The organism is Campylobacter sp. 2014D-0258, assembly GCF_008000495.1.
Classification (GTDB): Bacteria; Campylobacterota; Campylobacteria; order Campylobacterales; family Campylobacteraceae; genus Campylobacter_D; species Campylobacter_D jejuni.
In genome coordinates this window covers 173014-230276 of the sequence record NZ_VOAR01000025.1, presented here as the reverse complement: position 1 = coordinate 230276, position 57263 = coordinate 173014, and the positions used below count along the sequence as shown (strand labels likewise).

The following is a 57263-nucleotide window of genomic DNA, read 5'->3' as shown; positions in this document are numbered from 1 at the left end:
AAGTCTTGAATGTGTTTTTGTGACTTGCAAAGGTATTCTTTATCTTCTTTTAGTTTTTCTTCTTCTTGCTGAAGTTTTTGTTCTTTTTTAGAAAGATCATCAAATTTTTGATTAAAATCTTTTTGAATTTTGTGAGTTTTTTCTTCGTATTTTTTTTTAACTTCTAATTCTGCATTAAGAATTGAATTTTTTGCATCTTTTAAAATAAGCTCCGCTTCGTATTCTATAGCTTTGGCTTTGGCTTTGGCTTGTTCTACGAAAATTTCATATTTGGCATCATTGATTTTTTTTGCAACTAAATATCCTATACCGAGTCCGACTATAGCGGCTATAAGTGCGATAAGTGATTCTATCATTTTTTCTTTCTTTCTTGTAATATTTTTTATAAGGGTTTATGTATAATTTTCCTGAAATATCATGCTTTTGTGTTAGATTATTTTGACTTAAAGCATCTATACTTTGGACAAATATTATATGAGGTTTGTAATTTAAATTTTCAAAAAATCTATCATAAAAACCTTGCCCATGTCCTATTCTTTTTAAATTTTTATCGACGCCAATTACAGGCACAATAGCTAAATCAATTTTTGCTTTAAAAAAAGAATCTATAGGCTCTAAAACCCCAAACCTTTTTTTAATAAAAGGCAATCTTAATTTTACAATTTTTAAACTTTTATCTTGCATAAATGGAACAAAAAGTTTGTAATTTTTATTAAGAATATGGCGAAATTTTATTAAGTTTGGTTCATAATGCAAAGGAATAAAAATTAAAATATTTTTAGCTTTAAATAGTTTTATTATTTTAAGACATTCTTTAAATATTTTATAATCTTGTTTGAAATTTAGTCTTGAATGTTTGAAAAGGCGTATTTTTTGCAATGCCCTAAAATCTGTTTTTTCCATTAATATGCCTTTAAAAAAATATTATCTTATGTATGTTATAATTTTAGCATTTTTATAAAGAATAATAAAGGATTGATAAATAATGAAGATTAAAAAAATACTTTTACTAGTGGCAATATCTTGTTTGTTTGTTGCTTGTAGCAATGATAAAGAAAAGCAGCAAAATGATGTAAATTTAAGCACCGAGGCAAGTATAAATCAAAGTGATGATATGAATTTTAAACTTAATTTGATTGATGGAGGATCAATTTCAGTTAAAAAAGAAAATGCCGTTTTAAATTTCAACGATGAAGATAAGGTAACTTTGTTTGTATTTTTTACCACTTGGTGTACCCCTTGCATTGCTGAAATCCCTCATCTTAATAAATTACAAGAAAAGTATAATAATGATTTTAATATAGTTGGGGTTTTATTAGAAGATAAATCTAACGATGAGATTCAAAAATTTATAGAACAGCATAAAATATCTTATAAAGTCGCTAATGGTGAAAATAACTATCTTTTAGCTAAAGCTTTAGGTGGGGTAAATGGAATTCCTACCATGTTTCTTTACAACAAGCATTCTAAATTGATTAATCAGTATTTAGGGCTTATTCCTGAAGAAATGCTAGAAATTGATATACAAAAGGCTATACTTTAATGTTTAATTTTTTTAAAAAAGGACTTGCAAAAACTCTTGAAAATATTGTTGGAGTTAAAGGAGAGAATAAAAAGATAACCAAAGATTTGCTTGAAGAAATTTTGCTTGAAGCAGATGTAAGTTATGAAATAGTTGAAGAGATAATTTATTATTTACCACCTCAAAATGAAGTAAAAAAAGAAGATTTAAAGCGTGTTATGGGTTCTTATTTTCTTTATGAAAAAAAAGAAACCAATCAAGAAAAACCTTTTGTAGAGCTTATTTTAGGAGTAAATGGAGCAGGAAAAACAACAAGTATTGCCAAGCTTGCTTATTTATACAAAAACCAAAATCAAAAAGTGATTTTAGGAGCGTGTGATACTTTTAGAGCAGGTGCGATTGAGCAATTAAAACTTTGGGCGCAAAAAGTGGATGTAGATATAGTTTTAACTGCACAAGGGCATGATCCTTCAGCGGTTGCTTTTGATACCATTTCTAAAGCAAAAGCAAAGGATTTTGATAGAGTTATTATCGATACAGCAGGACGTTTGCAAAATCAAAAAAATTTAGCTCATGAGCTTGAAAAAATTGTGAGAATTTCAAACAAAGCTTTAGAAGGTGCACCCCATAGAAAAATTTTAGTTTTAGATGGAACACAGGGAAATGCTGGAATTTTACAAGCTAAAGCTTTTAATGAGCTTGTAAAACTTGATGGTGTGATTATTACAAAGCTTGATGGGACAGCTAAAGGGGGTGCACTTTTTGGTATAGCAAGAGAGCTTGAGCTTCCTATTTTTTATGTAGGCGTGGGTGAGCAAATGACGGATTTACAAGAATTTAATGCAAGTGCTTACTTAGATACTTTATTAGATCCTATTTTTGAATAATGGCAAAGAATAAAGCACTTTTTGAATGTCAAGCTTGTGGAAATCAACAAAGCAAATGGCTTGGAAAATGTCCTGATTGTGGAGCTTGGGATAGTTTTATAGAATTAAAAGCTGAGCAAATTAAAGTTTTAAAAGAGCTTGCGCAAGTTAGTATGAAAACAAGTGAAGCTGTTTGTATTGAAGATGTGGAGTTGGAATATTTTACAAGATACAGCACAGATGATAATGAGCTTGATTTGGTTTTAGGTGGAGGGCTTGTTGAAGGTTCTTTAGTGCTTATAGGCGGAAGTCCAGGTGTGGGAAAATCTACGCTTTTGTTAAAAATTGCTTCAAATTTAGCTAAACAAGGTAAAAAAGTGCTTTATGTCAGTGGCGAAGAAAGTAAAGCCCAGATTAAATTAAGAGCTGATCGCCTTGAGGCTAATACTCCGAATTTATTTTTACTTACTGAACTTTGCCTTGAAAATATTTTAGAAGAATTGCACAAAAAAGATTATAGCATTCTTATCGTTGATTCTATACAAACTTTATATTCAAATAAAATCACTTCAGCAGCAGGAAGCATCACTCAAGTGCGTGAGATTACTTTTGAGCTTATGCGTGTGAGTAAGGCTTATAATATCAGTACTTTTATCATAGGGCACATTACTAAAGAAGGTGCTATAGCAGGACCTAGGGTTCTTGAGCATATGGTAGATGTGGTGCTTTATTTTGAAGGAGATGCTACTAAAGAAATCAGACTTTTAAGAGGCTTTAAAAATCGTTTTGGTGGAACGAATGAAGTAGGTATTTTTGAGATGACTGCTAAGGGTTTGATTAGCGCAAAAGATTTAGCAAATCGTTTTTTTACTCGTGGAAAGGCTATTTCAGGAAGTGCTTTAGGTGTTGTGATGGAAGGATCTCGTGCCTTGGTTTTAGAAGTTCAAGCTTTAGTGTGTGAAAGCTCTTATCCAAAACGCAGCGCTACAGGATATGAAAAAAATCGCTTAGATATGCTTTTGGCTTTGCTTGAAAGAAAACTTGAAATTCCTTTAGGGCATTATGATGTATTTGTAAATATTAGCGGTGGAGTAAAAGTAAGTGAAACTGCTGCGGATTTGGCTGTGGTTGCAGCTATTATTTCAAGTTTTAAAAATCGCCCTTTGAGCAAAGATAGTATTTTTATAGGGGAGCTTAGTTTAAATGGAGAAATTAGAGAGGTTTTTAGCCTTGATACGCGTTTAAAAGAAGCTAAAATGCAAAAATTTAAAAATGCCATTGTTCCTTCTAAGCCTTTGGAAGATATAGGGCTTAAGTGTTTTGTTGCTAAAGAACTTTCGCAAGTTTTAGAATGGATGTAAATTTTCATTAAAATATAAGTAAGATTTTGCTAAAATTTCGAGTTTAGAATAAAATTTTTGAGGAAACCATGAAAGATTTATTTTTATTTAGCTCTTTGCTTGATGCAAGTCATACTTTTTCTTATTTTTTTCACATAGGTTTGGTAGCTTTAATTGCTGTTATAGTGGCTATGATGGCTACTCGTTCTATGCAACTTGTTCCACGCGGTATGCAAAATTTAGGTGAGGCTTTTTTAGAGGGAGTTTTATCTATGGGTAGAGATACCATGGGAAGTGAAAAAGGTGCAAGAAAATATCTTCCTTTGGTTGCAACTTTGGGGATTATAGTGTTTTTTAGTAATATTATAGGTATAATACCTGGTTTTCACGCTCCAACTGCAAGTTTAAATTTGACTTTGTCCTTAGCTATTATAGTTTTTGTATATTATCATTTTGAGGGTATTAGGGCACAAGGTTTTGTAAAGTATTTTGCTCATTTCATGGGACCTATTAAACTTTTAGCTCCTTTGATGTTTCCTATAGAGATAGTCTCTCATCTTTCTCGTGTGGTTTCTTTGTCTTTCCGTTTGTTTGGAAATATTAAAGGCGACGATTTATTTTTAATGGTAATTTTAGCTTTAGTTCCTTATATAGCTCCACTTCCTGCTTATGTGCTTTTAACTTTTATGGCATTTTTACAAGCTTTTATTTTTATGATTTTAACTTATGTATATTTAGCGGGTGCAACTGTTGTTGAGGAAGGTCATTGATCTATATTTTAGAATTTTTCAAAGGCGCATCTTTAGCTTTAATGCTTTTTGGTGCACTTTTCTTCTTTTTTAAATATAATTCTTTTTTCTATCTTTGCTTGGGTATTATACCAGGTTTGCTTTTATCTTTAATTTTTGTTTTACTTATAGAAAACCATAAGCTGAAAAATGAAAATAAGTTAAGATAAAAGCAAAAAAATAGTTTATTTTCTAAGCATGAAGCTCTTCTTTAAGCAAATACTTTACAGCTTCATAAATTTTAATAGCTGCTTTGGATTTATTCATAGTATAAAGATGAATTCCATCTACACCACTTGTGATTAAATCGACAATTTGATCGCAAGCATACGCGATACCTGCATCTTCTAAAGCCAAAGTATTATTTTCATATTTTTCTAAAATTTTAACAAATTTAGGAGGGATTTTAGCTCCGCAAAGTTGAGAAATTTTTAAAACCTGTCTTTTGTTAGTAATAGGCATAATACCTGCGTAAATAGGTATGTCAATACCTGCTAAAGCACAATTTTGTTTAAAAGTATAAAAATCTTCATTATCGTAAAAAAGTTGAGTAATGAGCTTGTCTGTTCCTGCATTTACCTTAGTTTTAAGATGGTGTATATCCTCGATGAAATTTTTAGATTCATTATGTTTTTCAGGATAGCATGCGGCATAAATTTCAAAATATTCTTGTTTTTTTATAAAAGAAATTAAATCACTAGCATAAGAAAAATCTTTGCTTTTTTCTAAATTCTCACATATGTCGCCTCTTAGAGCAAGAATTTGATTAAGATTTTTTTCTTTGCATTTTTGAAGTATCTGAGTGATTTTTTCTTTACTAGAATGGATACAAGGTAAATGTACTATGCTAGGAATTTGATATTCTTTCTGGATTAAGCTTGCAATTTCTAAAGTGTTTTGTGAGTTAACAGAGCCTCCAGCTCCAAAGGTTACGCTGATAAAATTAGGGCTTAATTGCCCTAAATCATCTAAGATAGCATGAAGATTTTTGATATTTTCATCTTTTCTTGGTGGAAAAACTTCAAAAGAAAAATTGCACATAAAAACTCCTTATAATTGTTTTCGTATTTTTTGCGTAGCCGTAACTAAATTTTTAAGAGAGGCTATGACTTCTTCATAAGCCCTTGTTTTAAGTCCGCAGTCTGGATTGATCCAAATTTGTTCTTTAGGTAATTTGTTTAAAATTTTTTCTATAGTTAAACTTAATTCTTCTACGCTTGGAACTCTAGGGCTATGTATATCATAAACTCCTGGTCCAACTTTGGTTTTAAAATGAATAGCTTTTAGGGTATCTAAAAGACTTAAGTTTGATCTTGAAGCTTCAAAAGAAATCACATCAGCATCCATAGCGTCAATTTCTTTTAAGATATCGCTAAATTCACTATAACACATATGAGTGTGAATTTGAGTTTTAGCTTTTACCCCACTATGCACAAGATTAAAAGCAGGAATAGCCCAATCTAAATACTCACTATGCCAATCGCTTTTTCTTAAAGGCAGTTTTTCACGCAAAGCGGCTTCATCAATTTGTATGATTTTTATACCTGCATTTTCAAGATCTAATACTTCATCTCTTATAACTAAGGCAATTTGCTCAGTGCTTTCTTTTAGACTGATGTCTTCTCTTGGAAAGGACCAATTAAGTATGGTTACAGGCCCAGTTAGCATGCCTTTTACGATTTTTTGACTTAAACTTTGTGCAAATTTAGACCAAGCTAGGGTAATAGGCTTTGTGCGTGATACATCACCCCAAATCACAGGAGGCTTAACGCACCTTGTGCCATAGCTTTGAACCCAGCCATTTTGAGTAAATAAAAAGCCCTTTAAATTCTCTCCAAAATACTCCACCATATCATTTCTTTCAAATTCTCCATGCACTAAAACATCAAGTCCTATTTCTTCTTGAATTTGTATGCATTCTTTGATTTTTTGTTGGTTAAATTCAGTGTAGTTTTGAGCTGAAATTTTTTCTTGCTTAAAGGCAAGGCGATTAGATCTTACATCGGCACTTTGAGGAAAGGAACCTATGGTTGTGGTTGGTAAAAGAGGGAGTTTTAAAAATTCTTTTTGGATTAAGGCGCGTTCTTTAAAACTAGGCGTTCTGGTAAAATCTTCTTTTTTTAAAGCCTTAAGCCTTGCTTTGACTTTTTCATCTAAACGCTCCGGGATATTTTTAAAAAGCTCTTGATTGGCTCTAAAGAGCGGATTTTCTTCGCTAGAATTTAGAATTTCTTTTAAATCTTGAAGTTCTTGAAGTTTTTCTTTAGCAAAGGCAAAAAGTTTAAGATAGCTTGAATCTAATTTGCTTTCAAATTCAGTGCTATAAGGCACATGCAAAAGTGAGCAAGAAGTGTTTAAGACGATATTTTGTGTATATTTTTGAAGCTCTTTAACAAGCTTTAGGCTTTTAGCATAATCATTAGCATAGATATTTTTGCCGTTAATAAGACCTGCAAAAAGGATTTTATCTTTAGCAAAGCCGTATTTTTGAACTAAAGCTAAACTTTGTTTACCTTCGATAAAATCAAGCCCCAAAGCATCAAATTTGCTTTCTAAAAGTTTAGAATAAATATCTCTTAAGTCTCCAAAATAGCTTTGAAGTAAAATTTTAAGATTTTTTTTGTGATTTAAAAGTTCTTGGTAAAATTCTTCAAACAAAGCGATATCTTCCTTGCTTAAATCATAAACCAAATAAGGCTCATCAAGTTCAAGCCATGTCACTTTAAGTTCATTTAGTTTATCAAAAAGCTCTATGTAAGCGTTTAAAAGCTTTTCTTTGGCGAGTTTTTGAGTTTTTTCATCTTTAAAGGCAATGAGTTTAAAAAGTGTGAAAATGCCTATTAAAACAGGCTTGCTTTCTATGCCAAGCTCTTTAGCTTCGAGATATTCTTTAAAAATTTTATCCCCTGTTAAAGCTATAATATCAGCATTATCACACTCAGGCACCAAATAATGATAATTTGTATTGAACCATTTTTTCATTGCTAAGGCTGTAACATCTCCATTTTCTCCTTGATAACCTCGACTTTGAGCAAAGTATTCATCTAAAGCATCTAAATTTAAATTTTTATACTTTGTATGAACAATGTTAAAAAGCACAGCCGCATCTAAGACATTATCATAAAGTGAAAAATCATTACTAGGGATAAAATCAATGCCAGCTTTTTGAATTTCTTGCCAGTGTCTAATCCTTAAATCCTTAGCGCTTTTTAAAAGCTCCTCTTTTGAACTTTGGTTTTTAAAGTATTTTTCAATAGCAAATTTTAATTCTCTATTTGCACCTATTCTTGGATAAGAAATGATTGAATTTTTCATATTTGTTCTCCTTAAAATGTAGGGATTAAAGCACCCTGATATTTTTCTTCTATAAATTTTTTAACTTCATCGCTTTGCAAAGCCTTTACTAGGGTTTTGATTTTAGGAAGGTTTTCATTACCTTCTTTAACGGCGATGATATTGCCATATTCACTATACTTACTTTCTGTATAAAGCCCATCTTTTACAGGGTTTAAACCTACTAAAATAGCAAAATTGCTATTAATAAGAGAATAATCTACATCATCTAAACTTCTTGTAAGTTGAGCGTCTTTTAACTCTACAAATTTAAGCTTCTTAGGATTTTTAGTGATATCTAAAGGAGTGATGAGCTCATTATCCTTAACTTCTATAAGTCCTTTGCTTGCTATAATGCGTAAAGCACGGCTTTCATTTGTAGGATTATTGGGTATAGAAATGCTTTGTCCTTCCTCTGGGTTAAATTCTTTATATTTTTTTGAATACACTGCCATAGGTTCTATATGGATACTGGCAACTTTTACAAGATGGGTGCCTTGCCTTTGATTGAATTCTTTTAAATAAGGTTCATGCTGAAAATAATTAGCATCTAACTCACCATTTTCAACCATTACATTAGGGATTACCCCATCATTAAATTCATAAATTTTTAAATCATAACCTTGTTTTTGAAGTGCTGATTTTATAAATCTTAAAATATCTGCATGAGGTGTTATAGAAGAGCCAACTTTAAGTTCTTCATCTGCCCATGCAAAACCGGTAAAAAGAGTAGCGACGCAAAAAGCTTTAGTAAATAAAGTCATTTTTTCTCCTTTATGCAAAACTAAATTTTTCTATCAAGTCACTATGATAAATACTTGCTACATCAGGATGAGAGCGTATCATTCTTTTAAAATAATTACTTGCAACATTTCTTAAAAGTGGATTTTTAGGATCAGTATCCACACCTTTGCTTTCTTTAGCAAGCTCTGGATTTAACTTAAAAATAGGTATATCCTTATCAAGTTGCACTCCAAGAAAATAAGCTATGCTAAAGCGTTCTTTTGGGCTTAAATTCACGCGGTGAATAGTAGCTTTTAAATAGCCATTGGTAGCTAGTTCTAAAAATTCTCCTATATTAACTACAACGCTATTTTCAAGTGGGGGTATACTAAGCCATTTACCATCTATAAAAGCTTCAAGTCCACTTTGTTTTTCTTGAAAAACAAAAGTGATAAGCCCACCATCTTTATGTGAACCTACGCCTTGAGTGATATTTTTTGAGCTTTTTGGATAATGTATGATTTTACAATGTTCGTAAGAATTTTCTCCATAAAGTTTATCAAAAGCATTGCTAGGTAGATCAAGAGCTTGAGCAAAGGTTTTTAAAAGCTTTAAACAAGCTTTTTTGGTTTGTTTGTGCCAAGTTAAGAAAGTTTTTTTAAGTTCTGGAATTTCACTAGGCCAAAGATTAGGACCTTCTAGTCTTTGCCATAAGGGTGAGTTTAAATTCCAGTTTAAAGCATCTCTTTCTGTGCCTATATCCAGTTGTTCTCTATAATCCTTAGTTCCTGCTGTGTATTCAAAACCTTCGCTAGTATAACCTCTAAATTGAGGAGAATGTACCATAGAAATAAGCTCTTTCGAACTTCTAGAAAGATTAAAAAATTCTTTGCCAAGTTTGAATAATTTCTCGTTTAAATTTTTATCTATACTGGTATTGATAAGATAAAAAAAACCTATTTTAGAAGCAATTTCTCTTAAATTTTTAAGAAAAGTGCTTTTATCTTTTTCATAAGCTTGTAAATCAAGTATAGGTAAATTCATTTTTGCTCCTTAAATTAAAATTAAGGATAAGAAGATATTTTGAATTAAATTTTATTAGAGAAATTTTTGTAAGTTAAGATTTTAAATGAGTATTTTGAAAAAATAAACTTTTTTGACTTTCTTACACATTATATCTCCTTATCCACTTTTTGGACCTTTGGAAACATAATGTTAAGCCAAAGGACGCACTAGATACTACACATCTCGCACATCAGTTTCATTTTTTCTCCTTTTAAAATAATAAAATTTCAAAATCATATATAAAAATATATTAATTAAAGCTTAATCGTTTAAAAAATAAAGATTCTTTTTAAGCATTCTCGAGTTTTAATTCTTTGTTATTCATTATGCTAATACCTAGATTTAAAACCTTTTGGGCAATTTGTTTGGCTTCATCTAAAGAATGCATGGCACAAGTTCCGCATTGATAGATATTAAGTTCAGGAATTTTGCTTTGATCGCTTACGCTTAAAACATCTTTCATAGCTTCTTCCCAAGCTTTTGCAATACTTTTCTCATCAGGTGCTCCAATTAAACTCATATAAAAACCCGTGCGACAACCCATAGGTGAAATATCAATAATTTCAACTGAATTTGAATTTAAATGATCTCTCATAAATCCTGCAAATAAATGTTCTAAGGTATGAGTGCCTTTTTCGCTCATAATGTCTTTATTTGGTATGCAAAAACGCAAATCAAATACACTAATATCATCACCCTTAGGTGTTTTCATAACTTTAGCTAAACGCACAGCAGGAGCTGGCATTTTAGTATGGTCAACTTTAAAGCTGTCTAATAATGGCATTTTAACTCCTTAAATATAAATTGCCTAAGGATTATAGCATTTAAAGTTAATATTTAAAGCCTTTCTAAAAGAAAAAAAGATAAAATAAAACATTTAAAAATTCAAGGAAATTTTATGTTTGAAGTAGTTATAGGTCTTGAAGTTCATACTCAGTTAAATACAAAAACAAAAATCTTTTGCTCATGTGCAACTTCTTTTGGAGAAGCTCCAAATACTAATGTTTGTCCCACTTGTTTGGCCTTACCAGGAGCTTTGCCTGTTTTAAATGAAGAGGCTGTAAAAAAAGCTATAGCTTTTGGAAAAGCTGTCAATGCAACAATTAATAAAAAAAGTGTTTTTAATCGTAAGAATTATTTTTATCCAGATTTACCTAAAGCCTATCAAATTTCACAATTTGATATCCCTATAGTAGAAAAGGGTGAGCTTTTTATCAATGTAAAGGGTGAAAATAAACGCATAGGTATTACAAGAGCACACTTAGAAGAAGATGCAGGTAAAAATATCCACGAAAATAATTTTTCTAAAGTGGACTTAAATCGTGCAGGAACTCCTTTGCTTGAGATTGTCAGTGAGCCTGAGCTTAGAAGTAGTGATGAGGCAGTAGCTTATCTTAAAAAACTTCATTCTATTATACGCTTTTTAGACATTTCAGATGCAAATATGCAAGAAGGAAGTTTTAGATGCGATGCAAATGTTAGTATAAGACCTAAGGGCGATACAAAACTTTATACTAGAGTAGAGATTAAAAATCTTAATTCTTTTCGTTTTATCCAAAAAGCTATAGAATATGAGGTAAAAAGACAAAGTGAGGCTTGGGAAGATGGAACTTACGAACAAGAAGTAGTTCAAGAAACTAGACTTTTTGATACGACAAATTTGGTTACAAGAAGTATGCGTGGCAAAGAAGAAGCGGCAGAATATCGCTATTTTCCTGATCCTGATTTATTGCCTGTTTTATTAAAAGATGAGTTTTTGGATATTAAAATCCCTGAGCTTCCTGATGAGAAGAAAGTACGCTTTATAGACAAGCTTGGTATAAAAGAAAGTGATGCAGAGGTTTTAATCAGTTCTTTAGAAATGAGTCGTTTTTTTGAAAGTCTTATTTCTCAAAATTTAAATCCTAAACTTTGCGTAAATTGGTTAAATACTGAACTTATGGGACTTTTAAAAGGAGAATTGACTATAGAAAATTCTCCTGTAGATGCTCAAAAGCTTGGAGTTTTAATTAAACGCATAGAAGATGGCACTATCAGTGCAAAAGCGGCTAAAGATGTTTTGGCTTTTGTATTTGAAAATACTAGCGTGGAAATTGATGAAGCTATAGAAAAGCTAGGACTTAAACAAGTAAGTGATGACTCAGCCATAGAAGCGGTGATTGAACAAATTTTAAATGCAAATGCCGATAAGGTTGCAGAGTATAAAAGTGGTAAAGAGAAGCTTTTTGGATTCTTTGTAGGTCAAACCATGAAAGAAGGCAAAGGAGCTTTTAATCCTGCAAAAGTAAATGAAATTTTAAAAACAAAGCTTGGTTGATGCGTATAGCGGTTATTGGTGCGGGAAAATGGGGCAGTGCTTTACATCTAGCCTTAAAAGAAAATCACAATTGTTTTATCAGTTCTTTGCATCAGCGTGATTTAGAAGATTTTGTTAGTATAAAAGAAGCTTTAGAATGTGAATATCTTGTTTTTGCTTTAAGTTCTCAAGGGATGCGTGCTTGGCTTAAAGAAAATTTCATCAACAAGGGACAAAAAATTTTAATTGCTTCAAAAGGCATAGAAGATCAAAGTTGTCAATTTTTAGATGAAATTTTTTTAGATTTTGTACCAAAAGAAAATTTTTGTGTTTTAAGCGGTCCTTCTTTTGCTGCTGAAGTGATGCAAAAACTTCCTACTGCTTTGATGATTAGCGGGATAAATCAAGAGCTTTGTAAAAAATTTGCAAGTTTTTTCCCTGATTTTATTAAAACTTATATTGATAATGATGTTCGTGGTGCTGAAATTTGTGGTGCTTATAAGAATGTTTTAGCAATTGCAAGTGGGATTAGTGATGGGTTAAAACTTGGTAATAATGCAAGAGCAGCACTGATTTCAAGAGGACTTATAGAAATGCATCGTTTTGGTAAATTTTTTGGCACTAAAGAAGAAACTTTTTTAGGATTGAGTGGGGCAGGGGATTTGTTTTTAACTGCAACGAGTGTTTTATCAAGAAATTATAGAGTGGGTTTAAAACTGGCGCAAAATCAAAAATTAGATAGTATTTTAGCCGAACTTAATGAAGTAGCAGAAGGTGTAAAAACTGCTTATGCTATAGAAAAACTAGCAAAAATGAAAGGAATTTATACACCTATTGTAAATGAAGTAGTGGCAATTTTTAAGGGTAAAAGCGTGCAAGAAGCAACGCAGAATTTATTAAAACAAAATGATTAAGGAAAAATCATGATAATTAAAAATGCAAAAATTTATGGAGATTCTTTACAAGATATAGAGATTAAAGAAGGAAAAATTACCAATATTGGTTCTAATTTACAAGGCGAAGAAATTTTAGATGCTAAAGGTATGACTTTACTTCCATCTTTTGTGGATTTGTGTGTGAGTTTAAAAAACGATAAATTTTCTTTAGCTAATTTAGAGCTTTTAGAAAATGAGTGTCTAAAAGGAGGAATTTCTAGTATAGTTTTGCGTGATTGCATGGATTTTGATGAAGAAAGTTTTGCTTTATTTTTACAAAATTTAGCTCAAAGAAAGATGCAAATTTTTTCAAGTGTGCGGGTTAAGGATGCAAACGGCAAGCTTAAAAATTTAGCCACTCTTTTAAATAAAGGTGCTTGTGCTCTAGAACTTGACAGCTCTTTAGATGCAAATACTTTAAAAGTAAGTTCACAATATGCTTTTATGAAAGACTCTCCAATTTTTGTGCGTTGTTATGATAAGGATTTTGATGATAATGGAGTGATGAATGATTGTGAAATGAGTTTTGAGCTAGGGCTTATAGGCATGAGTAAAATCGCTGAAACTAGCCAGATAGCTAAAATGAAAGAATTGGCTAAATTTTATAAAAATAAAGTTATTTTTGATCTTTTAAGTTTGAAAGATTCTTTAGTATTATTAGATGAAAAGGATTTAAAACTTGTAAGCATTCATCATCTTATCAAAGATGATAGTGCTTGTGAAGATTTTAATACGGCTGCGAAACTTATGCCACCTTTAAGAAGTAAAGAAGATGTTTTGGCTTTAAGAGAGGCTTTAAAAGAAGGAAAGATTAGCTTTTTAACCTCCCTGCATAGTGCAAAATCAATTTCTTTAAAAGATTTAGCTTTTGATGAAGCGGCTTTTGGAATTCATAGCGTATGCGAATTTATAAGTCTTTGTTATACTTTTTTAATCAAAGAAGGATTTTTAAATTGGCAAGAGCTTTGTCAATTTACAAGTAAAAATCCTAGTGAATTTTTAGGTTTAAATAGTGGAGTTATAGAAGTTGGCAAAGAAGCTAATCTAGTTCTTTTTGATGAGAATGAAGAAATTTTTGCTCCAAAAAGTTCTCTTTATTCTGAGGATAAACTTTTTGGAAAGATTAAGATGCATATAATTAAAGGAAAAAATATTTTAGAAAAATAAGCTTTACTTAAATTCCTAAAGATAGTTTAAATCCTAAAAATACAAGTGCTGCCATAATACCAGCGGCTGGTAAAGTGATAATCCAAGCCAATCCTATAGGCTTCATCATAATCCAATTTGCGTTTTTATTATACACTCCTATACCCAAGATAGCACCTATGAGTATATGGGTGGAGCTAACAGGAATTCCAAATTGTGTAGCTAAGAGTATAACTATGCTTGCACCAAGTTCTGCAGAAAATCCAGTAGTAGGCCGTATGGTTGCAAGTTTTGAACCCACTGTAGTAATCACTTCTTTACCTAAAAACCAAAGTCCTACAACTAGAGCAACTCCAAACATAGCTAAAGCAGCAAAAGGTACAGGAGAAGTCGCGTTAATTGTGCCGTTTTTTAAGACATCTAAAATCGCTGCAAAAGGACCTATAGCATTGGCTATATCATTGGCTCCGTGTGAAAATGCAAAACTAGAGGCTGTAAATATTTGAAACCATGAGAAAATTCTATCAGTAGTTTTATTAAGTTCTGTTTTTTTAACGATTTTGACTATAGCAAATGTTACAACATAACTTATAGTTCCTATAATTCCGATAATCCAAAAGTTTTGTAAAATATCCAAAGTGCTAACATTATTTAAACCTTTAAATAAAAACATTGCCGAAATGATAGCAGCAGCAATACAAGCAATGATTGGCATATGAGTTTTTAAAATAGAGTAAATATCTATATCTTTTTCTTGATCCTTAAATTCCTTCATTTTATTTCTATAGAAATTATTTTCTTGTTCTTCTTCATCCAAAGCTATAGCGGAAAGTTCTTTGATTTGTTCTTCTTGGGATTTTGTTTTTAAATTTAAAAAATATTCTTCTTTGAATTTTTTTCTTTCTTTTTTGATATTTTTCAAATCATCATTTAGTTTTTCTGATGGTTTTAAAATTTTCTTATCAATATATGAATAAATAATATAAGCTACAATACCCCCTAAAAGAGGCGAAGCTACCCAAGAAATAGCTATTCTTAAAATTTCACTCCATTTAACCATAGAGAGTGTTTGGATTCCATCAAATTTTAAAAGCCCCATCATAATGCTAGCACCTACAATCCCACCAACTATACTGTGTGTGGTTGATACAGGTAAGCCTTTCTTGGTTGCAATAAAAATCCAAACCCCAGAGCTTAAAAGTGCAGCAAGCATAATGATAACAAAAAGCATAGGATCTAAAGAATTTGGAAAAATAACAATACCGCTGCGTATGGTCTTAGTAACTTCTGCGCCTGCGAAGATTGCCCCGCTTAGCTCAAAAACAGCTGCTATAATTAAAGCTTGTTTAATGGTTACTGTTTTTGCGCCAACGCTTGTTCCAAAAGAATTGGCTACATCATTTCCACCTATATTAAATGCCATAAAAATGCCAAATATAGAAGCAAGAATAAAAAGAATCAATTGATGTTGCGAAATATAACCAAATCCCCAAATAACAAATGCGATAGTACTGATAATAAAAATAACAAAAGCTATGAGGTTGTCTTTTTGCATTAATAACCCTTTTTTATTTTAATTATACACTTATTTACTTTAAATTTGCTAATTTTATTTTTTAGTCTTTGTGGAATTTTTATTTATATTATTTTTTTATAATAAATACTTAAACAAGAAATAATAAGGAATATAAGAATAATGAGGGGTATTTTTTATATAATAGCATTGTTTTCTTTACTCAATGGCGATGAACTTACAGAGGCTTTAGCAAAAAATAATAATCAAAATTCTTGGGAGCACTTTGATTATAAAAATACCAAAGAAGCTCCAAAAATTCAAGAAGAGAATGTGGATTTTAAAAGCACTTTTGATAGCTTACTTTCAAAAACTTTAGAAAATAATAATGGTATAGATAAAACAGATGGGAATTTAGATTTTCAAAATGAAAATGTGCAGGTTAAAAATTTAAGTTCTCTTTATGAGGGGGAGAATAATTCTTTGCTTTTTCAAAAAGAACTTTTTGTGGCTCAAAATAATTATAATTACTCAGGGGGTTTAATCAATCGTTATGAAAAAGATGATTTTTTATTTGGAGTTAATGGTTTTATTGATAAACAAAAGGAACAAAAAGATACTAAAAGCTTTGGTACAGAGTTTGGTTATAGTAAATTTATAAAGGCTTATAGTAATTATTATATACCCAATGAAGCAGAAAAAAATTTACAGCTTGGAATGAGTTTTGTAATTCCAACTTATACCGCTTTTGCTTTTGATATAAGTAAGGATAATGATAAAACTAATTATCAAGTATCTTACTCTCCTTATAGTGTATTTAGTTTAAATTTATTGCGTCGTGATTATAGTGCAAGAGAGACTGTTGATGATACTGTTGTTCAAGTTGGATTTAGTTTTAATTTCAATGAAAGTTTTTTAAAGCAATTTAGAAAAAAAGATAATACTTTAGAGGAGGTTAATCGATATGATTTCCTCCAAAGAACTCATTAGTTCATTCCAGCATTATGAAATTTTTCTGGATTGTCCATAGCGTAGCGGAATTTTTCCCAATCAATTTGTTTATCCCAGATAGCAACGATTAAAGCTGCTACTGAATTTCCGCAAAGATTTCCAACCGCTCTCATTTCAGACATAAATTTATCAACACCTAAAAGAACACCTATAGCAGCTACTGGTAGAACTTGTGCTAAGGTTGCATTTGCTTCTGAAATTTCCATATTTCCTAGAGCCGCAAGCGTACTTCCAAGCACTATAAAACCTGATCCAGTTACACCTACTGCACCTTTTGAGGCTATCATTAATACTATTAAAATACTGATTTCGTGTGCTAAACTTAAATTTACATTGAAAGCTTGTGCTAGAAAGATTAAGCTCATAGCTAGATAAATATTTGTACAATCAAGATTAAAACTATATCCCGTTGGTAAAACAAGTCCGACTGTTGCTTTAGAAAGTCCTGCTTTTTCTAGTTTTCTCATTAAAGGAGCAAGTGCAGACTCGCTTGAACTGGTTGCAAAAACGATCAATACTTCTCTTGAGATAAATCTCATAAATTTGAAGATATTTACTTTTGCAAAATAACAAATCAGACCTAAGATTCCAAATATAAAAACAAGACATGAAATCAGCATTACTAAAAGTAAATATGCTAAGTTGATCAAAGAGCTAATTCCGTATTGAGCTATGAGTACAGCCATTGCTGAAAAGGCGGCAATAGGACTAAAATACATAATGATTTGTAGAATTTTAAAAACAAAATTTTGTACCACTTCAAAAACTCTTTGAATTGCCTGTTTGTCTTCTATTCTCATTAAAGAAATAATCAAAGCAGTAATTATAGCAATAACTAAAACTTGTATGGTTTTTCCTTCTGTAAAAGGTGTGATAATATCAGTAGGCATAGCATCTTTTAAAATATGCATAATCTCAGAGCTCGCACTTACTTCTGTGGTTTGAGAAATGTATTTTTGAACGCTTTTTGTATCAAGTTGACTTGGATCAAGATTCATTCCATGGCCTGGTTGCATAACATTTGCCATAAAAATACCTATAGCAAGTGCTAAAGTACTTACAACTTCAAAGTAAATAACCGCTTTAGCACCAATGCTACCTACTTTTTTTAAACTTTCAAGACTAATGATGCCCAAAACCAAAGTAACAAAAATAATAGGGCCTATAAGAACCTTTAAAGCACCTATAAAATAATCAACTCCTGGTTTGCTAGCAATGGCTAATTCTTTATCTGTATAGCCAAGTACAATACCTGTAATAATGCCTATAATCACCCAAAATCCAAGACTTTTGATAATACGTTTATATAAAGGCGGTTTTCTTTCAGCTAAAGTTTGACTTAAAGTTTCCAAGTTTATTCACTCCTTTTGATCTTTGTAAAATATAATTTTAACAATGTGTATCGTAAATTTTAACAAAAAAACAAATCTAGAAATACTTTCTTTTATATGATATGATAATTTTTTATATAAACGTTACAAAATTTCTCATTATTTGCATTATAAAATTTAAAATATTTTTGAAAATTTTATAATTTTGTAATTCAGTTTGCTTTTTGTTATTTATTATTGGTAATAATTCTATTTTTGATTTATTTGTTTTATTGGGATGTTTTAAATTATGAAAGAAATAGTTTTGTCTGAAAATGCTTTAATTACCTCTAAAACAGATCTTAAGGGGAATATCATTTATGCCAATAATGACTTTTTAAAATACGCAGGTTATAAAGTCGATGAGCTTTTATATAAATCTCATAATATAGTAAGACATGAAGATATGCCACGCACTGTATTTAAATGTCTTTGGGATTATATTCAAAAAGGAGATGAAATTTTTGCATTTGTGAAAAATAAATCCAAAGATGGTAATTTTTACTGGGTTTTTGCAAATGTAAGTGCTTCATTTGATGCTAATGGAGATATCATCAATTATTATTCTGTTCGTCGTGCACCCAATAGAAAATCTCTTTCTATAATTGAAGAAGTTTATAAAATTTTACTTGAAAAAGAGCAAAAATCAGGCATTAATGCTGGAGTTTCAGCTTTAATGGATATTGTAAGTTCTTATAAAATGACTTATAATGAACTTATTTTTAACTTACAAGAAAATAACTAAATAAGATATATTTAATCTTTTTTATTGTATAATTTTCGCCTAAAAATTAAAGTAATATATTATTAAAGTATTGTTTTGATTTATGATTTCAAAAAATTTTCAATAAAAGGGGTAAATTTATGGTGAAAAATGGATTATTATCAACTATTTTTCTAAGTGTTATCGGTGTTTTAGGTGTCATTTTTATTCATATTTTTGTTGGAGCGATAATTTTTGTTTTAATCGCTGTTTTAATGATTTATTTGCTTAGACAACACAAAGATGAGCAAATAATGATAGATAAACTTTTGGTTCTTTGTAGAGAGTTAAAAGAAGGAAATTTTGACAATAGAATTATCTATGTAAAAACAAAAAGCAAAAAATTAGCCGAAATAGCAGATAATCTTAACAATACTATTGATGGGCTAGAAGCTTACTTAAGGGAAATTAATACTTCTATTTCTTGTTCTCAAAAAGGTGAATTTTATCGCAAGGCTTTGCCTGAAGGTTTAAAAGGAATTTTTGCTCATAATATCGAATTTATAAATAAAGCTTTAGCAAACATAGAAGTGACAGCAAGATCTACTTTTAAAAATGCTTTATCAAGAACTTTAATGGATTTAAGCCTTGGAAATCAAAATAAAGACATGTCTCAAATTTCTAGCTCATTAAATCAAGATATTAGTATAATGAAAAATGTATATGATACAGTGGATGCCATTTCTCATACAGCTACAGAAAATGGTTCAGAAGTGGATTCTTTACAAAGTGCTATGGGTTCTTTAATGGATGTTGTAAATTCGAGCAAGGAGACAGTACAAACTTTTGTGGCTAATTCACAAAATATTACTTCAGTGGTTGAAGTAATACGCGATATAGCCGATCAAACCAATCTTCTAGCTTTAAATGCTGCTATTGAAGCTGCGCGTGCAGGAGAGCATGGTAGGGGCTTTGCGGTTGTGGCTGATGAAGTTAGAAAGTTAGCAGAAAGAACTCAAAGATCTACAAGCGAAATTTCTATTGCAATTCAGACTATGCAACAAGATTTTGTAAATATCCAAAGTGGCAGTGAGCAAGTTTTTAACATTGTTAGTGAATCTGAAGAAAGAATTAATAAATTTTCTCAAGCTTTTAAACGTCTAGAAGAAAATAGTAGTGCTCTTGGTGTTAATTTTGGATCCTTTGCAAAGAGATTGATTTTGTCTGTGGTTAAAATCGATCATATTCTTTATAAATCAAATATATATTTAAATTTAAATGGGGCTCAAAATTTCAATCTTGAAAGTGTAGATCCAATTTCTAATCTTTGTCAAGATGAGAGAGCTCAAGGTGTTATTAATGAGCTTAGTTCTGAAACTGAGTTAAATTTAGCTAAAGAATTTATAAAAGATAACGCTAAAAAAGCAATAGAAGAATCAAGTCAAGATTATATCGATCAAAAAGCTTATGATGCGATTGTAAATGATATTAAATCACTAGAGCAAAGAAGTGCTGAAATCTTAGCAAAATTAAAAATATAAATTAAGAGGGTGGGAAAATGTCAAGAGAAATTTTTTTACAAGAAGATAGTTTAATTACTTCTAAAACAGATTTAAAAGGTAAAATAGTTTATGCAAATGATGATTTTTTAAAGTATGCAGGTTATACCATGGGTGAAGTTTTAAATAAACCTCATAACATAGTAAGACATGAAGAGATGCCAAAAACTGTTTTTAAATATTTATGGGATTATATGAAAGAAGGCAAAGAAATTTTTGCTTACGTAAAAAATAAAACCAAAGATAACAATTATTATTGGGTTTTTGCAAATGTAACCCCATCAATAGATGTTAATAATAATATCATAGGCTATTATTCCGTTCGTCGTATGCCAAATAAAAGCGCTATTTCTACAATAGAAAGTCTTTATAGCGATCTTTTAAGAGCAGAACAGCAACAAGGCTTAAATAAGGGTGTTGAGATGCTTAAAAATTTCTGCAAAGATGCAGATAAAACTTATAATGAGCTAATCTTTTCTCTTCAAGAAGCTAAATAAATTTTTGTTAGACTTAAAACGAGTTTGTTTTAAGTCTAAATATTATATAATCTTTCTTTTAAAAATTCACATTTTTCAAGGTAAAATATGTTTGATGTCATTGTTATAGGTGGTGGACATGCAGGTGTTGAAGCAAGTGCTGCTGCTGCTAGAATGGGTAAAAAAACCTTACTTTTAACTACATTGATTGAGCAAATAGGAGCGGCAAGTTGTAATCCAGCCATAGGTGGACTTGCTAAAGGGCATTTGGTAAAAGAACTTGATGCCATGGGTGGTCTTATGGGTGAAATCACCGATGAAGCAGGGATACAATTTCGCATTTTAAATGAAAGTAAGGGTGTAGCCGTTCAAGGAAGTAGGGCGCAAATTGATATGGATAAATACCGTATCATTGCACGTAATAAACTTTTAAAACTTCCAAATTTAGAAATTTCTCAAGAACAAGCGAGTGTTTTAATCGTAGAAAATGATGAAGTTAAAGGCGTAAAAACAAATTTAGAAAACACATATTTTGCCAAAAAAGTGATACTTACAACAGGAACTTTTTTAAATGGACTTATTCATGTAGGTGAAAATAAACTTCAAGCAGGAAGGGTAGGGGAGCTTGCTTCGGTAAATTTAGGAAATTATCTGCAAACTTTGGGTTTAAAAATGGGACGTTTAAAAACAGGAACTTGCCCAAGAGTGAATGCAAAAAGCATTGATTTTAGTGTGCTTGAAATTCAAGATGGTGATGTAAATCCTAAAGCTTTTAGTTTTCGTTCAAGAAATTTCAATCCTACTCAACTTCCTTGTTATATCGCACGCACTAATACAACTACACATGAGATTATTAAGAATAATTTTTATCGTGCTCCGCTTTTTACAGGACAGATTGAAGGTGTGGGGCCAAGGTATTGTCCTTCTATAGAAGATAAGATCAATCGTTTTAGCGACAAAGAAAGCCATCATCTTTTTATAGAGCCTCAAACTATCGATGCGACGGAGTATTATATCAATGGTTTTTCTACTTCTTTACCTTATGAAGTACAAACTCAAATGTTGCGTTCTGTAAAGGGTTTTGAAAATGCTAAAATAACCCGTTTTGGTTATGCTATAGAATATGATTATATAGAGCCAACTGAACTTAAGCATACTTTAGAACTTAAAAAGATTAAAAATCTTTATTGTGCAGGACAGATTAATGGAACTACAGGTTATGAAGAGGCTGCAGCACAAGGCTTTATGGCGGGAATCAATGCAAGCTTAAGCATAGATATGAAAGAGCCTTTGATTTTAAGGCGTGATGAAGCTTATATAGGAGTTTTAATCGATGATTTGGTAGTAAAAGGCACAAAAGAACCTTATAGAATGTTTACTTCAAGAGCGGAATTTAGACTGCTTTTAAGGGAAGAAAATGCTATACTTAGACTTGGAAAATATGGCTATGATTTAGGGCTTTTAAGCGAGCAAGATTTTACTTATATACAAAATATCGCAAACAATCTTCAAAAAGGACTTGAATTTTTACTTTCTAAAGAATTTACGCCTAACAACCAAAATAATGCTTTTTTAGAGAGTTTAGGAGAAGATAAAATTTCTTCTATAGTCAATCTTCAAAAAATTGTTGCAAGAGCAAGTTTTGATATAGAAAAATTAAAAAAACTTGACCCTATATTTGAAACCATGGATCATTACTCCTTAAGAGAGATTTTAAATGAGGCAAAGTATTATCATTACATTAGTATGCAAAAAGCTCAAGTAGAAAAAATGAAAAATCTTAGTGAGCTTAAAATTCCTGAAAATTTTGATTTTAAAAGTGTAAGTGGTTTGAGTAATGAGGTTGTAGAAAAGCTTAATCATCATAAACCTCCAACCATTTTTGCTGCAAGTCAAATCAGTGGAATCACTCCTGCAGCGTTGGATATTTTGCAAATTTATATCAAAATGCAAAAGAAAAAAGCTTAAATGCTTGCTTTTTTTATTTTTTTATCTACTTTAGTTTTACTTTTTTGGCGTCCATGGAATTTACCTATTTGGGTATTTTCTAGCTTGGGGGCTTTTTTTGTTTTTATTTTTCAATTGGTAGATTTTAAAGATGCTTGTTTTGTTTTTTCTTTGGTTTGGGATAGTTCTTTAACTTTGGTTGGGTTGATTATCCTTTCTTTTAGCTTGGAAGCTTTGGGATTTTTTGATTTTATTGCGAGTAAAATTTTGTATTTTTCTAGAGAGAAAAATCAAGAAAAAATTTATATCAGTACAAAAAAAATGATGTTATTTTTGTTGATTTTTGTATTTTTTCTTTCTGCATTTTTTGCTAACGATGGAGCGATTTTAATCATTACACCTATTATTATAGCTTTATTTTCAACTCTTAAAGATTGTAAAAATCATGCTTTTATTTTAAGTTCTTTTTTACTTAGCCTTTCTTTTTTATGTGATGCAAGTTCAAACGCTTTGGTTATTTCAAATTTAACCAATATCATCACAGCAAATTATTTTAAGATAGAATTTTTAGAATTTGCTAAAAATATGTTTTTGCCAAATTTTTTTGTTTTGCTTTCTACTATAGTTACGGTTTTTGTGCTTTATGTGAGAGTTTTACCTAAAAGGCTTGAATTTAAATTAATCAAAAAAGAGCAAATTTCATTGAAATTGTTTTTTCTTTGCATAGTATTTTTATTTCTTTTTGTTATCAGTTTTTTTATAGGTGAAATTTTTAATATTAAAATAAGTTTTTTTGCTTTGCTTTGGGCGGGAATTTTTTGGCTTATTATTTTAAAAATTCAAGGTAAAAAAAGTATTAAAATTCTTTTTGAAGCACCTTATGGAGTTTTGCTTTTTAGTTTTGGGCTTTATATGGTGGTTTTTGCTTTACATAAAATAGGTGTGAGTGAAATTTTGGTTAAAAGCTATGCTTTTTTGATGCAAGATAAGAGTGGAATTTTTGGTGTGGCTTTGATTTCAGCTTTTGGATCTTCTGTGTTTAATAATTTGCCTATGGTTTTAATCGGAGATTTGGCATTAAAAGAATATTTTGAGAATTTTTCTTTTGATTCTTTGATGATTTATGCACATCTTTTAGGTGTAAATATAGGTCCAAAACTTACGCCAATAGGTTCTTTAGCAACTTTGCTTTGGCTTGGAGTTTTGGCTAGAAAAGGCATTAATATTTCTTTTTGGCAATATTGTAAATTTGGCTTTTTGATAACTTTACCTGTGCTTGTTTTTTCTCTTTTTGCTCTTATTGTCTAAATATCAAAACTTGTTAAACAAAGAAAAAATTTATTTTAATTTCGATAAACTTTTAACTTGGTTAAAAAATAAAATCGAAAGGAGCAAGTTATGGCTACATCTGAGAGTAGACGAAGCTTTATGGGCTTTGCATTTGGAAGCGTAGCTGCTGTAGGCGGTGTTTTCTCACTTGTTGCGATGAAAAAAACTTGGGATCCGCTTCCAAGTGTTAAAGCTGCAGGTTTTACTACAGTAGATTTATCAGGAATGCAAGATGGAGAGCTTAGAACTATAGAATGGCGTAAAAAGCCTATTTTTATATTAAAAAAAGATGCGAGTATGCCAAAAGATGAAAAACGTGATGTTGTGGTAGATAACGCAGCTTATACTGTGGTTATAGGACTTTGTACACATTTGGGTTGTATACCTGCTTACCAACCAAGTGAGCAATTGTTTAAATGCGCCTGTCATGGTGGAGAATTTGACACAAGTGGAAAAAATGTCTTTGGACCTCCTCCAAAGCCTCTTGAAATTCCTCCTTTTAAGATTGATGGAACCAAGCTTGTTTTAGGTGAAGAGGGTCCTGAATATAAAAAAATGATAGCGGAGGCTTAAGATGGCACAAATTAGAAAAGCTAATGGTCTTGTAGATTGGCTTGATCAAAGACTTGCGGTACATAAACTGCTTGATGTTTTAATGGTAAAGTATTGGATACCAAAGCAAATTAACTTTCTTTGGGCAATGGGGGTTATTTTAACCACTCTTTTTGCAGTGCTTTTTGTTACAGGACTTTTACTTGTGATGTATTATAAACCAGATACTGCACTTGCTTTTGATAGTGTGAATAAGACTATTATGCAAGAGGTGGACTATGGATGGCTTTGGCGTCACATGCATGGTGTTGCCGCTTCTGTTGTATTTTTGATTATATACATACATATGCTAACAGGAATTTATTACGGTTCTTATAAAAAAGGTCGTGAGATGATTTGGGTTAGCGGTATGCTTTTGTTTGTTGTATTTTCTGCTGAAGCTTTTAGTGGGTATATGCTTCCTTGGGGACAAATGAGTTATTGGGCAGCTCAAGTAATCACTAATCTTTTTGGAGGGATACCATTTATTGGCCCTGAGCTTGTGATTTGGATTCGTGGAGATTATGCGGTTTCTGATCCAACTTTAACAAGATTTTTTATGCTTCATGTGTGCTTGCTTCCTATAGTTATCATTGCTATTATAGCATTTCACTTCTATTCTTTAAGAATTCCTCATGTTAATAATGAAATTTCTGAAGAACTTGACTTTGATTTAGAGGCTGAAAAATACATGGCAGGTGACACAAAGGGTTCTAAAGTGATTCCTTTTTGGCCAGGATTTTTATCAAAAGATTTTATGTATATAAGCTTTTTTATGATTTTCTTCTTTTATTTGGTCTGTTTTAAATTTGAATTTGCAATGGATCCAATTAATTTTGATCCAGCTAATGCGCTTAAAACACCAGCTCATATTTATCCTGAGTGGTATTTCTTATGGAGTTATGAAGTTTTAAGAGGATTTTTCTTTGATATTGCAGGTATTAAAGCTTTTGATATAGGTTTGGCTGCATTTGGTATTGCTCAAGTGATTTTCTTCTTGCTTCCTTGGCTTGATAGAAGTGATGTGGTAAAACCAGCTCATGAAAGACCTTTATTTTTCATTTGGTTTTGGATATTGCTTATCGATTTAATTGTTTTAACAGTTTATGGAAAATTACCTCCAACAGGTGTAAATGCTTGGGTAGGATTTTACGCTTCTATAGTATTTTTACTTTTACTTATTGTAGTTTTACCGGTTATTACTATTATGGAGAGAAAAGGAGCTAAACAATGAGAGAAATAAAAATATTTTTAGTTGTAGTAGTTTTTACTGCACTTGTATATTGGGGGGTAGAGCCTTATGCTCATTCAGTGATGAAGCCTCATGTTGCTCCTGCAAATTTTGATTTTGCTGTTGAAGATACTACTTTTGCAAAAGGTATAGTTGAAGCTAAAGAATTAGCTCTAAAAGATGCGCAAGCTTCAGGAGATGCTAAAAGAATAGAGAGTGCAAACAAAGAACTTGAAAAAGCAAAAGAAGAATTAAGCAAGGTTGAAACACTTTGGGCAGATGTTGCAAAGATCGATTTTGCTAAGGGTGATGCAAAAAAAGGTAAAGAATTTTTTGAAAATAACTGTTTTGCATGTCATGGTGTAAAAGAAGATGGAATAGCAGCTAATATTACTGATTCTTCTATGGGAGTAATACCGCCTGATCTTAGTGCAGCTGGTGCTATTTTTGATGAAAAATTTTTAGCAGCTTTGATTATGCATCCTGCGCTTGCTTTAAAAGTAGATCATAAATTTGGCGATGCTTTTATTATGACGGCTTACAATAAAGATACTTCAGGAGAAAGTGAAGAAGCTACAAATGCAAATATAGCCAATGTAATTGCTTATCTTAAAGATGTGAGTGTTAAATTTGAAGCCAATGAAGATGCTACTATTAAGAAAGATGTTGAGGCAAAATATGCTAAAATGGAAAATAGTGCTCAAAAAGCGGCTTTAATGGAAAAAGATATAAAATTTGCTAAAGATAAAGCAACTTTTATTGAGGCTTGCGGACGTTGTCATGATATGAAATACGATAGCTTTTTTACTCCATCAAATCAAAATGATTTAAAAACTTATTTAGGCTCTGTTCCGCCTGATCTTTCTATGATGATAAGATCTCGTGGTGAGCAATATTTACATGATTTTATTAATAATACTCAAAAACTTCTTCCAGGAACCGCTATGCCAAGAGTAGGTTTAACAGAAGCTGCACAGGCTAAGGTTGTATCTTATATTGATCAAGTGGGTGATAGCAAAAAAGAAGAAAGAAAAACTACAGGAATTTATGTAATGATATTCTTTGTAATTTTAAGTATTTTTGCTATAGGTTGGAAGCGTTCTGTTTGGTCTAAATTACATTAATATTACATTTTTTGCCATTATTTAATGATAATGGCAAAAATCTTATTTTTTCTTCATTTTTATTAATTTTTAATATTTAAAGAGAGATACTCCAAAATATAATTATTTTAGAATTTAGGAGTATTTTATGTTAGAAAAAACTTTAATCAAATCAATTTTAAAAAAATGGGATTATGGGGATTTTAGAGTTATTTTTTGGGATAAAGAAGAATTTTTTATCGGAAACAAACCTGCTAAATTTTCTTTAATTTTTAAAGAAAAAATTCCTTTTTTGGAGTTATTTGGTGATACAAGTTTAGTTTTTGCAAGACATTATATGCAGGCAAAACTTGACATAGAGGGCGATTATGATGAAATGGCTAGGGTATTATATTATTTTTCTAATCAGCAATTTTTTAAAACCAAAAAAGATGTATTGAGTAAAATAACTCAAAAGCAAGAAAGTAAAAATATCAAAAGTCATTATGATATAGGTAATGATTTTTATAAGCTTTGGCTTGATGATACTATGAGCTATTCTTGCGCTTATTTTAAAGAGCCTAATAATACTCTTTATGAAGCTCAAATTAACAAAATAGAACATACCCTTAAAAAACTTGATTTAAAAGAAGGAGAAAAGCTTTTAGATATAGGTTGTGGTTGGGGTTGGCTTTCTATTATGGCGGCTCAAAAGTATGGAGTTAAGGTTGTTGGAATTACTATTTCAGAGGAGCAGTGTAAAAAAGCTAAGGAAAGAGTAAAAGAACTTGGTCTTGAAGATAAAATAGAAATAAGACTTCAAAATTATCAAGATTTAGAATTTGAAAATTATTTTGATAAAGTTGTTTCTGTGGGTATGTTTGAACATGTAGGCAAAGAGAATTTAGGACTTTATTTCATGAAAGTAAAACAAGTGTTAAAACCTGGAGGTTCTATGCTTTTGCATTCTATTTTAGCTATGTTTGAAGGAAAAACAAATGCTTGGATAGATAAATATATTTTTCCAGGAGGATATTTACCTTCTTTAAGAGAGGTTGTAAGTGCTATGAGTGAGTGGGATTTTCATCTTCTTTTAGCAGAAAGTTTAAGAATACACTATGCAAAAACTTTAGATTTATGGGATGAAAATTTTAACAAAGTATTAGACAAGGTAAGGGAAAAATATGATGAAGAATTTATAAGAATGTGGGATTTGTACCTTCGTTCTTGTGCCTCTGCTTTTCGTGTTGGAAGCGTGGATTTGTTTCAATTTTTAATCACAAAAGAAATCAATAATAATCTAAGTCTTACCAAGGACTACATATATAAGTAAAAACTAAACTTAAATTTGATAAAATCTTAGCTTCATTTCACGCACATCAATCCTTTTTAGCTTGTGTAAATTAAGGGATGTGGAGGAATAAAGCTAAATTTATAAGGAGAAACTCATGGTTAGTATGAGAGATTTATTAGAATGCGGTGTGCATTTTGGACACCAAACAAGACGCTGGAATCCAAAGATGAAAAAATTCATTTTTGGCGAGAGAAAAGGTATTTATGTAATTGATTTACAAAAAACTTTAAGATATTTTAGATATACCTATAATATCGTTCGTGACGCTGCTGCTGAAGGAAAAACTATACTTTTTGTTGGGACAAAAAAACAAGCAGGTGGAGCGATTAAAGAATACGCTGAAAAATGCGGTATGCCTTATGTAAATCATAGATGGCTTGGCGGTATGATGACAAATTTTGGTACCATTCGCCAATCAATTAGAAAATTAGAAGTAATTGAAAAAATGGAAGAAGATGGAAGTATTAAACTTTTAACTAAAAAAGAAGCTTTAATGCTTACAAGAAAAAAAGAAAAATTATTAGCTTATTTAGGTGGAATTCGTTATATGAAAACTCAACCTGATATGATTTTTGTTATTGACACAGTAAAAGAAAAAATTGCTGTTCAAGAAGCAAATAGATTAAGAATTCCTGTTGTAGCTCCACTAGATACAAACTGCGATCCTGACTTGGTAACTTATCCTATTCCAGGAAATGATGATGCAATCCGTTCAGTGCAACTTTTCTGCCAAGAAATGGCTGAAGCGATTAATGAAGGAAAAGCTTTAAGAGAACAAGATGGCGAAGCTTTAGTAAATGAAGAAAAAGAAATCACCGATGAAGAGAAAAAAGAAGTTTTAGATGAAGCGATGAGCGAAGAAGACTTCGGTGAGGAGCAAGAATAATGGCTGAAATTACTGCTGCAATGGTAAAAGAACTCCGCGAAAGTACAGGCGCGGGGATGATGGATTGTAAAAATGCTTTGAGTGAAACTAATGGAGATTTTGATAAAGCAGTACAACTTTTAAGAGAAAAAGGTTTAGGTAAGGCTGCTAAAAAAGCAGATAGACTTGCTGCAGAAGGTTTAGTAAGTGTAAAAGTAAGTGATGATTTTACAAGTGCAACTGTAAGTGAGATTAATTCCGAAACAGATTTTGTGGCAAAAAATGATCAGTTTATCGCTTTGACAAAAGATACTACAGCTCATATTCAAAGCAATAGCTTGCAAAGTGTGGAAGAACTTCACTCAAGTACAATTAATGGCGTAAAATTTGAAGAATATTTAAAAAGTCAAATTGCAACTATAGGAGAAAACTTAGTTGTAAGAAGATTTGCAACTTTAAAAGCAGGTGCTAACGGCGTTGTAAATGGTTATATCCATACAAATGGCCGTGTTGGTGTTGTGATCGCTGCAGCTTGTGATAGTGCTGAAGTAGCTTCAAAATCAAGAGATTTATTAAGACAAATTTGTATGCATATTGCAGCAATGAGACCAAGTTATTTAAGTTATGAAGATTTGGATATGACTTTTGTTGAAAATGAATACAAAGCTTTGGTTGCTGAACTTGAAAAAGAAAATGAAGAAAGACGCAGACTTAAAGATCCAAATAAACCTGAACATAAAATTCCTCAATTTGCAAGTCGCAAACAATTAAGCGATGCAATTTTAAAAGAAGCTGAAGAAAAAATCAAAGAAGAGCTTAAAGCTCAAGGTAAACCTGAAAAAATTTGGGACAATATTATCCCGGGTAAAATGAATAGTTTTATAGCTGATAATTCTCAACTCGATAGCAAACTTACTTTAATGGGTCAGTTTTATGTAATGGATGATAAAAAAACTGTAGAACAAGTGATCGCTGAAAAAGAAAAAGAATTTGGCGGAAAAATTAAAATTGTTGAATTTATTTGCTTTGAAGTTGGCGAAGGTTTAGAAAAGAAAACTGAAGATTTTGCGGCTGAAGTTGCTGCACAACTTTAAAAACGGTTAAAAATGGAACTCTTAAGAGCGGAAAATTTAAGCCATAGTTTTGATTATCCGCTTTTTGAGGGTTTAAATCTTACTTTAAATACCAAAGATTGCATTGCTATTCAAGGGAGTAGCGGTTGTGGTAAATCTACTCTTTTGCATATACTTTCTTCTTTATTGATTCCAAAAAAAGGTGAAGTTTTTTTTAAAGGTTCTAGTCTTTATCAGATAGATGAAAACGAAAGATTAAAAATTCGCCGTTATGATTTTGGTATTATTTTTCAGACACATTATCTTTTTAAAGGTTTTTCAGCTTTAGAAAATATCGAACTTGCTAGTGTTTTATCAGGTCAAGATTTAGATGAGAAGATTTTAAAAAGGTTAGGTATTGATACGCTTTTACATCAAAAAATAGGAAAGCTAAGTGGTGGACAACAACAGCGTGTGAGTATCGCACGTGTGCTTTGTAAAAAACCAAAGATTATTTTTGCTGATGAAGCAACTGGAAATTTGGATTTTGATAATGCTAAAAATGTTATCGAACTTTTAATATCCTATGTTAAAGAAAATGATGCAGCTTTATTTTTTGTAACTCACGATAGCAAGCTTGCAAGTTTTTGTGATAAAACTTATACTATAAACGCCAATGGAATTTGTTAATTATTTAGGTGATAAAAATGTTGTAACTTTTATGTTGCTTCTTGCTAGAATGAGTGGTCTTATAGTTTTTTTTCCTTTTTTTTCACATAATTCTATTCCTATGGTGATAAAAAGTACTATAGTTTTATTTTTGACTATGTATTTATATCCTTTGGCTAGATTAGAATCTTTGCATTTAGATAGTTTTTTTGTTTTACAGCTTATTAGTGAAGTGATTTTTGGAATGATAGCAGGATTAATGCTTCAAATTATTTTTGCTATTATTATGATGGCAGGTGAGCAGATTGCTTTTACTATGGGATTTACTATGGCAAGTATATTAGATCCAAGTTCTGGAACGAGCATGCCTATCACATCTCAAATTTTAAATTTACTTGCTTTGATGTTTTTTCTTGCTTTCGATGGTCATCATTTAATGCTTTTGTTTTTAAGTCATTCTTTAGGTTATATCAGTTTAGGTGGCTTTTATCCGCATGAGAATTTAATGCATTATTTAAATATGGGCATGTTTAATATTTTCATCATAGGTTTTACTATGAGCTTTCCTATACTTGGAATTTCACTTTTGGCCGATGTTATTTTTGGGCTTTTGATGAAAACAATGCCACAATTTAACCTTTTAGTTATTGGCTATCCTATAAAGATAGCTTTAGGTTTTATTGTTTTGATCGCTATTTTATTAGTTATGATGCAATATTTTAAAAATTTAATTTTAGAACTTTTTACTCATATGCAAACTCTTTTTTTCTCCTAAGGAAAGGATAAATGAAATTATCGTAAAATAGCGATTATTTTTTAAGGATTAAAGTGATGAAAATTTTACTTTTAAATGAAAACCCTGTAGTTTCAAGACTTGTAAGCCTTAGTGCTAAAAAAATGTCTTATGATTTTGAAGAACTTAATGCTTATAGTGAAAATTTGGGTAATTATGATGTGATTGTTGTAGATAGCGATACTCCAGCACCTTTAAAAATTCTTAAAGAAAAATGCGATAGATTGATTTTTTTAGCTCCGCGAAACCAAAATGTAGAAGATATAGATGCGCAAATTTTACAAAAACCTTTTTTACCTACAGATTTTTTAAATTTACTTAATAATAAAGATGTAAACAAACATGCACCTATTGATTTGCCAATGTTAAGCAATGATGAAAATCCTTATGCTGATATAAGTTTAGATTTGGATAATTTAAATTTAGATGATTTACCTGATGAAAATTCTTTAAATATAAATTCAGAGGGAATGGAAGATTTGAGTTTTGATGATGATGCGCAAGATGATAATGCAAACAAAACTTTAGAAACTCAAAATTTAGAAGATGAAAATTTAGAACAAGAAACAACTAAAGAACAGATTCAAGAAGACATTCAAACTGATTTAGATTTAACTTTAGAAGATAGCAAAAACGAAAAAGAAGACTTAAGCCAAAAACATACAGCTTTGGATACTGGGCCTAGTTTAGATGAGCTAGATGATAAAAATGATAAAGATTTAGAAATCAAAGAAGATGATAAAAATGAAGAAATAGAAAAGCAAGAATTATTAGACGATTCTAAAACAAATGCATTAGAAGTGCAAGAAGAGCTTAGCGAATCTCAAGATGATAATGCAAACAAAACTTTAGAAACTCAAAATTTAGAAGATGAAAATTTAGAACAAGAAGCAACTAAAGAACAGACTCAAGAAGACATTCAAACTGATTTAGATTTAACTTTAGAAGATAGCAAAAACGAAAAAGAAGACTTAAGCCAAGAACATACAGCTTTGGATACTGAGCCTAGTTTAGATGAGTTAGATGATAAAAATGATGAAGATTTAGAAGATAACAAAGAATTACAAGCTAATATGAGCGACTTTGATGATCTTCCTGAGGTTGAAGAGCAAGAAAAAGAAATGGATTTTGATGATCTTCCTGAGGATGCTGAATTTTTAGGTCAAGCAAAATATAATGAAGAATTAGAGGAAAATTTAGAGGAGTTTGCTCCTGTTGTGGAAGAAGATGTTCAAGATGAAATAGATGATTTTGCTTCAAATTTGAGTACTCAAGATCAAATCAAAGAAGAACTAGCTCAACTTGATGAGCTTGATTATGGTATTGATAGTGATAATAGTAGCAAGGTCTTAGAAGATTTTAAAGATGAACCAATTTTAGACGATAAAGAATTAGGAACAAATGAAGAGGAAGTGGTTGTGCCAAATTTAAATATAAGTGATTTTGATACATTGAAAGAAAGTGATATACAAGAAGCTCTTGGAGAGGAAATCTTAGAAAAAAATGAAGAGCCTGTAGTAAGTGATGTAACTAAAGATGATAATAGCGAAGAGATAGTTAATGAGCTTAGCCAAAGCATAGCAGGAGCGATCACTTCAAGTATTAAAGATGATACCTTAAAAGCTGCTCTTAAGGGTATGAATATGAATATAAATATAAACATTAGTTTTAAAGAGGATTGAAATTGCAAGGTTTTGTTTTGTTGATTTCAGGTCCTAGTGGTGCTGGAAAATCAACTCTTTTAAAAAAACTTTTTGATGAATTTGAAGATGAGCTTTATTTTTCTATTTCTTCAACAACTCGCAAACCAAGAGAGGGTGAAAAAAATGGAATACATTATCATTTTATATCCCATGAAGAATTTCAAAAAGGTATAGATAGTGATCATTTTTTAGAATGGGCTAGAGTGCATGAAAATTTTTATGGTACTTCTTTAAAGCACACTCAAAATGCTTTAGATAATGGAAAAATAGTTGTTTTTGATATTGATGTGCAAGGATTTAAAATAGCCAGACAAAAAATGGCCGATAAGATTGTTTCTGTTTTTATTACTACAAAAAATAAAGATGAGTTAAAAAAAAGACTTATTAAGCGAAATACTGATACAATAATACAACTAGAAAGAAGATTACAAAACGCTAGTGATGAAATGAAAGAGCTTAGCGAGTATGATTATCTTATCATTAACGATGAGTTAAAGCAAAGTTATGAAGCATTGCGAGCGATTTTAATCGCCCATAAATTTAGAACCAAAGGGCAGAATCTAGGGCAAATTCAAAATATTTGGAATGAAGGAGAATAAAATGGGTGGTTGGTCAAGTCCAAGTCATTGGTTGATTATTTTATTGATTGTTGTATTGCTTTTTGGAGCAAAAAAAATTCCAGAACTTGCAAAGGGTTTAGGCAAAGGTATTAAAACTTTTAAAGATGAAATGAATAATGATGATGAAGTAGCAAAAAATACTCAAAAAATAGAAGAAAACAAAAACACAACTAATAATACAAATGCTGATGCAAGTATAGACGAAACAAAAAAAGCTTAAGGTTTAGTCTTTTGAAAAGTATTATTTTTAATGAAATTAAAAAGATTTTAGAGTGTGATTTTGCGCTTGAAAATCCAAAGGATAAAAATTTAGCACATTTTGCTACCCCTTTGGCTTTTTCACTAGCTAAGGAATTAAAAAAATCCCCTATGTTGATCGCTAGCGACTTAGCGAGCAAATTTCAAAATCATGATTGTTTTGAATCAGTTGAAGCTGTAAATGGGTATTTAAATTTTAGAATTTCCAAAACTTTTTTAAATGAACTTGCAAATCAGGCTCTAGCAAATCCAAATGATTTTACCAAAGGAGAAAAAAAACAAGAAAGTTTTTTGCTTGAATATGTGAGTGCAAATCCTACTGGGCCTTTACACATAGGACATGCAAGAGGCGCTGTTTTTGGAGACACCTTAACAAGACTTGCAAGACATTTGGGCTATAAATTTGATACAGAATACTATGTTAATGATGCGGGTAATCAAATTTATTTACTAGGGCTTTCTATTTTACTAAGTGTGAAAGAAAATATACTTCATGAAAATGTTGAATATCCAGAGCAATATTACAAAGGCGAGTATATAGCAGATTTAGCAAAAGAAGCTTTTGAAAAATTTGGTAAAGAATTTTTTAGTGAAGAAAATATCCCTAGTTTGGCTGATTGGGCAAAAGATAAAATGCTTGTTTTGATTAAACAAAATTTAGAACAAGCAAAGATTAAAATTGACAGCTATGTAAGCGAAAGATCGTATTATGATGCTTTAAATGCAACTTTAGAATCTTTAAAAGAGCATAAAGGAATTTACGAGCAAGAAGGTAAAATTTGGCTTGCTTCTTCGCAAAAAGGCGATGAAAAAGATAGGGTAATTATCCGTGAAGATGGACGCGGGACTTATTTGGCAGCAGATATTGTTTATCATAAAGATAAAATGAGTCGTGGTTATGGAAAGTGTATTAATATCTGGGGAGCAGATCATCATGGTTATATCTCTAGAATGAAAGCTGCGATGGAATTTTTGGGATTTGACTCTAATAATCTTGAGATTATTTTAGCACAAATGGTTTCCCTACTTAAAGATGGAGAACCTTATAAAATGAGTAAAAGAGCAGGAAATTTTATCTTGATGAGCGATGTGGTTGATGAGATAGGAAGTGATGCTTTGCGTTATATCTTTTTGAGCAAAAAATGCGATACGCATTTGGAATTTGATATTAGTGATTTGCAAAAAGAAGATAGTTCTAATCCTGTGTATTATATCAACTATGCACACGCTAGAATTCATCAAGTATTTGCTAAAGCTGGTAAAAAAATCGATGATGTAATGAAAGCTGATTTACAAAGTTTAAATCAAGATGGCGTAAATTTACTCTTTGAAGCTTTGAATTTAAAGGCTGTTTTAAACGATGCTTTTGAGGCTAGAGCTTTGCAAAAAATTCCTGATTATCTTAAAAATTTAGCTGCAAATTTTCATAAATTCTACAATGAAAATAAAGTTGTAGGCTCTGCAAATGAAAATGATTTGCTTAAATTATTTTCTTTGGTTGCTCTTAGTATTAAAACCGCATTTTCTTTAATGGGTATTGAAGCAAAAAACAAAATGGAACATTAAAACCGCATTTTGCTGTTTTAATAGTTTAGTAAAAATACTGCTATTATCACGATAATGATACCTAAAATTCCTATTTTGTTTAATTTTTCTTTATATAAAATCCATCCACCAAGACAAGTTCCTATGATGCCTATAGCACCCCAAGTTGAGTAAGCTATGCTTAAAGGAACATATTTTAAAGAAAAAGAAAGTAGGAAAAAAGCAAGTATAGCATTGACAATCGCAGCTAAGCCCCAAATTTTATGCTTAAAACCATCTGATTTTTTTAGCAATAAATTTGCTACGATATCTAACAATGCTGATAAAATAATGATAAAAATATACATTATTCTTTAACCTCGCCTATATTAATCATGATAATTCCAACGATAGAAAGAATAATGCCTAGAATTTGAGTTAAGGTTAAACTCTCTTTAAAAACTATAAAAGAAACTAAAAGTATAAGAATAATCCCTAAAAGTTCCCATACAGCATAGGCTATGCCTACTTGAATTTTTTTAATCGCTTTGCCCATAAAAAAATAAGAAAAAGCTATAAATAAAGCCATAAATATATAGCCTAAAACTTGATTTTCCATTTTTAAAAAACTAGTGCCTAAAACTTCAAATACAATAGCAGCAATCAAGAAAAACCAAGCAACAAAAAGTTCTTTTTTTGCGATATTCAAAAAGCTTCTCCCCAAAAATAAATGGTAAAATCATACCATTTAAAGCTTTAATTAGCCTTTTTAGTTTATACTTTTAAGTTTAAAAATCTTTAAAGAAAGTGAGAATTTATGGGACGAGCGTTTGAATACCGAAGAGCTTCTAAAGAGGCTAGATGGGATAAAATGAGTAAGCTTTTTCCTAAGCTTGCTAAAGCCATACAAGTAGCTGCTAAAGAAGGTGGCACTGATCCTGATATGAATCCAAAATTAAGAAGTGCTATAGCCACAGCAAAAGCAAATAATATGCCAAAAGATAATATAGATGCGGCTATTAAGCGTGCGAGTGGAAAAGATAGCGCAGATATTAAAAACATTCATTATGAAGGAAAAGCTGCACATGGAGCTTTGGTTATAGTTGAATGTATGAGCGATAACCCTACGCGCACCGTGGCTAATGTTAAAGCCATTTTTAGCAAAAATGGTGGAGAAGTTTTACAAAATGGATCTTTAGGCTTTATGTTTACTAGAAAAGCGGTTTTTCATCTTGAAAAATTTGCAGGAGATTTAGAAGAATTAGAACTTGATTTGATCGATGCAGGGCTTGAAGAATTAGAACAAAATGAAGAAGAGTTAGTAATTAGTGGTGATTATACTGCCTTTGGTGAGCTAAGTTCTGCTATAGAGACTAAGGGTTTAGTTCTTAAAAAAGCAGGACTTGAGTATATACCAAACAATCCTGTAAGCTTTAGCGAAGAACAGCTTAGCGATATAGAAAAACTTTTAGATAAGTTAGAAGATGATGATGATGTTCAAGCTGTTTATACAAATATAGATTAAGGAGAAATAATGATAAAAACAATCGACACAAGCAAAGTAAATGAATACAAATTTGCTCTTATAGAAACTGAAAAAGGCACAATGAAATTAAAACTTTTTGGCGATGAGGCTCCGCAAACGGTTTGTAATTTTGCTACTTTGGCTAATGAGGGATTTTATAAAGATTTAAATTTTCATCGTGTGATCCCAAATTTTGTCATACAAGGAGGTTGTCCACACGGCAATGGTGTAGGTGGGCCTGGATATGAAATCATTTGCGAATGTGATGATCAAGAGCATAAACATGAGCGTGGAACCTTATCTATGGCACACGCAGGACGCGATACGGGTGGTTCTCAATTTTTTATTTGTCACAGCCCTCAAGCTCATTTAGATGGGGTTCATACTGTTTTTGGGCAAATTGATCCAAAAGATGAAGAAAGTTTAGAAGTTTTAGACTCTATACGCCAAGGAGATAAAATTTTAGACATAAAAATTTGCGATAAAATTTAAAAATTTAAAATTTTAAAACTTTTTTAAAACTACAATATTTACAAAGCTAGTCATAAGTTTGACTAGCTAAAAATGATTAATGTATAATTTTTTTTTAAACTTTTTTTTCTATAATCACAATTTTAATTTGCTAAATGTAACAAAATTACAAGGAGTTATGATTATGAAAACTAAGTTTTCACTTATTTTAAGTGCTTGTCTTCTTTCATCTTCACTTTTTGCTAAAAATACAGATGATGAGATAACCAAGCTTCAAAAACAGCTTGCACAAATTCAAGCTGAACTTGCACAAATCAGAAAAGAAAGGGAAGCTCAAGCTAAGCAAAATGAAGCTGTAAAAGCTGAACTTGCTGATCTTAATGATAGAGCCGATGAAACAGAATTCCAAGCTGCTTTGAGCAAGGTTAAATTTGGACTTGAGTTTTCAACAGCAGTTTCAAATACAAACTATAAAGTTAGCGGACAAGATTATAGTGCTAATAACAAATGGATGAATGAGCTTCATTTAAATATGAATGCTGATATTAATGATAAAACCAAATTCTATGGTCGTTTATCTATGGCTAAAAATTGGTCTCAAATGGGTTGGAGTGGTACTCCTTATGACTTAGATGCAGGAAGAAACACAAGATCAAGCGGGCCTGTACTTTATGTAGATAGAGCTTATCTTGACTACTACATCACACCTGAATGGATTGCGACTGTAGGAAGACAACCAGGAACCGATGGCCCAGGAAGTAATCTTAGAAACAATGCTTTAAGACAATCAACTTATCCAGCCTTAGCGATTAATGCTCTAGGTGATGCAGCAGTGATCACTTATAAACCTGAAAGTTTGCAAGATCATAAAGTAGCTATCCGTGCAGCTTATGGTAAAACTTATCAATGGGATGAAGAAGGCAAGGTAAGAGACTGGATGAGCGATCAAAAAGATGCTGATGCAAATCTTTACTATGCTGCAGTAGAAGGAGAGCTTCCTATAGAAGGTATGGGAGATAATTTAATATTATTTAATATTGCATATTTAAGTGATTTTGCTTTACCACTTAACAATGGTCCAATTGGTTTACCTAGTAATGGTGTTACTACTATTCTTGATGATGATGGGGTGGTAAATTTAGGAGATTTAACTATAGCAAATCTTCATTTTGAAAATTACAAAGCTTTTGGAACGAATTTTAATTATTTTCTATCTTTAGGTTATTCTCACGGGAACAACAATCAATTAAGCCCTGTATTAAGTGGAATTCTTCAAAAGCAAGGTTATGGAAATGGTGCGTTCAATGAAGAAGATGGCTATGCTGTGCATGTAGGCGGACGCTATGATTTTACCAAGGCTTTAAAAGTAGGGTATGAGTTTTTCTGGGGAAGTAGATACTGGTATACTATGAGCCGTCCAAGTATCAACGATCCACTTAATATAAGAATGACAAGAGGAACAGCACATGATTTTTATGTGATTTATCAACTTGATAGATATCAATTCTTACGCTTAAGCTATACTAATATCCAAAATATTTGGGGTAATCGTGGCTTACCATTTGGTGGAGCGAAAAAAGATAAAGCAAGAGCTGATAATATCATGTTAATGTATAATGTAAAATTCTAAGGAGCAAAAGATGAGAAAAATACTTTTTGCAAGTTTATTACCTATCATTGCTTTGGCTGATTGTGCAAGTTTGATGGCAAAATACGAAGCTCCAGAGCCAGAGTCAAAAACAATGAAACAAGTTGAACGCTGGATTAATAAAAAAGTTAGCGATCCAGCTGATGCTGCTGTTTTAAAAGAGTGTATGATCGCTCGTGCAGCGGACAATCCAAATCAAGTTTCAGTTGCAGGTAAATAAAAAAAGCGGTATAAAACCGCTTTTTACTGTTTAATCTTTTAAGCTACAATTTTTTAAAATTTTCTTCAAATAAGGCTAATATGCAAGAAATCATTTCTTTTATTGTTGAGACGGCTAGTGCTTGGGGGTATTTGGGTATTATTATCTTAATGACCTTAGAGAGTTGTTTTATACCTTTTCCAAGTGAAGTTGTTATGATACCTGCTGGATATTTGGCACATAAAGGCGAACTTGATATCACTCTTTGTATACTTAGTGGGACTTTAGGTTCTGTTTTAGGGGCTTTGATTAATTATTATATTTGCTTTTTTTGGGGTAAAAATTTTGTATTAAAATGGGGTAAGTATTTTGGTATAAACGAAGTCAAATTTGCTAAATTTGAAGAATTTTTTAACAAACATGGGGAATTTTCAACCTTTACTTGTCGTCTTTTGCCAGGGATTCGTCAGTATATTTCTATGCCTGCAGGTTTGGTAAAAATGAAACTTGTAAATTTTATACTTTTTACTGCACTTGGTAGTGCTATTTGGGTGGCTATACTTGTATTTTTGGGTTATTATATAGGACAAAATGAAGAGTTGATTAAAACTTATTTAACTCAAATTTTAATCATTATAATTGTTTTTGTGATTTTAGCAAGTTTAATTTATATCAAAATCAAAAAGCCTTTTAAAAAGGCTTAAATTTTATCTTTTACGCTTTGTATGGCGTTTTTGATTTGTTGTTTTGAATTTTCTAATTTTATTTTTTCTTTTTCATTGAATTTTAATTCAAAAACCTTTTCTATACCATCTTTTCCTATGATAGCGGGCATTGAAAAAGCTATATCATCAAAAACCACACTTACAGGATGTAAACTTTTTCTATCTTCTAGGATGGCTTTGGCCAAATTTACACAAGAAGTTCCTATGCCAAATTCTGTTCTTCCTTTGCGTTCATAGATGAAATATCCCTCGTTAATCACGGCTTTTTCGAGTTCTTGTATGTCTAAATCTTTGCCTAATTTTTGCTTATAAAAATCTAATAAATTTTGTCCTAAAACGCTTGCATTAGAAAGTGCTGCAAACTGAGAATCTCCATGTTCACCAATCATACAAGCAAAAATATCTTTTGAATTTATGTTTAAATCTTTGGCTAAAAATTTCTTAAGTCTTGAACTATCTAAATTTGTTCCACTACCAAAAACATGATTTTTAGGTAATTGGCTTAATACTTGAGTGTAGTAAGTTATGGTGTCATTTGGATTTGTTGCGACAATGTATTTGCCTTTAAAATTAGCATTTTTTAAGGTTAAGACAATGTCTTTAAGTTCGAGAATATTGTTTTGAAGTTCTACTAAGCGACTAGGTAGTTCTTTTAAACTTTCTTTTCTAAAAGCTAAAATGATAATATCGCAAGAAGCTAAATTTTCTAAATTTAGCGCATGAAAAATTTTTGTATAAGAAAAATCAATGGCTGACATATCTTCCAAATCTCTTGCATGAGCTAGAGCTAAGTCTTGCTTTATATCATATAAGTAAAGTTCTGAACAAATTCCTTGAGTAACTATGCTATAAGCACTAGCAGCTCCTACATAACCTAAACCAACTATACCGATTTTTGCCATTTTTTCTCCTTATTTATTTTAAAATTTGCTATAATTATAACAAATTCAATCAAAGATTATTAAAATATGGAAAAACCTGATATACAAAGATTAACTAATTTTTTAATCGTATATACTAAAACTTTGCTAGGTGCTGGAACTTATACAGCTAGGGTGGCAAAATGCGTAGGAAGAATAGCTGAGGTTTATGGCTATGAGATAAATATCAATTTCTTTTTTCATCATATTACTTTAAATGTTGTAGATATGGATGATAACTCCATTCAAAGAACTTATGTTATACCCAATCATCATGCCCATGTTAATTTTAAACTTATTTTTGATTTAAGTGCTTTAAGCTGGGCTATATATGATCACAAATACGATCTTGAAAAAGCAAAAGTCGTTTTTGAGCAAATTTCTCAACAAAAAAAGCATTCTTATTTGCTTAATCTTTTATTTGTTTCTATGGCAAATTCGGCTTTTTGTAGGCTTTTTGGTGGTGATTTTGGCGCTGGAAATTTAGTGTTTTTTGCAACTTTTGTGGGATTGTTGTTAAGATATATTTTAACTAAAGCAAAGATTGATTTAAGAATTCAATACATCCTTTGTTCTTTTGTCTCATCGTGGTTTGTATTTTTTGGACTGGATATGGGATATACCAATACTTCTGATGTGGCTTTGGGTTCTAGTATCTTGTATCTTATACCAGGGGTATTTTTTATAAATTCTGTGATTGATATATTAAAAGATCATATTTTAATGGGGCTTAGCCGTATTATCAGCGTGGCTATTTTGATTTGTTGTATAGCACTTGGAATTTACATGACGCTTAGTATTTCGGATTTTGGGATTTTAAGATGATTGAATTTATTTTAAGAGATATGTTTTTTGCTGCTGTGGCGGGATTTGGCTTTGCTTATGCTTGTAATCCACCTTTAAAAACCCTTATTTTATCTGCTCTTTTAGCGGCAATTGCACATGGGCTTCGTTTTACCTTGGTGGAATATTTTCATTTTCAAACTTTAGCAATTGCAACTTTTGTTGCTTCATTTTGCATAGGATGTTTAGGAATTGCTTTAGCAAAAATTATCAAAACCCCTGCTGAAATTATCGCTTTCCCTGCTCTTATTCCTATGATACCTGGAATTTATGCTTATAAAGCAATTTTGTATCTTATTTCTTTTATACGCAGTGATGATTTGAAGGCTAAGTCTGAATTTTTGGTTCAATTTTTTGATTATTTTTTTACAACTGTTTCTGTGACTTTGGCTCTAGCTATAGGAGTGAGTGTTACTTTGCTTATATTTTTTGAACAAAGTTTTATGATAACTAGACATGCAAAAAAACATTAAAACTTGTTGTAAATTTGTTTAATATTTCTTTTTATAATTTTAAATCAAAAATTTAAAAAAAGGTATTGTATGTTATGTCCAGTTTGTAATGTAGATTTGGTTATGAGTGATAGGAGTGGAGTTGAGATTGATTATTGTCCAAAGTGTCGTGGCGTTTGGCTTGATCGTGGAGAGCTTGACAAAATCATAGAACGCAGTGTCCCTAATACAGCAAATTTTAACCAAGCTCCAAGACAAGAGTCAAGATATAATGACTCAGCTTATCATCAGCACAATGACTATTATAAAAAGAAAAAGAAAGAAAGTTGGCTAGGCGAGCTTTTTGACTTTTAATTTTTATAAAAATAACAAATATTTATATCCTTTTTAGCTTAATATCTTAAAATGTCAAGCAAAAAAGGATATAAGATGTATAAATTTTTATCACACGAGCCTTTAGCTAACAAATCTTGTCATCATAATCACAAAGAACATTCTCATGAACATCATCATTCCCATGCCGATGCAAGGAGTGTGGATAAAAAGATTTTAAAAATTTCTCTTTTAATGACTTTTTCTATGATGCTTGTGCAATTTATTTATTCAATCCTTTCAAATTCTTTGGCACTTTTAAGCGATACTTTGCATATGTTTTCTGATGTTTTTGCCTTAGCTCTTAGTTTTTTAGCCATTATAGCTGTAGAAAAATGGCAAGATCATCAAAAGACCTTTGGGTATTTTCGTCTTGAAGTTTTAGTGGCTTTTATCAATGCTTTAACCATTATTTTATCGGCTTTATTTATCATTTATGAGGCTATAGAAAAATTTATCAATCCAAAAGAAATTGACGCTAAAACCATGATAATTGTAGCTATTTTGGGCTTTTTGGTAAATGGGATTAATGCTTTGATGATGTTTAAGGGTGCAAATTTAGAAAATGTCAATATGAAGTCCGCTTTTTTGCATATGATGAGCGATTTATTGGGTTCTTTAGCGGTTATTATAGGTGGGATCGTGGTGTATTTTAGCGGTATTGTTTATATAGATACGATTTTAGCTATTGTATTATCAATCTTGCTTTTAAGATGGGCGATTATCTTGCTTAAACAAAGCGCTAATGTCTTGCTTGAAAGTTCTCCTGTGGATATAGAAAAAGTAAGACAAGTTTTGCTTTTAAATCCTAGTGTGGATGAGGTAGTGGATTTGCATATTACTCAAATCACTAATAAAATGCTAGTAGCCTCTATGCATTTAAAAGTAAGAGTTTGCAATCTAAAGGAATTTGAAAAACTATCTCAGGATTTATCTCATAAGTTGTTGCATGAATTTGAAATCGGGCACATTACCATACAACCTATAAGGAGTGAAAATGAAATTTAAAGTAAAAAATGTTAATTGCATGAATTGTGTAAATTTGATCAAAAATTCTCTTGAAGATGAATTTGGAAATATAGAAGTGGATTTGGAGCAAAAAATTTTAAGTTTAAATTTAGAAGAAAATCAAGTATCAAATTTTACAAAAGAATTTCAAGATTTAGGTTTTGAGATCGTAGAGCGTTTATAATGGAAGAATTGCGTATAAAAATAGGCAAAATGACTTGCGTTAATTGTTCTAATGCTATAGAAAGAGCTTGTAAAAAAATTGATGGTGTTAAAGATGCTAGTGTTTCTTATGTGAATTCTAGCGGGGTTTTTTTACTTGAAGATCAAAAAAAACGCAAGGATATCATCGCAAAAATTAAAAATTTAGGCTTTGAAATTTTAGAAGATGAACAAAGCTTGAACGCATACAAGGCAAAAAAACACTTAGAATTAAGAAAAAATTTGCTCTTAAGTATAGTTTTGAGTGTGATTATTATGTATTTTGAAATGTTTGTTAAAAGTTCTTTTTCTCAAAATATCCAAATGGCTTTGAGTTTTTTTGGGATATTTTATTGTGGGAGAGACTTTTTTTCTCATGCTTTTTTAGGCTTTAAAAGCAAAAATTTAGATATGAATACCCTTGTAGCTTTGGGGACTTTGAGTGCTTTTGTGTATTCTTTTTTGGTGTATTTGCAAATTTTCAAAGAAGAAGATTTGTATTTTAGTGGTGCAATGATGATTATTTCCTTTGTGCTTTTAGGAAAATATCTTGAAAGTAAGGCTAAATTTAAGGCACAAGATTATCAAAGAATTTTAGAAAATATAGACACAAAAAAGACAAAAATTTTGCTTGAAGATGAAAGTATCAAAGAAATTTCAAGTTCTTTTGTCAAAAGTGGCGATGTGCTTTTGGTAAAAGAAGGAGAAAGCATTGTTGCAGATGGAGTGGTGCTTTTAGGGAGTGCAGAGCTTGATATGAGTTTTTTAAATGGGGAGTTTTTGCCTGTTTTAAAAAAAGAAGGCGATGAAGTTCAAGCAGGAGCAGTAGTTTTAAATGGTGCTTTAAGGATCAAAGCAAACAAAAAGGCCATGGATAGTACTTTAGAACAAATCAAAAATCTAGTTTTTGAAGCAGGAAGTATCAAAAGTCCTTTGGCAAATTTAGCAGATCAAATTTCTAAATACTTTGTAGGGGGTATAATATTTTTTGCTTTTTTAGTTTTTGTTTTTTGGGTGTTAAAAGCAGATTTAAATACAGCTTTTTTACACTCTTGTGCTGTGCTTTTGATCTCTTGTCCTTGTGCTTTAGGTCTTGCAACGCCTATAGCTTTGGTTGTGGCAAGTGCAAATGCGGCAAAAAATTTCATTCTTATTAAAAATCCTGCTGCTTTAGAAAAATTAGCCTTAGTTAAGTATGCTTTTTTTGATAAAACGGGTACATTAACAAAGGAAAATTTGAGTATTTTTAAACACAATCTTTCTAAAGATGATTTTGATAAATTATGTCAAATTGAAAGTTTAAGCTCTCATCCTATAGCTAAGGCTTTACATAAAGATCATTTTTTTGATTTAAAGGGTGAGGGAATAGTGATTGTGGGTTCTGGTATAAAATACAAAGAAGATAATGATAATTATCTCGTAGGCAATGCACAGTTTTTGCACGAAAATGAAATTGACACAAAAGAAAGTGATATCTTTTTTGATACTTTTAAAGAATATGTTAGGGTGTATTTTGCTAAGAATAAAAAGTGTTTAGGCGGTGTTTTGTTAAGCAATGCTTTAAAAGATGGAGCCAAAGAGCTTGTGTTAAATTTAAAAAAGCAAAATCTTAAAACTTTTATTTTAAGCGGCGATCATGTAAAAAATGTAGAAAAAATAGCCAAAGAATTACAAATAGACGAATTTCACGCTCAGCTTAAGAGTGAAGAAAAACTACAAATCATTCAAAAATTTAAAAAAACTCTTTTTGTAGGAGATGGGATCAATGATGCGGCGGCTTTATCTGCTGCAAGTGTGAGTATGAGTTTTTCAAAGGCAAATGAACTTGCTAAAAAAACAGGAGATTTTATCTTGATAAAAGATGATTTATCAGCGATTTTTAAATGTTTTAAACTTGCTAAAAAAACACGCGGTATTATTAAGCTAAATCTTTTTTGGGCTTTTATTTATAATGTGCTTTGCATTCCTATCGCGGCAGGATTTATACCTTTTATCTCTTTAAGTCCTCATATAGCAGCACTTGCAATGTGTTTTAGTTCTATTACTGTAGTGCTTAATTCTTTAAGACTTAAAAGAATTTAAAAATTTAATTTTTATTAATAATATATTATATATAATTAATATTACTAAAATATATTATTAAAAGAGTATAAATGCAACAAAAATGTTTTTGCATAAGCAAAATGATTAGATTTTCAAAAATTATTATTTTGCTTACCGTTGTATCGTTAGCAGGTATAGTGGTTTTTGGAAATGTGACAGATTACAATTCTAATTTCCAATTTGTTTCGCATGTGATGAGTATGGATACAAAGCCTGATTTATTTAGGTAATGCTGTAGTTTATATGGCTATTACTTCTCCCGTGATTTATCATATAGGCTATATAGCAATTATTCTTTTTGAAACTTTTATTGCCTTAACAGCTCTAAAAAAGGTGCTTATGATATGTTTAAAGCTAGAAATTTAGATGCTCAAAGCTTTCATAATGCTAAGATTTTTTGGGATTATTTCTTTAACTTGTGTATTTTATGGTTTTTTGCCTTCCAAGTAGTTGTTGCAGAATGGTTTGGAATGTGGATGAGTAAGGTTTGGAAAGGTTTACCTGATACTATAAGATTGGTAACTTATATGTTTTTAGCTTTGATTTTCATCTCTCTTAAAAATGATGATTAATTTTCTATACTAGGCTCTCCAAAACAATCTTTAAGAGCCTCTTTAAGATCTTCTTGTGGGTCAAATTTTTTGGCCCCTTCTTTAAGCATATTAATAGAACTTTGAATATCTATGTTTTTATTTTCATTGTTTGGTAATTCTTGAGTTAAGGATTGAAGCTTATTTTCATCAATTGTTAGTGCTTTTTGCACATTAATTTTAGCATTTTCTCCAAATTTAGCTTTAAAAAGTTCTTGTATGAGTTTAAAACCTTTATTGAGTGTATCGCGATTTTGTCCTTGTGCGTTTGAGCTTATATTTAAGGTATTGTTTTCAAAACTAATAAATTTTGTGCTTTGTTTAAAGCATTCTGCAAGATCAAAATCCCTATCATAAATACTATCAAGCAAGATTTCATAAGCATTTTTTTCTATTTTTTTCTCAAGATTAGGCATGATAGGAGAAGGCGTGATCTTAGGTGTAATATTTGTTGTATTTTCTTGTTTGATTTCTTGGATTTGTGTGTCAATTTCTTTTAAATGGCTTGCTTCCATCATCATAAAAGTCATAACACAAAGTGTAAAGCCATCATCATCGCAAAGCATATTTTTAGCTTTGGATAAAATACGGAAAAATCTTTCATAAATTAAAGTAGAAAATTCTGTACTTTTTGCAAAAAAGCTTTCTTTTAAATAAAAAAGCATTTCATCAATCACGCTTGAAGCTTCATAGTCTTGTAATTCTTCTAAATATGCAAAAACTTTTTCTTTGTTTTTTGCTAAAATAGCTTGATAAAAGGCTTTGATTTTTTGAGGATCTAAAAAGCCTAGCATATCAGTGATTTTGCTAGTGTTGATTTCATTTTGACAAAAAATAATAGCTTGATCAAGCAAAGTTAAAGTATCTCTTAAAGATCCATTACCACTTCTTGCTATGAATTTTAAAGCTTCTTCTTCAAATTTAACATTTTCCTTATGTAAAATTTCTTTAAGATGGTTTAAAATTTCACTTTGTGGAATTTGCTTAAAGCGAAAATGTTGTGTTCTTGAAAGCACTGTTGCAGGAAGTTTTAAAGGATCTGTGGTTGCGAGTATAAATTTAACATAACTTGGGGGTTCTTCTAAGGTTTTTAAAAGTGCATTTGCAGCCTGTGGGGTAAGCATATGTACTTCATCAATGATGAAAATTTTAAATCTTGCCATAGAAGGGGTGTATTTGGTTTGTTCGATTAAGGCTTGTATGTCTTCAAGCCCACGGTTGCTTGCAGCATCCATTTCTATAATGTCTATATGTTTGCCTTCAAGTGCTGCAATACAGTGCTTACAAGCGCCACAAGGCGTATCGCTTGGCCCTTGTTCGCAAACTAAAGCACGAGAAAAAATTCTAGCACTTGAAGTTTTTCCACTTCCTCTAAGTCCTGAAAAAAGATAAGCATGAGCTAAGCGATTATGATTTAGGGCGTATTTTAAACTTACGCTAACTGTTTTTTGTCCTATGAGTTCATCAAAGGTTTTTGGTCTGTATTTAATCGCTAGAGCTTGAAGCATTTTTTACTCGTTCATTATAGATAAAAGTTCTACATTATCTTTGGTTTTAAGCATTTTAGAATATAAAAATTTCAACGCCTCAACATCATCCATTTGAGAAATCGCTGAACGGATCGCCCAGATTTTTTGAAGATTTGCTACGCCTTGGAGTAATTCTTCTTTTCTTGTTCCTGATTTGATGATATTAATCGCAGGATAAATTCTTCTATCAGAGATATTTCTATCAAGAACTATTTCGCTATTTCCTGTACCTTTAAATTCTTCAAAAATCACATCATCCATTCTTGAGCCTGTGTCAATTAAAGCCGTAGCAACTATGGTTAAAGAGCCTCCATTTTCTATGTTTCTAGCTGCACCAAAGAAGCGTTTTGGTTTGTGCAGGGCATTAGCATCTACCCCACCGCTTAGGACTTTTCCACTGCTTGGAGTTGCAGTATTGTAAGCACGTGCAAGTCTTGTGATGCTATCAAGTAAGATGATAACATCTTTGCCTGTTTCTACCATTCTTTTGGCTTTTTCTATCACGAGTTCAGCTACACGCACATGATTATAAGCAGGTAAATCAAAAGTAGAACTAAAAACTTCGCCTTTTACACATCTTTGCATATCAGTAACTTCTTCAGGTCTTTCATCGACTAAAAGCACGATTAAATGCATTTCAGGATGGTTTTTTGCAATAGCAGTAGCAAGTTCTTTCATAAGTTCTGTTTTACCTGTGCGTGGTGGAGCAACGATAAGCCCGCGTTGTCCTTTTCCTATAGGAGTAAAAAGATCCAAAACACGACCTGTAAGCTTCATTGCATCGTATTCGAGTTTGATTTTTTCTGTTGGAAAAATAGGGGTTAAGTTATCAAATAAAGGTCTTTCTTTGGCTTCTTGTAAAGGCAGATAATTGATCGCTTCGATTTTTAAAAGAGCGTAGTATTTTTCTTGATCTTTTGGTTCTCTAACTTGTCCTGTAACGATATCGCCTACACGCAGAGCAAATTTTTTAATTTGTGAATTTGAAACATAAGCGTCATTAACACTATCGCTAAGATTAGAGTCCATACCTCTTAAAAAGCCATAACCTTCGGAAGAAATTTCTAAAATCCCTGTAAAAAGTATAAAACCGCCTTTTTTTGTTTGTGCTTTTAAAATTTCAAAAATAAGTTCTTGGCGGCGAAATTCTCTTGGGTTTTCGATTTCACATTCATTGGCGATTTTAACTAGATTTTCTAAATCTAATAATTTTAATTCTTCAATTTTATAACCTTCCACTGGAACGTGGGTTCTTTGATGTTGTTTTTTTTCTTTTTCCATAAGTCCTCGTAAGATTTAGCAGAATAATTTTTGTAAAATGTGATTTTAATAAAAAAATGCACTTTTTGTCAAATTTGTTTATAATTATAAAAAATATTTTTTTAAAGAATGATTATGAAATGTGAACATTGCAGACTTGATTATAAACAAGCCCAAATGATAGAGTATAAGGGTAAATTTTTTTGTTGCAAGGGTTGTGAGAGCGTTTGGGAAATTTTACATGAAAGTGGATTAGATGAGTTTTATGAAAAGCTTGGAAATCAAACCTTAAGCCCTGTAAATTTTCAAAATGAAATGAAAAATTATGATGAGTTTATCACTAAAACCAAAGAAGGATTTAGTGAAATTTATCTCATGATACACGGTATAGAATGTGCAGCTTGTGTGTGGCTTAATGAGAAAATTTTAACCAAGCAAGAAGGAATTTTAGAACTTGATATTAATCATTTAAACCATAAAGCACGCATTGTTTTTGATGAACAAAGCATTTCTTTGGTGCAAATTTTAAGACTTATTGAAAGCATAGGTTATAAAGCGAGTGCTTATGATGCGAGCAAGGCTTCAAAAAAAGCGGATTTATTAAAAAGGGAATTTTATTCTAAGCTTGTTGTGGCTATAGCTTGTGTGATGAATATCATGTGGATAGCAGTGGCAAAATACGCAGGATTTTTTAGCGGTATGGATAAGGACACTAAGGATATTTTAAATTTTGCTGAATTTATCCTTTGTTCTCCTGTGCTTTTTTATACGGGATCTCATTTTTATAAAAGTGCTTTTAAAACTTTAAAAATGCATAGTTTAAATATGGATGTATTGGTGATTAGCGGAGCGAGTTTGGCTTATGTTTATTCTTTATGGGCCATGTTTTTTAGGGTAGGGGAAGTGTATTTTGACTCTGTGGCGATGATAATTTGCTTTGTTTTTATAGGTAAATATCTTGAGATGTTTAGCAAAAAGCGTGCTTTAGATACCATAGATGGGCTTAATGATTTTTTACAAAATGAAGTTTTAGTTTTCAATGGTAAAGAATTTGCTCCTAAAGAAGTTCAAAAGGTTTGTTTAGGGGATAGAATTTTGCTTAAAACTGGAGATAAAATTTTAATCGATGGGATTTGTAAAAGTGGTGAAATGAGTGTGGATACTTCTTCTTTAAATGGAGAAAATACCCCAAAACTCATACAAAAAGAAGATGAAATTTTTTCAGCTTGTATAGTGCTTGATGGAAGTGTGGAGTATGAAGCAACAAAGCTTTACAAAGATTCAAAACTCAGTCAAATTATCCAGCTTTTAGAACTTGCAAGCTCTAAAAAAGCAAAACTTGAAAGTTTGGTTAATAGTCTTTTGGCTTATTTTTCTAGAACGGTTTTATTGATTGCTTTTATTTGTTTTGCTTTTTGGTTTTTTTATAAGGAAGAGAGTTTTGAAATTTCTTTAGTTAATGCGATTGCAGTTTTGATTATCGCTTGTCCTTGTGCTTTGGCTTTAGCAACGCCCGTGAGCAATCTTGTAGCTTTAGGTAGAGCTTTGAAAAAACATATTTTGTTTAAAAGTTCTAGCGTGATAGAGGATTTAAGCAAATGTGATTGTGTGGTGTTTGATAAAACGGGTATTTTAACCAAAATAGAGCTTGAACTTAAAGAGGTTTTTTTAGATAAAGCGCTTGATTTGAATGAGCTTTATAATTTTGTAAAACTTTCTAAACATCCTATATCTCAAAATATTGCGTCGTATTTAAAGCAAAAAGGAGCTAAGGATTTAAATTTGGATTTTAAAAAGCATTCGAGTATTCAAGCTAAAGGTTTAAGTGCTGAGTTAAATGAAGAGTTGCTTTTAGGCGGAAGTTCTAAATTTTTGCAAGAAAAGGGTATTGTGGCTAAAGAATTTGATAATACGCATTTTATTTTTGCCAAGGAAGGTAAAATTTTAGCTTTTTTTGAGTTTGATAGTGTTTTAAGAGAAGGTGCAAAAGAGCTTATCGCTTATCTTAAAAAAGAAAAGAAAGAATTAATGATACTCAGTGGCGATCATCAAAAAGCAGTGGAAAAAATCGCTAAAAAGTTGGAAATTCAAAATTATCAAGCTTCTTGTTTGCCTGAAGATAAGATGAAAACTATAGAAAATTTAAGTAAAAATTACAAAGTTTTATTTGTAGGTGATGGGGTAAATGATGCACTAGCTTTAAAATATGCAAGTGTTTCGATGACTTTAAGAGAAGGAAGTGATCTAGCTATAGAAAGTAGTGATGTTTTGCTTTTGAAAAATGACTTACTTTCTTTAAAAAAAGCTATCAAATTATCTAAAAATACCTTTAAAATTATCAAGCAAAATCTTGCTTTTTCTTTGTTTTATAATGCTTGTACCATACCTTTGGCTTTTTTGGGTATGATAAATCCTTTATTTGCTGCTATTTCTATGTCTTTTAGTAGTATAATAGTCGTTTTAAATGCTTTAAGGATCAAAGAATGAATAGTATAATCATGATGATGATAGGAGTTTCTATCTTAGCGTTTTTTATCATTTTGGCAACTTTGCTTTGGGGGATTAAAAATAAGCAATTTGATGATGATTATAAATTTACTACTTTAAATGATGATGAGGATTCTTTGCGTGATGCTATAGAATTAGAAAGGCGTAAAAAAGAAGCTTTGGATAAAAAAAGGCTTTCTTAAAAAGGAAAGCCTTTTTTAGAAATTATTTTAAAGTTTCAATATGAGCTTCGATAGCTTTAAAATCTTCTTCAGTTAAACCTTTAAGGTTAAGTTTCATGATCGCACCTTGACCATAAGCATTTCTTTTGCCTTCTGAATATTCTTTCATGTATTGAAGTCTTTCAGCAGAAGAAAGAGTTTTTAAAGCTGGAACTTTGTTTAAGTAAACTTTGTCAGCATTTGCACCATGACATACTGCACATTTTTTAAAAAGTGTAGCACCATCTGCAGCAAAAGCAGAAACGCCAAGACATGCCAAAGCAGAAACTACTAATAATTTTTTCATTTGTTTTCTCCTTAGTAAAAATTAGATTGCTAGGTATTATATATCTTTATTTTTAATAAAAATCTTAAGAAATTAAAGATAATGTTTATTTTCTTTTTAAAAAAGCTATATTATAATGTTTTTATGAAAACAAAAGCATTATTTTTAGATAGAGACGGTGTGATTAATATAGATAAAAAATATGTCTATAAAATAGAAGATTTCGAATTTTGTGATGGAATTTTTGAACTTTGTAGATATTTTTTGGCTAGAAATTATTTGCTTTTTATAGCGACAAATCAATCAGGTATTGCAAGAGGATATTACAAGGAAAGTGATTTTTTTAAGCTTTGTGATTATATGCTTAAAGAATTTGCTAAACAAGATATAAAAATTGATAAAATTTATCATTGTCCGCATTTAGAAGGTTGTGAGTGTCGCAAACCTAAAGCAGGCATGCTTTTAAAAGCAAAAGATGAGTTTGATTTAGATATGAAAAATTCTATCTTTATCGGAGATAATCTAAGTGATATGCAAGCAGGATTAAATGCTGATATTGGCACTTTGATTTTGGTAAATGAAGAAAAAAAAGAAGGCGATTTTTTTAGACAATTTAAAAATTTAAAAGAAATTTTGAGCTTTTTTAAAGAAAAGGACATTTAAATGAGAGTAGCAATCACAGGTGGTGCAGGATTTATAGGTTCGCAACTGGCTTTAAATTTGCAAGAAAAACATGAAATTTTAATCATCGATAAAATGCGTAGCAATGCGACTTTTGAAAATGGAAATTTACAAAGTTTTGGGCATTTTAAAAATTTACTTAAATTTGATGGAGAGCTTTTTGCAGGTGATATTAACGATGAAAAAGTTTTAAAAAAGATTGAAGATTTTAAGCCAGAGATTATTTTTCATCAAGCAGCAATTTCAGACACTACGGTTTTTGATCAAACTAAGGTTTTACAAACCAATTTAAATACTTTTAAAGATTTTATAGAACTTAGCATAGATCTTAATGCAAAGCTTATTTATGCAAGTTCAGCTTCGGTTTATGGTGATGCAAAAAGTCCACAAACTGTAGGTAAAGATGAAGAACCAAAAAATCCTTATGCTTTTTCAAAATTGATGATGGATAAGTTAGCGAAAAAATACTACGATAAAGCTCATTTGGTAGGACTTAGATATTTTAATGTTTATGGAAAAGGCGAATTTTATAAAAACAAAACCGCTTCTATGGTTTTGCAATTTGGCCATCAAATTTTAGCAGGAAAAAATCCACGATTGTTTGAAGGAAGTGATCAAATTTATAGAGATTTTACTTATATTAAAGATGTTATTAATGCCAATTTAATTGCCCTTGATTCAAAATGCGGGGTTTATAATGTAGGTAGTGGTAAAGCAAGAACCTTTCAAGATATAGTTGATATTTTGCAAAAAGAGTTAAAGACTGATTTGCCTTGTGAATATATCCCAAATCCTTATGTAAAATCTTATCAATTCCATACTGAAGCAAAACTAGATCAAACTTGGGATTATCAGCCAAAATTTAGTCTTGAAGAGGGGATTAAAGATTATTTAGATGAGATAAAAAGACTTTTTGAAAAGGAAGTAAATGCTTGAGTTTTTAAGCCAGCAAAAACCTAAAATTTTAATTATAGGGGATTTTATGGTGGATAATTACACTTGGTGTGATTGTTCGCGTATCAGTCCTGAAGCCCCTGTTTTGGTAGCTAAAACTCTTAAGGAGGATAAAAGATTAGGCGGGGCTGCGAATGTTTATGCAAATTTAAAAAGTTTAGGGGCTGATGTTTTTGCGCTTGGTGTTGTGGGTGATGATAAGAGTGGGAAATTTTTACAAGAAAATTTAAAAGGAGAATTTTTGATCCAAAAAGGACGCAAAACCCCTTTTAAAAATCGCATTATGGCACACAATCAGCAGGTTTTAAGACTAGATGAAGAAGATACAAGTGAGATTTTGCTTGAAAATGAGCTTATTGCTTTGTTTGATGAAAAGATTAAAGATTTTAAAGCTGTGGTTTTAAGCGATTATGCTAAGGGTATTTTAACGCCTAAGGTTTGTAAGGCTGTGATAAAAAAGGCTAAGGCTTTAAATATCCCTGTTTTAGTTGATCCTAAAGGGAGTGATTTTAGTAAATATAGCGGTGCAACCTTGCTCACGCCTAATAAAAAAGAAGCTTTAGAAGCTTTGAAATTTGAAAATTTAGAGGGTGAAAATTTAGAAAAAGGGATTAAAAAATTAAAAGAAGATTTTGCTTTGCGTTATTCTATCATCACTCTTTCAGAAGCGGGGATCGCACTTTTTGATAAGAATTTAAAAATCGCACCTGCTAAAGCCTTAGAAGTTTATGATGTAACAGGGGCGGGCGATAGTGTGATCGCCGTTTTGGCTTTTTGTTTGGCAAATGAGATTGAAATTTTTAAAGCTTGCGAACTTGCCAATGAAGCCGCAGCTGTTGTAGTGAGTAAAATAGGTAGCGTGAGTGTGAGTTTTGATGAGATTAAGAGTTTTAATCGTGTGGATTTTGAGAAAAAAATCAAAAGCAAAGAAGAACTTTTAACGCTTTTAAAACAAAATGATAAAAAGATCGTTTTTACAAATGGTTGTTTTGATATCGTGCATTTTGGACATATAAAATACCTTGAGAAAGCTAAAAGATTGGGCGATGTTTTGATTGTAGGTTTGAACTCAGATGCGAGTGTGAAAAGACTCAAAGGTGAGAGTCGTCCTGTAAATTCAGAGTTTCAAAGAGCTTGTATGTTGGCAGCTTTTTATTTTGTGGATTTTGTAGTGATTTTTGATGAAGATACACCTTTGGAACTTATAAGCTTTTTAAAACCCGATATTTTAGTTAAAGGAGCTGATTATAAAGATAAAATTGTTGTGGGTGCAGATATCGTTTCAAAGGTTGAATTAATCGACTTTGAAGAAGGATTTAGTACCAGCAAGATCATAGAAAAGATTAAGGATAAAAAATGATAAATTTAGTGGAAAAAGAATGGCAAGAGCATCAAAAAATCGCTCAAGAAAGTGAAATTTTAAAAGGACAAATCGCTAAAGTAGGAGAGCTTTTGTGCGAGTGTCTTAAAAAAGGTGGCAAGATTTTGATTTGCGGAAATGGTGGGAGTGCAGCTGATGCTCAGCATTTTGCAGCTGAACTTAGTGGGCGTTATAAAAAAGAACGCAAGGCTTTAGCAGGCATAGCACTTACAACCGATACTTCAGCACTTAGTGCCATAGGAAATGACTATGGTTTTGAGTTTGTTTTTTCAAGACAAGTGGAAGCTTTAGGAAATGAAAATGATGTTTTAATCGGTATTTCAACGAGTGGAAAAAGCCCTAATGTTTTAGAAGCTTTAAAAAAAGCAAAAGAACTTAATATGCTTTGTTTAGGGCTTAGTGGAAAGGGTGGTGGAATGATGAATAAGCTTTGTGATCATAATCTTGTCGTGCCAAGCGATGATACAGCTAGAATTCAAGAAATGCATATTTTAATCATACACACACTTTGTCAGATTATAGATGAAGGTTTTTAATTTTCAAAAATTTTGATTTTTTATATACTCTACAAATGGTGTTAAGTCAAATTCTTTAATTTTCCTTTCCATTGTATTAAGATATTTAACTATATTTTGGGTATTTAAAATATGCGTATTATCTCTTATGGCATTAAGTTGCATAGAGTTCATATCAGTATTGTAGTGTGCAGGATCTTTATAATTTTTTATGTTGTCAGCGTAGTCCAAATCATCAAATCCATATATTTTTACATTAGGATATTTTTGAGTTTCTTGTATAATCCAACTTAAAATAGCATAATAGTTTGAAAATAGAACACTATCTTTATTATAATATTCCCCATAACTGAGTTTTCTATAGTTTAATCTTGAATAACTTGGTATAATAAGATAAAACTGCGTTTTTTGATATTTTTTAATAAAACTTAAGAGATATTTTTTTGTATAATTTTTAAAATGTGAAATATCTATATCAAAATTTGGTTGAAAATTTTGAGCTTGTAAAATTTCATTTTGAAAATTTTTATCATGCCACCATTCTTTACTCCAGTATTCAATACCTCCAAATTGGTTTTTATTTTCTAAAAACCAATTTGTTAAAGTATCTAAATTATCTTTTCCTATGCATTTTTCTTTTTTTGAAAAAAATATAGCACAATTAATAAAACGACTTGAGAGATATAATTTAAATAAATCAATAGTTTTATCATTGTAGAGTGAAATAAAGTTTTTGTCTTTGGGGGTTTCAAGTTCATTTAAAGCTCTGATGTCTAAAGAATAAATAATGTTTTTAATATCTTTATGTTTAAATAAATAATCTAAAATTACCGCTCTTAATGCAAATGTGCTTCCACCTAAAGATAGATTTATCCAATTACCTCCTAGTTTTTTGTTTGCTTCTTTAGCAGAGGTATTTTCAAGCATAGAAGTGCCTATTATGGCAGAATCAAAATCTTTGTACAGAATGAGTCCTCTAGCTTGCATTCTCATATCTTTCATGTAAGTTTCTTTTCTAAAATATGGTGGATGAAAGAACCAAAAAGGATCGCGAATATAAAGCAATGTAAAAAGAATTATTACGAGAGGCAAAGGACATAATAAAGAAAAAAGAATGAATTTTTTATTAGAAGCAAACAATATTTTTCCTTAAAAATTAAAATAGATAAATTCGGTATATGGTGTAGCAATAAGAGTAATTAAAGCTATATAAAATAAAAACATTACA

60 protein-coding genes and 1 pseudogene (2 of these 61 only partly in view) are annotated in these 57263 nt (G+C 31.0%); 44 read left to right on the top strand and 17 right to left on the bottom strand.

Annotation, left to right across the window (positions count from 1 at the left end):
• Positions 1-356: the start of a ribonuclease Y gene (gene rny / locus SR62_RS05955; protein ID WP_002853829.1), read on the bottom strand. Its footprint begins 1198 nt before the window's first position; the window shows 356 of its 1554 coding nt (coding positions 1-356); it begins with the start codon at positions 354-356; the stop codon falls past the left edge of the window.
• Positions 277-903 (bottom strand): 5-formyltetrahydrofolate cyclo-ligase, encoded by a 627-nt coding sequence (locus SR62_RS05950; protein WP_002892726.1) that lies wholly within the window; start codon positions 901-903, stop codon positions 277-279. Before SR62_RS05950 ends, rny begins: the two co-directional genes overlap by 80 nt.
• An 82-nt stretch (positions 904-985) precedes the next feature.
• On the opposite strand from SR62_RS05950, the gene SR62_RS05945 reads away from it, so the two are divergent.
• From SR62_RS05945 to SR62_RS05925, 5 genes are all read left to right on the top strand, one after another.
• Positions 986-1543 carry a TlpA family protein disulfide reductase gene (locus tag SR62_RS05945; protein WP_002858112.1) on the top strand — a complete coding sequence of 186 codons (558 nt, stop codon included), beginning with the start codon at positions 986-988 and terminating at the stop codon, positions 1541-1543.
• Positions 1543-2409, top strand: a complete 867-nt coding sequence (gene ftsY, locus SR62_RS05940; protein ID WP_002892725.1) for a signal recognition particle-docking protein FtsY — start codon at positions 1543-1545, stop codon at positions 2407-2409. The genes SR62_RS05945 and ftsY overlap by 1 nt, the downstream gene beginning before the upstream one ends.
• Positions 2409-3749 carry a DNA repair protein RadA gene (radA, locus tag SR62_RS05935; protein WP_002892723.1) on the top strand — a complete coding sequence of 447 codons (1341 nt, stop codon included), beginning with the start codon at positions 2409-2411 and terminating at the stop codon, positions 3747-3749. Before ftsY ends, radA begins: the two co-directional genes overlap by 1 nt.
• Positions 3750-3817: 68 nt before the next feature.
• The gene (locus tag SR62_RS05930) at positions 3818-4498 is read left to right on the top strand and encodes a F0F1 ATP synthase subunit A (RefSeq protein WP_002858390.1); all 681 of its coding nucleotides are present in this window, start codon (positions 3818-3820) and stop codon (positions 4496-4498) included.
• Positions 4495-4686, top strand: coding sequence for a membrane protein (locus SR62_RS05925; protein ID WP_002852856.1), 192 nt, complete (start codon positions 4495-4497; stop codon positions 4684-4686). Before SR62_RS05930 ends, SR62_RS05925 begins: the two co-directional genes overlap by 4 nt.
• Positions 4687-4708: 22 nt before the next feature.
• Here the strand turns inward: SR62_RS05925 and metF are convergent, their stop codons facing one another.
• From metF to luxS, 5 genes are all read right to left on the bottom strand, one after another.
• On the bottom strand, positions 4709-5557 hold the full coding sequence (metF, locus tag SR62_RS05920) for a methylenetetrahydrofolate reductase [NAD(P)H] (protein WP_002892722.1): 849 nt from the start codon (positions 5555-5557) through the stop codon (positions 4709-4711).
• Positions 5558-5566: 9 nt separating this feature from the next.
• Positions 5567-7831: a 5-methyltetrahydropteroyltriglutamate--homocysteine S-methyltransferase gene (gene metE, locus SR62_RS05915; protein WP_147502307.1), complete on the bottom strand. Its 2265-nt coding sequence runs from the start codon at positions 7829-7831 to the stop codon at positions 5567-5569.
• Positions 7832-7842: 11 nt separating this feature from the next.
• Positions 7843-8613, bottom strand: coding sequence for a MetQ/NlpA family ABC transporter substrate-binding protein (locus SR62_RS05910; protein ID WP_187106216.1), 771 nt, complete (start codon positions 8611-8613; stop codon positions 7843-7845).
• Positions 8614-8623: 10 nt separating this feature from the next.
• On the bottom strand, positions 8624-9616 hold the full coding sequence (locus SR62_RS05905) for an isopenicillin N synthase family dioxygenase (RefSeq protein ID WP_002867376.1): 993 nt from the start codon (positions 9614-9616) through the stop codon (positions 8624-8626).
• A 310-nt stretch (positions 9617-9926) separates the two neighbouring features.
• Positions 9927-10421, bottom strand: coding sequence for an S-ribosylhomocysteine lyase (gene luxS, locus SR62_RS05900; protein ID WP_002892718.1), 495 nt, complete (start codon positions 10419-10421; stop codon positions 9927-9929).
• A gap of 114 nt (positions 10422-10535) precedes the next feature.
• Between luxS and gatB the strand changes: the two genes are divergently transcribed.
• Genes gatB through SR62_RS05885 form a run of 3 tightly spaced genes read left to right on the top strand, consistent with a single transcriptional unit; the run spans position 10536 to position 14035 of the window.
• Entirely contained in the window at positions 10536-11954 is a 1419-nt protein-coding gene (gene gatB / locus SR62_RS05895; RefSeq protein ID WP_002859278.1) for an Asp-tRNA(Asn)/Glu-tRNA(Gln) amidotransferase subunit GatB, read from the top strand.
• On the top strand, positions 11951-12847 hold the full coding sequence (locus SR62_RS05890; protein WP_002859277.1) for an NAD(P)H-dependent glycerol-3-phosphate dehydrogenase: 897 nt from the start codon (positions 11951-11953) through the stop codon (positions 12845-12847). The genes gatB and SR62_RS05890 overlap by 4 nt, the downstream gene beginning before the upstream one ends.
• A 9-nt stretch (positions 12848-12856) precedes the next feature.
• Complete coding sequence (locus tag SR62_RS05885; RefSeq protein WP_002905840.1) at positions 12857-14035, top strand: metal-dependent hydrolase; 1179 nt, start codon at positions 12857-12859, stop codon at positions 14033-14035.
• A gap of 7 nt (positions 14036-14042) precedes the next feature.
• Here SR62_RS05885 and SR62_RS05880 read toward each other — a convergent pair whose 3' ends face one another.
• Positions 14043-15569 (bottom strand): inorganic phosphate transporter, encoded by a 1527-nt coding sequence (locus SR62_RS05880; protein WP_002852729.1) that lies wholly within the window; start codon positions 15567-15569, stop codon positions 14043-14045.
• Between the two features lie 141 nt (positions 15570-15710).
• Between SR62_RS05880 and SR62_RS05875 the strand changes: the two genes are divergently transcribed.
• The gene (locus SR62_RS05875; protein WP_002860429.1) at positions 15711-16517 is read left to right on the top strand and encodes an inverse autotransporter beta domain-containing protein; all 807 of its coding nucleotides are present in this window, start codon (positions 15711-15713) and stop codon (positions 16515-16517) included.
• Here the strand turns inward: SR62_RS05875 and SR62_RS05870 are convergent.
• Positions 16514-17890: a cation:dicarboxylate symporter family transporter gene (locus SR62_RS05870; protein WP_147502305.1), complete on the bottom strand. Its 1377-nt coding sequence runs from the start codon at positions 17888-17890 to the stop codon at positions 16514-16516. The two genes, SR62_RS05875 and SR62_RS05870, sit on opposite strands and share 4 nt — an antisense overlap.
• 268 nt (positions 17891-18158) lie before the next feature.
• Here SR62_RS05870 and cetC point away from each other — a divergent pair, with 268 nt between their 5' ends.
• From cetC to argS, 17 genes are all read left to right on the top strand, one after another.
• The gene (cetC, locus tag SR62_RS05865) at positions 18159-18653 is read left to right on the top strand and encodes an energy taxis response protein CetC (protein WP_002852821.1); all 495 of its coding nucleotides are present in this window, start codon (positions 18159-18161) and stop codon (positions 18651-18653) included.
• Between the two features lie 119 nt (positions 18654-18772).
• Positions 18773-20152, top strand: a complete 1380-nt coding sequence (cetA, locus tag SR62_RS05860; protein ID WP_058001654.1) for a bipartate energy taxis response protein CetA — start codon at positions 18773-18775, stop codon at positions 20150-20152.
• A 17-nt stretch (positions 20153-20169) separates the two neighbouring features.
• Positions 20170-20667 carry a bipartate energy taxis response protein CetB gene (cetB, locus tag SR62_RS05855; RefSeq protein WP_002777340.1) on the top strand — a complete coding sequence of 166 codons (498 nt, stop codon included), beginning with the start codon at positions 20170-20172 and terminating at the stop codon, positions 20665-20667.
• Positions 20668-20754: 87 nt separating this feature from the next.
• On the top strand, positions 20755-22614 hold the full coding sequence (mnmG, locus tag SR62_RS05850) for a tRNA uridine-5-carboxymethylaminomethyl(34) synthesis enzyme MnmG (protein ID WP_147502304.1): 1860 nt from the start codon (positions 20755-20757) through the stop codon (positions 22612-22614).
• Entirely contained in the window at positions 22615-23901 is a 1287-nt protein-coding gene (locus tag SR62_RS05845; protein WP_002856353.1) for an arsenic transporter, read from the top strand.
• A gap of 90 nt (positions 23902-23991) precedes the next feature.
• A complete protein-coding gene (petA, locus tag SR62_RS05840) occupies positions 23992-24495 on the top strand; it encodes a ubiquinol-cytochrome c reductase iron-sulfur subunit (protein WP_002852880.1) in 504 nt (167 codons plus the stop codon).
• Between the two features lies 1 nt (position 24496).
• Positions 24497-25747, top strand: coding sequence for a cytochrome b (locus tag SR62_RS05835; protein ID WP_002852758.1), 1251 nt, complete (start codon positions 24497-24499; stop codon positions 25745-25747).
• Positions 25744-26868, top strand: a complete 1125-nt coding sequence (locus SR62_RS05830) for a cytochrome c1 (protein ID WP_002852693.1) — start codon at positions 25744-25746, stop codon at positions 26866-26868. Before SR62_RS05835 ends, SR62_RS05830 begins: the two co-directional genes overlap by 4 nt.
• 127 nt (positions 26869-26995) lie before the next feature.
• Positions 26996-28159, top strand: coding sequence for an SAM-dependent methyltransferase (locus SR62_RS05825; RefSeq protein WP_002892711.1), 1164 nt, complete (start codon positions 26996-26998; stop codon positions 28157-28159).
• A gap of 115 nt (positions 28160-28274) precedes the next feature.
• Positions 28275-29066 (top strand): 30S ribosomal protein S2, encoded by a 792-nt coding sequence (gene rpsB, locus SR62_RS05820; RefSeq protein ID WP_002892710.1) that lies wholly within the window; start codon positions 28275-28277, stop codon positions 29064-29066.
• Positions 29066-30139 carry a translation elongation factor Ts gene (gene tsf / locus SR62_RS05815; protein WP_002852901.1) on the top strand — a complete coding sequence of 358 codons (1074 nt, stop codon included), beginning with the start codon at positions 29066-29068 and terminating at the stop codon, positions 30137-30139. The genes rpsB and tsf overlap by 1 nt, the downstream gene beginning before the upstream one ends.
• 12 nt (positions 30140-30151) lie before the next feature.
• Positions 30152-30787, top strand: coding sequence for an ABC transporter ATP-binding protein (locus tag SR62_RS05810; RefSeq protein WP_002852807.1), 636 nt, complete (start codon positions 30152-30154; stop codon positions 30785-30787).
• Positions 30774-31541 (top strand): flagellar biosynthetic protein FliR, encoded by a 768-nt coding sequence (gene fliR, locus SR62_RS05805; protein ID WP_002892706.1) that lies wholly within the window; start codon positions 30774-30776, stop codon positions 31539-31541. The genes SR62_RS05810 and fliR overlap by 14 nt, the downstream gene beginning before the upstream one ends.
• Before the next feature lie 56 nt (positions 31542-31597).
• On the top strand, positions 31598-33241 hold the full coding sequence (locus SR62_RS05800) for a highly acidic protein (protein ID WP_147502303.1): 1644 nt from the start codon (positions 31598-31600) through the stop codon (positions 33239-33241).
• The gene (gene gmk, locus SR62_RS05795) at positions 33238-33861 is read left to right on the top strand and encodes a guanylate kinase (RefSeq protein WP_074484159.1); all 624 of its coding nucleotides are present in this window, start codon (positions 33238-33240) and stop codon (positions 33859-33861) included. Before SR62_RS05800 ends, gmk begins: the two co-directional genes overlap by 4 nt.
• A 1-nt stretch (position 33862) precedes the next feature.
• A complete protein-coding gene (locus tag SR62_RS05790) occupies positions 33863-34102 on the top strand; it encodes a twin-arginine translocase TatA/TatE family subunit (RefSeq protein WP_002852866.1) in 240 nt (79 codons plus the stop codon).
• Positions 34103-34113: 11 nt separating this feature from the next.
• Complete coding sequence (gene argS / locus SR62_RS05785) at positions 34114-35706, top strand: arginine--tRNA ligase (RefSeq protein WP_002892790.1); 1593 nt, start codon at positions 34114-34116, stop codon at positions 35704-35706.
• A gap of 17 nt (positions 35707-35723) precedes the next feature.
• Here argS and SR62_RS05780 read toward each other — a convergent pair whose 3' ends face one another.
• Both SR62_RS05780 and SR62_RS05775 read right to left on the bottom strand, forming a co-directional pair.
• Positions 35724-36032: a DMT family transporter gene (locus tag SR62_RS05780; RefSeq protein WP_002892791.1), complete on the bottom strand. Its 309-nt coding sequence runs from the start codon at positions 36030-36032 to the stop codon at positions 35724-35726.
• Complete coding sequence (locus SR62_RS05775; protein ID WP_002884435.1) at positions 36032-36373, bottom strand: DMT family transporter; 342 nt, start codon at positions 36371-36373, stop codon at positions 36032-36034. The genes SR62_RS05780 and SR62_RS05775 overlap by 1 nt, the downstream gene beginning before the upstream one ends.
• A gap of 108 nt (positions 36374-36481) precedes the next feature.
• Here SR62_RS05775 and SR62_RS05770 point away from each other — a divergent pair, with 108 nt between their 5' ends.
• The 5 genes from SR62_RS05770 to SR62_RS05750 all read left to right on the top strand — a co-directional run bounded on the left by SR62_RS05770 (position 36482) and on the right by SR62_RS05750 (position 40211).
• Positions 36482-37189: a YebC/PmpR family DNA-binding transcriptional regulator gene (locus tag SR62_RS05770; protein WP_002787769.1), complete on the top strand. Its 708-nt coding sequence runs from the start codon at positions 36482-36484 to the stop codon at positions 37187-37189.
• Positions 37190-37198: 9 nt separating this feature from the next.
• Positions 37199-37681, top strand: a complete 483-nt coding sequence (locus tag SR62_RS05765) for a peptidylprolyl isomerase (protein ID WP_002822502.1) — start codon at positions 37199-37201, stop codon at positions 37679-37681.
• 163 nt (positions 37682-37844) lie between these two features.
• Positions 37845-39290 (top strand): DUF3373 family protein, encoded by a 1446-nt coding sequence (locus tag SR62_RS05760; RefSeq protein ID WP_004303866.1) that lies wholly within the window; start codon positions 37845-37847, stop codon positions 39288-39290.
• A gap of 10 nt (positions 39291-39300) precedes the next feature.
• The gene (locus tag SR62_RS05755) at positions 39301-39528 is read left to right on the top strand and encodes a hypothetical protein (protein WP_002822505.1); all 228 of its coding nucleotides are present in this window, start codon (positions 39301-39303) and stop codon (positions 39526-39528) included.
• An 80-nt stretch (positions 39529-39608) separates the two neighbouring features.
• Positions 39609-40211: a DedA family protein gene (locus tag SR62_RS05750; protein ID WP_002822507.1), complete on the top strand. Its 603-nt coding sequence runs from the start codon at positions 39609-39611 to the stop codon at positions 40209-40211.
• Here SR62_RS05750 and SR62_RS05745 read toward each other — a convergent pair.
• Entirely contained in the window at positions 40208-41134 is a 927-nt protein-coding gene (locus SR62_RS05745) for an L-lactate dehydrogenase (protein WP_147502302.1), read from the bottom strand. The genes SR62_RS05750 and SR62_RS05745 overlap by 4 nt on opposite strands.
• Before the next feature lie 66 nt (positions 41135-41200).
• Between SR62_RS05745 and SR62_RS05740 the strand changes: the two genes are divergently transcribed.
• The 7 genes and pseudogenes from SR62_RS05740 (at position 41201) to SR62_RS09360 (ending at position 46703) form a co-directional block, all read left to right on the top strand.
• Positions 41201-41977: a threonine/serine exporter family protein gene (locus SR62_RS05740; protein WP_002914489.1), complete on the top strand. Its 777-nt coding sequence runs from the start codon at positions 41201-41203 to the stop codon at positions 41975-41977.
• Positions 41974-42468: a threonine/serine exporter family protein gene (locus SR62_RS05735; RefSeq protein ID WP_057033366.1), complete on the top strand. Its 495-nt coding sequence runs from the start codon at positions 41974-41976 to the stop codon at positions 42466-42468. Before SR62_RS05740 ends, SR62_RS05735 begins: the two co-directional genes overlap by 4 nt.
• A 69-nt stretch (positions 42469-42537) precedes the next feature.
• Positions 42538-42801 (top strand): zf-TFIIB domain-containing protein, encoded by a 264-nt coding sequence (locus SR62_RS05730; protein WP_002831611.1) that lies wholly within the window; start codon positions 42538-42540, stop codon positions 42799-42801.
• A 75-nt stretch (positions 42802-42876) separates the two neighbouring features.
• Positions 42877-43827 carry a CDF family cation-efflux transporter CzcD gene (czcD, locus tag SR62_RS05725; protein ID WP_057033367.1) on the top strand — a complete coding sequence of 317 codons (951 nt, stop codon included), beginning with the start codon at positions 42877-42879 and terminating at the stop codon, positions 43825-43827.
• Complete coding sequence (locus SR62_RS05720) at positions 43817-44011, top strand: heavy-metal-associated domain-containing protein (RefSeq protein ID WP_002852760.1); 195 nt, start codon at positions 43817-43819, stop codon at positions 44009-44011. The genes czcD and SR62_RS05720 overlap by 11 nt, the downstream gene beginning before the upstream one ends.
• Positions 44011-46110, top strand: a complete 2100-nt coding sequence (gene copA / locus SR62_RS05715) for a copper-translocating P-type ATPase CopA (protein ID WP_147502301.1) — start codon at positions 44011-44013, stop codon at positions 46108-46110. Before SR62_RS05720 ends, copA begins: the two co-directional genes overlap by 1 nt.
• A 71-nt stretch (positions 46111-46181) precedes the next feature.
• Positions 46182-46703, top strand: a pseudogene (locus SR62_RS09360) (DUF2165 family protein).
• Here the strand turns inward: SR62_RS09360 and SR62_RS05695 are convergent.
• Both SR62_RS05695 and rho read right to left on the bottom strand, forming a co-directional pair.
• Positions 46700-48229, bottom strand: coding sequence for a DNA polymerase III subunit gamma/tau (locus SR62_RS05695; protein ID WP_057033786.1), 1530 nt, complete (start codon positions 48227-48229; stop codon positions 46700-46702). The pseudogene SR62_RS09360 and the gene SR62_RS05695 sit on opposite strands and share 4 nt — an antisense overlap.
• A 3-nt stretch (positions 48230-48232) precedes the next feature.
• On the bottom strand, positions 48233-49531 hold the full coding sequence (gene rho / locus SR62_RS05690; RefSeq protein WP_057033785.1) for a transcription termination factor Rho: 1299 nt from the start codon (positions 49529-49531) through the stop codon (positions 48233-48235).
• A gap of 108 nt (positions 49532-49639) precedes the next feature.
• On the opposite strand from rho, the gene SR62_RS05685 reads away from it, so the two are divergent.
• Positions 49640-51997, top strand: coding sequence for a heavy metal translocating P-type ATPase (locus SR62_RS05685; RefSeq protein ID WP_079742628.1), 2358 nt, complete (start codon positions 49640-49642; stop codon positions 51995-51997).
• Positions 51994-52200, top strand: coding sequence for a cbb3-type cytochrome oxidase assembly protein CcoS (gene ccoS, locus SR62_RS05680; protein WP_002852798.1), 207 nt, complete (start codon positions 51994-51996; stop codon positions 52198-52200). The genes SR62_RS05685 and ccoS overlap by 4 nt, the downstream gene beginning before the upstream one ends.
• Positions 52201-52222: 22 nt before the next feature.
• On the opposite strand, the gene SR62_RS05675 is transcribed toward ccoS, so the two are convergent.
• Positions 52223-52525 (bottom strand): c-type cytochrome, encoded by a 303-nt coding sequence (locus tag SR62_RS05675; protein WP_002852762.1) that lies wholly within the window; start codon positions 52523-52525, stop codon positions 52223-52225.
• 81 nt (positions 52526-52606) lie between these two features.
• On the opposite strand from SR62_RS05675, the gene gmhB reads away from it, so the two are divergent.
• Genes gmhB through gmhA form a run of 4 tightly spaced genes read left to right on the top strand, consistent with a single transcriptional unit; the run spans position 52607 to position 56056 of the window.
• Positions 52607-53167, top strand: coding sequence for a D-glycero-alpha-D-manno-heptose-1,7-bisphosphate 7-phosphatase (gene gmhB, locus SR62_RS05670; RefSeq protein ID WP_002878815.1), 561 nt, complete (start codon positions 52607-52609; stop codon positions 53165-53167).
• Positions 53168-54121: an ADP-glyceromanno-heptose 6-epimerase gene (gene rfaD / locus SR62_RS05665; protein ID WP_002868597.1), complete on the top strand. Its 954-nt coding sequence runs from the start codon at positions 53168-53170 to the stop codon at positions 54119-54121. It abuts the gene before it with no gap.
• Complete coding sequence (gene rfaE1 / locus SR62_RS05660; RefSeq protein ID WP_002891845.1) at positions 54114-55499, top strand: D-glycero-beta-D-manno-heptose-7-phosphate kinase; 1386 nt, start codon at positions 54114-54116, stop codon at positions 55497-55499. Before rfaD ends, rfaE1 begins: the two co-directional genes overlap by 8 nt.
• Entirely contained in the window at positions 55496-56056 is a 561-nt protein-coding gene (gene gmhA / locus SR62_RS05655) for a D-sedoheptulose 7-phosphate isomerase (protein ID WP_002891847.1), read from the top strand. Before rfaE1 ends, gmhA begins: the two co-directional genes overlap by 4 nt.
• Positions 56057-56059: 3 nt before the next feature.
• Here gmhA and SR62_RS05650 read toward each other — a convergent pair whose 3' ends face one another.
• Both SR62_RS05650 and SR62_RS05645 read right to left on the bottom strand, forming a co-directional pair.
• Positions 56060-57037, bottom strand: a complete 978-nt coding sequence (locus tag SR62_RS05650; RefSeq protein WP_176692460.1) for a hypothetical protein — start codon at positions 57035-57037, stop codon at positions 56060-56062.
• Between the two features lie 147 nt (positions 57038-57184).
• Positions 57185-57263, bottom strand: the final stretch of a protein-coding gene (locus tag SR62_RS05645; RefSeq protein ID WP_002877116.1) for an MBOAT family O-acyltransferase. It continues 1421 nt past the right edge of the window; 79 of the gene's 1500 nt are visible here — the last part of the coding sequence; the start codon falls outside the window, past its right edge; its stop codon occupies positions 57185-57187.

Bases quoted from the DNA above. Each gene is read 5' to 3' on its own strand.
- SR62_RS05950 (WP_002892726.1), bottom strand. From the start codon at position 903: ATGGAAAAAACAGATTTTAGGGCATTGCAAAAAATACGCCTTTTCAAA.
- SR62_RS05945 (WP_002858112.1), top strand. From the start codon at position 986: ATGAAGATTAAAAAAATACTTTTACTAGTGGCAATATCTTGTTTGTTT.
- ftsY (WP_002892725.1), top strand. From the start codon at position 1,543: ATGTTTAATTTTTTTAAAAAAGGACTTGCAAAAACTCTTGAAAATATT.
- radA (WP_002892723.1), top strand. From the start codon at position 2,409: ATGGCAAAGAATAAAGCACTTTTTGAATGTCAAGCTTGTGGAAATCAA.
- SR62_RS05930 (WP_002858390.1), top strand. From the start codon at position 3,818: ATGAAAGATTTATTTTTATTTAGCTCTTTGCTTGATGCAAGTCATACT.
- metF (WP_002892722.1), bottom strand. From the start codon at position 5,557: ATGTGCAATTTTTCTTTTGAAGTTTTTCCACCAAGAAAAGATGAAAAT.
- metE (WP_147502307.1), bottom strand. From the start codon at position 7,831: ATGAAAAATTCAATCATTTCTTATCCAAGAATAGGTGCAAATAGAGAA.
- SR62_RS05910 (WP_187106216.1), bottom strand. From the start codon at position 8,613: ATGACTTTATTTACTAAAGCTTTTTGCGTCGCTACTCTTTTTACCGGT.
- SR62_RS05905 (WP_002867376.1), bottom strand. From the start codon at position 9,616: ATGAATTTACCTATACTTGATTTACAAGCTTATGAAAAAGATAAAAGC.
- luxS (WP_002892718.1), bottom strand. From the start codon at position 10,421: ATGCCATTATTAGACAGCTTTAAAGTTGACCATACTAAAATGCCAGCT.
- gatB (WP_002859278.1), top strand. From the start codon at position 10,536: ATGTTTGAAGTAGTTATAGGTCTTGAAGTTCATACTCAGTTAAATACA.
- SR62_RS05885 (WP_002905840.1), top strand. From the start codon at position 12,857: ATGATAATTAAAAATGCAAAAATTTATGGAGATTCTTTACAAGATATA.
- SR62_RS05880 (WP_002852729.1), bottom strand. From the start codon at position 15,569: ATGCAAAAAGACAACCTCATAGCTTTTGTTATTTTTATTATCAGTACT.
- SR62_RS05875 (WP_002860429.1), top strand. From the start codon at position 15,711: ATGAGGGGTATTTTTTATATAATAGCATTGTTTTCTTTACTCAATGGC.
- cetC (WP_002852821.1), top strand. From the start codon at position 18,159: ATGAAAGAAATAGTTTTGTCTGAAAATGCTTTAATTACCTCTAAAACA.
- cetA (WP_058001654.1), top strand. From the start codon at position 18,773: ATGGTGAAAAATGGATTATTATCAACTATTTTTCTAAGTGTTATCGGT.
- cetB (WP_002777340.1), top strand. From the start codon at position 20,170: ATGTCAAGAGAAATTTTTTTACAAGAAGATAGTTTAATTACTTCTAAA.
- mnmG (WP_147502304.1), top strand. From the start codon at position 20,755: ATGTTTGATGTCATTGTTATAGGTGGTGGACATGCAGGTGTTGAAGCA.
- SR62_RS05845 (WP_002856353.1), top strand. From the start codon at position 22,615: ATGCTTGCTTTTTTTATTTTTTTATCTACTTTAGTTTTACTTTTTTGG.
- petA (WP_002852880.1), top strand. From the start codon at position 23,992: ATGGCTACATCTGAGAGTAGACGAAGCTTTATGGGCTTTGCATTTGGA.
- SR62_RS05835 (WP_002852758.1), top strand. From the start codon at position 24,497: ATGGCACAAATTAGAAAAGCTAATGGTCTTGTAGATTGGCTTGATCAA.
- SR62_RS05830 (WP_002852693.1), top strand. From the start codon at position 25,744: ATGAGAGAAATAAAAATATTTTTAGTTGTAGTAGTTTTTACTGCACTT.
- SR62_RS05825 (WP_002892711.1), top strand. From the start codon at position 26,996: ATGTTAGAAAAAACTTTAATCAAATCAATTTTAAAAAAATGGGATTAT.
- rpsB (WP_002892710.1), top strand. From the start codon at position 28,275: ATGGTTAGTATGAGAGATTTATTAGAATGCGGTGTGCATTTTGGACAC.
- tsf (WP_002852901.1), top strand. From the start codon at position 29,066: ATGGCTGAAATTACTGCTGCAATGGTAAAAGAACTCCGCGAAAGTACA.
- SR62_RS05810 (WP_002852807.1), top strand. From the start codon at position 30,152: ATGGAACTCTTAAGAGCGGAAAATTTAAGCCATAGTTTTGATTATCCG.
- fliR (WP_002892706.1), top strand. From the start codon at position 30,774: ATGGAATTTGTTAATTATTTAGGTGATAAAAATGTTGTAACTTTTATG.
- SR62_RS05800 (WP_147502303.1), top strand. From the start codon at position 31,598: ATGAAAATTTTACTTTTAAATGAAAACCCTGTAGTTTCAAGACTTGTA.
- SR62_RS05790 (WP_002852866.1), top strand. From the start codon at position 33,863: ATGGGTGGTTGGTCAAGTCCAAGTCATTGGTTGATTATTTTATTGATT.
- SR62_RS05780 (WP_002892791.1), bottom strand. From the start codon at position 36,032: ATGTATATTTTTATCATTATTTTATCAGCATTGTTAGATATCGTAGCA.
- SR62_RS05770 (WP_002787769.1), top strand. From the start codon at position 36,482: ATGGGACGAGCGTTTGAATACCGAAGAGCTTCTAAAGAGGCTAGATGG.
- SR62_RS05765 (WP_002822502.1), top strand. From the start codon at position 37,199: ATGATAAAAACAATCGACACAAGCAAAGTAAATGAATACAAATTTGCT.
- SR62_RS05760 (WP_004303866.1), top strand. From the start codon at position 37,845: ATGAAAACTAAGTTTTCACTTATTTTAAGTGCTTGTCTTCTTTCATCT.
- SR62_RS05755 (WP_002822505.1), top strand. From the start codon at position 39,301: ATGAGAAAAATACTTTTTGCAAGTTTATTACCTATCATTGCTTTGGCT.
- SR62_RS05750 (WP_002822507.1), top strand. From the start codon at position 39,609: ATGCAAGAAATCATTTCTTTTATTGTTGAGACGGCTAGTGCTTGGGGG.
- SR62_RS05745 (WP_147502302.1), bottom strand. From the start codon at position 41,134: ATGGCAAAAATCGGTATAGTTGGTTTAGGTTATGTAGGAGCTGCTAGT.
- SR62_RS05740 (WP_002914489.1), top strand. From the start codon at position 41,201: ATGGAAAAACCTGATATACAAAGATTAACTAATTTTTTAATCGTATAT.
- SR62_RS05735 (WP_057033366.1), top strand. From the start codon at position 41,974: ATGATTGAATTTATTTTAAGAGATATGTTTTTTGCTGCTGTGGCGGGA.
- SR62_RS05730 (WP_002831611.1), top strand. From the start codon at position 42,538: ATGTTATGTCCAGTTTGTAATGTAGATTTGGTTATGAGTGATAGGAGT.
- czcD (WP_057033367.1), top strand. From the start codon at position 42,877: ATGTATAAATTTTTATCACACGAGCCTTTAGCTAACAAATCTTGTCAT.
- SR62_RS05720 (WP_002852760.1), top strand. From the start codon at position 43,817: ATGAAATTTAAAGTAAAAAATGTTAATTGCATGAATTGTGTAAATTTG.
- copA (WP_147502301.1), top strand. From the start codon at position 44,011: ATGGAAGAATTGCGTATAAAAATAGGCAAAATGACTTGCGTTAATTGT.
- SR62_RS05695 (WP_057033786.1), bottom strand. From the start codon at position 48,229: ATGCTTCAAGCTCTAGCGATTAAATACAGACCAAAAACCTTTGATGAA.
- rho (WP_057033785.1), bottom strand. From the start codon at position 49,531: ATGGAAAAAGAAAAAAAACAACATCAAAGAACCCACGTTCCAGTGGAA.
- SR62_RS05685 (WP_079742628.1), top strand. From the start codon at position 49,640: ATGATTATGAAATGTGAACATTGCAGACTTGATTATAAACAAGCCCAA.
- ccoS (WP_002852798.1), top strand. From the start codon at position 51,994: ATGAATAGTATAATCATGATGATGATAGGAGTTTCTATCTTAGCGTTT.
- SR62_RS05675 (WP_002852762.1), bottom strand. From the start codon at position 52,525: ATGAAAAAATTATTAGTAGTTTCTGCTTTGGCATGTCTTGGCGTTTCT.
- gmhB (WP_002878815.1), top strand. From the start codon at position 52,607: ATGTTTATTTTCTTTTTAAAAAAGCTATATTATAATGTTTTTATGAAA.
- rfaD (WP_002868597.1), top strand. From the start codon at position 53,168: ATGAGAGTAGCAATCACAGGTGGTGCAGGATTTATAGGTTCGCAACTG.
- rfaE1 (WP_002891845.1), top strand. From the start codon at position 54,114: ATGCTTGAGTTTTTAAGCCAGCAAAAACCTAAAATTTTAATTATAGGG.
- gmhA (WP_002891847.1), top strand. From the start codon at position 55,496: ATGATAAATTTAGTGGAAAAAGAATGGCAAGAGCATCAAAAAATCGCT.
- SR62_RS05650 (WP_176692460.1), bottom strand. From the start codon at position 57,037: ATGAAAGATATGAGAATGCAAGCTAGAGGACTCATTCTGTACAAAGAT.